Here is a 46,658-nt window from a genome sequence, read left to right on the forward strand (position 1 = left end):
CCCCACCACTGTCTTTGGCTGGCTACCGGCTATTCGACGGCCAATCCTTCAACCGGCGACAACTTTGCGGCGCGGCGGCCCGGAGTCACCGATGCCAAGAGCGCTGCCACGATGCTGATCAGCAGGACCAGTGCGAGCTGCCACCATGGGATCTCGTAGGTCATCGTTCCCATGGACGCGAGTGCCGAGCGGGCTCCAAGCAGGCCGTAGGCCACACCCAGCACCAAGCCGAGCAGGGCTGCGACGCCGCCAATCAGTACCGCTTCGGTCGCCAGCATGCCGCGCAGCTGCTTCTTCTTCAGGCCCAGGGCACGAAGCAGGGAATTCTCCCGGGTGCGTTCCAGGATCGAGAGGCTGAGCGTGTTGGCTACGCCGATCAGGGCGATCAGCACCGCCACTGCCAGCAACGCAGAGACAATCATCAGCAGCACGTCAATGATCTGGGAGAACATCGACTTCATCACCACACCGCCATTGATCATTGATGATTCAACGCCGGTGATGGCAGAAACCTTGGTGACCAGTTCGTTGACGCCCGCTGCATTGACGTCGGAATCCACCTTGATCAGGATCCCCGAGTACTGATTGGCTTCATCGATTTCCAGCTTGCTGAAAGTCTGCTCGGTGACGATATTTCCTGAGAGCATTGCCTCGGAATTCTTCACTGCCAGCGTTTGCCCGCCAACTTCCACCGTCGGATTTTCGGGACTACCCAGCACATAGACGATTTCGCCATCTGCCGGCACGATATTCGGGTCCAGTGCAACGTCAGCGAAGCTCGTGGGATCAACGGACATGATCTCGGCGTTGAACATTTCATCGGTCCCCATGTCCACATCCGCATATCCGGAGGTGAAGCTGGAGCTGGCGGTAATCCCGTCCACGCCATTGATTTGCTCAAGCATGCTCTTGGTCTCGGCGCCTGAAACTTGGCGGTCATAGAAGGAGACCATCATGTCGACCGGGAATTCTGCGGCCACAGCGTTGTTCAAGCTGGCCTTGGCGGTCTGGCCGCCGACCATGATCATGGACACCAAGGTCACCCCGATCAGCAGTGCCGTTGCCGTCGCGGTGGTTCGGCCCGGATTGCGCACGGCGTTCAGGGCCGCGAGCTTTCCCGCCGTCGATTTGCCAGCCACGGCCTTGCCGATCCCGGAAACGCTGCTCGGCACGAACAGCGAAGCCAGCATCAGGATCCCCGGGAAGGAAACCAGGCCACCCAGGAAGGCGACTACCAGATCCCCCTGGATCGCGCCGTAGGCCAGCAAGCTGGCGCCGGCCACGACGAACAGCGATCCGAAGATGATCCGGGCCTTGCCGGCACGGTTCTTCACGCTGGCAGCGTCGAAGGGGCGCAAAGCCGCCAGCGGTGCGAGCTTCATCGCCCGTCGAGCCGGCAGGCTCGCTGCGACCACAGTCATCAGCACGCCGACGAGAATTGGGATGGCCAATCCCTGCGGGGTCAGGGCCAACGCCGCATAGGACATCTCCGGCACCATCACGTGCAGCAGCTGGATCAGGCCCGCCATCAGTGCGACGGCCAGCAAGACACCGAGAATCGAGGCAAGAATGCCAATGAGCAGTGCTTCGATAAGCACCGAGCTTCGAATCTGCTTGCGCTTGGCGCCCAGGATGCGCAGCAGTGCCAATTCGCGGGTGCGCTGGGCAATGACTACGGCAAAGGTATTGACCACAACCAGCCCGGTGACCACCAGTGCAATCAGTGCGAAGACCAGCAGGATCACGCTGAGCTGGTCGGTGCCTCCGGTGAACTGGGCGACTTCGTTCAAGACCTTCTCATCGGCGGTCACCACCGCCATGTCAGCCATCTTCTTGCCGGCAAACAGCTTCTCCAGCTCTGCCTTCAATGAATCGTCGGAGCCGTCGCCATTGACCACGATTTCGGTGATCAGCGCTTGGCCGCCGGAAAAGTGCTGCCACGCTTTCTCGCTCATGCCGGCCAAGGCGTAGGCCGAGGTCCGCGGGTTGGTGGTCGAGCGCTGGATGCCCACGATGTTGTAGTTCGCCGGCGAGATCGCGCCATTTTCCAGAGCCACGACGTCCCCGATGGACACGCCCATTTCCTTGGCGTGGGAAGCATCGATAATGATTTCGTTGGAACCTTGGGGCGCCCGGCCCTCAATCAATTCCATGCCGCCCAGCCCCTGGTCGGGATCTACTGGCTGTGCGGACACGCCGTAGCTGTTGTCCGCCGTGCGCAGCAGGCCATCGGCGTAGGCCAGGCCATAGGCTGTGGAAACTTCAGGCAGGTTCCGGACATCTGCGATGTCCTTGAGGCTCAGCTCGGTCAACTCCTCGGCGCCGGGAACCAGGTCCCAATCGGGGTAGGCCACCAGATCGGCGTTCTTGTAGGCGTCTCCGAGCGAGTTCTTCAGTGTCGCCTGGGTGGATGAGTTCACCGAAAGCGTTGCGGCAAGAAAGGCGGTGCCGATGGCCACAGCCAGGATGACGGCGATATATCGACGTGCATAGGTCTTGATATTCGAAAGTGCTACGTGCAGCATTGCTTACTCCGCCAAGGAGGCCAGGGCCTCGGTTACGGTAGCCACGGTTGGCTCCTGGATGGATCCGACAATCGTGCCGTCCTTCATCAGCAAGACATTGTCTGCATAGGACGCGGCCACCGGGTCGTGGGTGACCATGATGATGGTCTGGCCCATTTCACGGGTGGACGTGCGCATCAAGGACAGCACTTCGGCGCCGGTACGCGAGTCGAGGTTGCCGGTCGGCTCGTCGCCGAAGACCACTTCCGGCCGGGTGAGCAGTGCTCGGGCTACCGCGACACGTTGCTGCTGGCCGCCGGAAAGTTCATGCGGCTTGTGGTTCAGGCGGTCGCCCAGGCCGAGCGCCTGGATGACGGTGTTGAACCAGTCGCGATCGTGCTTCTTGCCGGCCAGCGACAAGGGCAGCAGGATGTTGTCCTTGGCGGTGATGGTTGGCACGAGGTTGAAAGACTGGAAGACAAAGCCGATCTGCTCGCGGCGCATCTCGGTCAGCTGGTCATCGCTCAGCTCCAGCAGGTTCTTGCCGCCGATGATGATTTCGCCGGAGTCGGCGGTATCAAGTCCAGCCAGGCAGTGCATCAGCGTGGATTTTCCGGAGCCCGATGGGCCCATGATGGCGGTGAAGCGGGATCGTTCGAAGGAAACGTTTACGTCGCGAAGGGCCTCAACCCGGGTGCTGTCATGCCCGTAGGTCTTGGTCAAGCCGCGGGCAGCGACCGCATTTTCGGTTTTTGGCAGAGTCTCAGAAGTCATATTAGAAATACTACAAAGCGCCTAGCCAAACCCGCATCCACCATCAGGACCTAGTTTCCCGGGGGTGCGTCATACCAAGGTATGAGCATATCCGTGGACGCTCTGCCCCCGCAGGTTACCGATTAGCAGCCATGTTCGCGTTCGGTTTTCTGGTGTGATGCCGGCTCAATCTGGAAGGTCGAGTGCTCAACGCTCACGGTGAAATGATCTGCCACGCACTGCTGCAAATCCCGCAGCAGCCCACCGGCTACCCCAGCGGAGAACATCGAGTCCTCGACCACCACATGGGCGGTGAGCACCGGAAGGTTGGAGGCAATCTGGCTGGCGTGCAGATCGTGCACCGCAATCACCCCGGGCAATGCCTCCAAATGCGCTTTGACCCCGAGCAGGTCCAGGCCCCTAGGCGTGGATTCGAGCAGGATGTGGGTGGTTTCCCCCAGCAGTTTCATGGCCCGGGGAACGATCAGGGCGCTGATCACCAGGGCTGCCACGGAGTCGGCGCGCATCCATCCGGTGTAGGTGATAACCAGCGCGGCGATGATAACGGCAACCGAGCCCAACGCGTCGTTGACTACTTCCAGGAAAGCCGCACGCATATTCAGGTTGCTATTGCGTCCCGCGGAAATGATCCACATGGAGATGACGTTGCCCAATAGGCCGATGATGCCGAAGGCCAGCAGTCCCTCCGGTTGGACCTCTGCAGGGGTGAAGAGCCGCCGCACGGCGTCGATGGCCGCATAGATGCCCACAGCCAGCAGCAATGCCGATTGGAAGGTGGCGGAGAGGACTTCTGCGCGGCGGAATCCCCAGGTGCGCTTGGTCGTTGGCTTGCGCATGATCAGGTTGGCAGCGGTCAGAGCCAGCAATAGCCCCAGGGTATCGGTCAGCATATGCGCTGCGTCGACCAGCAAGGCCAGCGAGTTGGTGACGATAGCGCCAACAACCTCGGCGACGAGGATTGTAGCGGTGATGGCGAAGGCCCAGGCCAGGCGGGTTCGGTTTGCTCCGGAATGATCATGGGAGTGCCCGTGAGAGTGATCGTGTCCCAAGTTCAGCCTTTCTTCGGATCCATGCTGTGCGCTTCTTCCCAATGGTGATGGGATGCCTCTTGCGGCAGAAGCGCCGAGGCGGCAGCGGTCAACGCGTCAAGTGCTTCACCCTGGCCCAGCGAGTAGATGCTGGCCCGGCCCTGGCTTCGGACGTGCACCAGGCCGGTGTCCTTCAGGCAGGACAGATGCGCGCTGACCGTGCTTTGGGCAAGCCCCAAATGCTCGGTCAGTTCCCTGACCTTATGCTCCCCGGTGCGCAGATGGTCCAGGATCAGCAGCCGTGCCGGGTCAGCGAGCGCGTGGAAGAGCGCAGCGAACTGCAGCTTGCCGCTGCGGATTTCCGATGCATCGATATCTGACTCTATTATCGCCATATAACGATGATAGGTGACTTTGCCGCGAAACGGAACGTTGCATGGCCAACTGCGCATCGCGATGGATGGCAAGATGAAAATATGACTGAAGATCTCATCGTTGGCGAAGACGGATTGGCGCGCCCTCGCTGGGCCGCCTCGAATGACATGCTCCGCACGTACTACGACGCCGAATGGGGCATGCCGATCACCTCCGAAGAGGGACTTTTCGAGCGGCTGAGCCTTGAGTGCTTCCAGTCAGGCCTGTCCTGGGCCATCATCCTTTCCAAGCGCGAGTCGTTCCGCCGCGCTTTCGAGCACTTCAATCCCGAGAAGGTCGCATTATTTACCGAGGACGATTTCAATCGCCTGATGGAAGACGCCGGGATCGTGCGCAATAGGCTCAAGATCCGCGCAACGATCGCCAACGCAGAAGCGACCCTGATGCTGCGCGAAGAGGGCGGCCTCTCGGATTTCGTGTGGTCCTTCAAGCCGGAACAGACCCCGGCTCCGCGTAATTTCACTGAAGTACCCACGCAAAGCCCCGAGTCCAAGGAACTGGCCAAGGCGCTGAAGAAGCGGGGTTTCAAGTTCGTGGGCCCGACCACCATGTACGCGTTGATGGAAGCCATCGGCATGGTCGATACCCATCTGGTCGGATCGCACCGCCGCGGCACTTCCGGCATTTGGGCCTGAGGTCATGGAACTGCGCCTACCGGCAACGGGAATTCTGGACGTCGGCCACGCACTGGCAGTCCTGGAATTGCATTCGCTGCCTGCCCAGGAGCGGCTGGATGCCGCTGCGGCCCAGCTGCACCGCGTCCTGCAGCTGGACGGGAACCTGGTTGAAGTTTCATTGAGCCTGGATCCTGCAGGCGTATCGCTCACCCACGACGCCCCGACTGAATCCATTGCGCGCCTCACGGAGATCATCAACCATTGGCTTGGACTGCAGCAAGATACCACAGCTGCTTATGAAGCGCTCCAGGCCCTTCCTTGCTACCAGCCGCTCGCGATGGCTTACCCCTCCTTGCGGCTCATCAGCTACCCGGATATTTTCGAGGCCCTGGCCACCACGATCATTGGACAGCAGGTGTCCTTGGCGGCGGCACGGACCCTCGGCGGGCGCTACGTCGGCGCATTGGGCCAGCAGCATGGCTCGGGCCTTCGGGCTTTCCCCACAGCGGCCTCAACGGCCGCCTGCACGCCTGGGGAATTGCGCGAGATCATTCACTGCCCGCTGTCGCGGGCAACGACGCTGCACGCGGTAGCCGAATGGTTCGAGGACAGTGGAAAGTTCCTGCTCGGAGACGTGCCGGCATTCCTGGAGCAGCTCCAAGGGCTGCGCGGGGTGGGTCCATGGACGCGCAATTACATGGCCCTGCGGGGTTTTCGGGATCCGGAGATCTTCCTGGAGTCGGATCTAGTAGTTCGCCGAGCCATGAGCAAGCTTCATGATCGCGGTGTCGCTGTGGCGCCTCCACCGAAGGCTGCGGGCTACCTGGCCACGTTACTGCTGTGGTCCTTCGACGCCGCCAAGCTGTAGCAACGAGAAAGGGAGCTTATCAAGGTGTGCAATCCTGATAAGCTCCCTTTTCGACGAATCGGCCGACTGAGCAAGTCAGCCGATTCTCCATTCCCCTTATTCAAGCCGGCTACGCCGCTCGCTGCTTCGAGGTGAGCAGCCCCGGCAAGCAGCGAACTAGCCGATAAATATCGGTCAAGCTTGACGCTTCTCCCGACCACACACGGGAGAAGCTCTGGAATAAGCATATCCTAAGAACCAGTAATAACGTCAAGCCCTGTTTGCGTAATTTTTCGATTTATTTCTTAGGTCGCTCTAACTTGCTCGATTTTGTCCGCGCCAAAAGACTAGTCGGCGAAGATCTTGCCAACTTCCGTACGCTTCTCGGCCTGGAATGCATCTTCTGCACGGCCAAAGGCCCAGTAGGCAGATAGCGACATGTCGCGGCGGTCCACGCCATGCTCGTCATAGAAGTATGCGCGCAGCTTCTTCATGACTTCGCGCTCACCGTGGGCAAAGACCTGCACCCGGCCCTCGGGCCATGGAATCCCCCGGACCACGGACTCCAGGATCGTGGTTTCAGGGGAGAATTCGGCACCGCGGTGAATCCAGCGAATTTCCACGCCAGCCGGCGCCTGCAATTGCATTTCGTCAGCCTCGTCGGCAACTTCGATGACCACCAGGCCCCGCATCTGCGGGGCCATGGACTCCAAGGAGGCCGCAATGGCGGGAATGGCAGTTTCATCTCCGGCGAAGAAGTGGAAATCGAATTCATCCTTGGGGACAAACATTCCGCCCGGGCCCGAGAAGCAGATCGATGAGCCGATCTGCGCGTCACGCGCCCAAGGACCTGCTAGGCCCTCATCGCCATGGACCACGAAATCGACCTCGATGGTTCCCGCCTGCATATCGCTGCGGCGCACGGTATAGGTACGGCGAACCGGCAGATCCTCGGGAGCCAGCCGCTCACGCAGCGCTTCCATGTCATAAGGCAATTCAAGGCCCAGTTCCGGCTTCGCGAACAGGAATTTCACGTAGCGGTCGGTCACCGGCTTGTCTGCGAAATCGCAGATGCCTGGACCGCCAAGGGTGAGCCGCACCAGATGAGGTGCGATATTCTCGCGCTTGAGGACCTGCAGGAGGACCTGGGGGCGCGCAGGTCGGCCTCCAGTTTGCGGGCGATCACCAGCCGGCTGGGACACAAAATCACTTCCTGTCTTAATAAGGGTAGATAGATCAATCCTAATTGACGGGAGCGCAAGTGGTTACTTCGGGAAGGTCGGAGGACCTTCATATGCACTGAGCGCCGCGCGTTCTCCGGGGCTTAAACGCTGCACCCGCGAGGACACCGGGTCGAAATAAGCCAACGTAGTGGAGGCCTTGACGCACAAATAGTCCTCCACCGGGTCACGGAACTCGTAGCAGATATCAAAGCTGGCAGGCTTGACATTGGCAACCCAGAGATCGACATTGACCGGCACGTTGCGGTATTCCAACGGGCGGGAATACCGCACCCGATGCTCGACAACGAGGATCTGGGTTCCGGCAGGCACTGCAGAGAAGATATCGGCCTGCGGCTGCGAGCCTGGCGCGCCGGTGCCACCGGGCACGCCAAAGCCGGCGATTCGCGCTTCTTCCATTAACCGGATCAGATTGACATTATTGACATGGCCGTAAGCATCCATGTCGCCCCAGCGCATAGGGACCTGCACCCGCAGAATGCTTTCTTCCATGGCTAATCTTCCTTCAGCAGGTTTGCGCCGTCATTGCCCACGATCCCCAACTTGGCCAGCTCCCGAAGGACCCGGGCTCCGTCCGGCTCGTAGACCCAACGCACCCCGGGGGTGGTTCGGCGCAGCTCATGCGAACGTCCGCCGGCTAGCACCGCTTCCGAAGGGGTCAGCTGGCGGATCACAATAGCCCTGACCAATTCGGGGTAGCGGCGCGCGAACTCCGCATAAATGGCCGGATCATGCTGGCCGTCATCGCCGATGAGCACCCATGAAATGTGCGGGAATTCTTCGGCCAGGCGGCGCAGCTGGTCAACCTTGTGCTGCATTCCGCTGCGGAACCAGGAACGGTCTGTTGGCCCCCAGTCGGTGAGCAGCAACGGCCCCTTCGGGTACAGGTTGCGCGAGATGAAGCGCTGCAGGGTCTGCGCGACATTCCATGCGCCGGTGGAAAGGTAGATGGTCGGAGCTCCTGGATGCTCGAGCAGCACCTTCTGGAGCATTACCGCCATCCCGGGGGTCGCCACGCGGGCATGCTCGGAGAGCACAAAGGAGTTCCACGCCGCCAGCATGGGGCGCGGCAGTGCGGTGACCACGACGGTGTCATCCACGTCGCTGATCACCCCGAACTTCTGCGCCTGGTCGATAACGAGAATCTTCGCCTGCGCGGCATCGCCGTTGTGGGCATGAAGCCGGATCTCATTCCAGCCCGCGGGCAGGTCGACTACCAGCTTCACATCAATCACGCTGCCACGGTCAGCCTGGACCTCGAAGCGCTGGTCGCCAACGTCAATGCTGACCTTGCCGCCGGGAAGGATCGGGGAAATGAAATTGCGGAAACCGCGAATGCCATCGGCAATGACCTGGGCTTGGTGCTGCCCGTCTTCAAAGGCGCCGGGCTTGGCCAGGACAACGCGGGCGAAGACGCGAATCCAGCCGCCGCTCGGTCCGGTAGAGCCATATCCCACATAGGGGAGGATTACCGCTTGGTGGCCGTTGGCCAGGGCGCGCCGTGCACGCCAACGATGCACTCCGTCTTCCATTCGCGAAGCTACATGCCGGGCATCGCCATCAGCCGAAATATGACTCATAGCCCCAGTCTTTCATGTCGACCGCCAAGCACGGGAAAACGACAACTTGTGTCTTGAGCCCTTGCCTTTTTCTACAAAGAGTAGAAAACTGGTGCTATGAAATTCGAACACGAGCTCAATAGTCCGGTCCTGGTATTGGATGAGGACCAATCGTGGCAGCTGCTCTCGCACAGCTCCCACGGACGCGTAGCAACTTCGGTTGCAGGGTTGATCGATATTGTTCCGGTGAACTACGCGGTGCACAACGGGAAGCTGTTCTTGCGCACCTCGCCCGGTAACAAGCTTGCGGCCATGGCGATCAATGAAAAGATCGCTTTCGAGGTCGACGGCATCCTTTCCGATGAAGCTTGGTCCGTTGTCGTGCACGGCAGCGCCGAAGTATTGGAGCATGAGGCCGATATCAAGGAGGCCCGCGAAAGCGGCGTCACTCCCTGGATCCCCACCCAGAAGGATTTCTGGATTCGGGTCGACATTGATTCGGTCTCCGGGCGCCACTTCGAGCTTGGCGAGCAACCAGAGGTCGCTGAATAGTTCTCTGCGATCTGCACGGCAAACGCCGCCGCCTGCCCAATGGCGATCGGGCTGGCAGCGGCGTTTCCAGCTTTAAGCCGATACCTGGGAATAAGGGTAGAACCCTTCTCCGCTCTTGCGTCCGAGCTTGCCCGCAGCCACCTTTTCGGTGATCATCGGGTGCGGCTGGTCGGCCTCGTCACCGGTCTCGGCGTAGGTCGCCTGGGCGATGAAATCGATAACATCAAGGCCCACCATGTCCATCAGCTCGAACGGACCCATGGGGTGGCCCAAAGCGGTCTTCGCGGTGGTATCGATATCCTCGATGCTGGCGATTCCCTGGTGAGCCAGGTTCAGCGCCTCGGCGTTGATCGCACCCATCATGCGGTTGGCAATGAAACCCGGAATCTCCTTGTTCACCAGCACCGGCTTCTTCCCCAGCTGGTTGGCTACCTCGGTGACAGCCTGGATCGTGGCATCGCTGGTCTGCTCATGGCGGACTATTTCAACGCACTTCATGACCAATGCGGGGTTGAAGAAGTGCATATTGCACACCTGCGCTGGACGGCCACTGGCCTGGGCCAGCTTCGAGGAGGGCAGCGTCGAAGAGTTCGTCGCCAAGATGGCGTGGACCGGTGCATGCTCGCCCAGTTGGGCGAAGATCTGCTCCTTGATGTCCAGGCGCTCCACAGCCGCCTCGATCACCAAATCGGCCGTGGAGACAGCCTGGTTCAAGTCGGTGTTCTGGCTCAAGCGCCCCAGCGCCGCAGCTGCCGCGGGCTGGTCGAGTTTGCCTTTGGCCACGCGGCCGGCAGCCCAGGATTCCAGCTCGGTGCGTGCTGCTCCCAACGCGTCGGCAGAGATATCCTGCAGCACGGTGGCGAAGCCGCCCAGCGCGCAGCTCATCGCGATCTGGCGGCCCATGGTGCCGGCACCGATCACCAAAATACGTTCAATCTTCATTGACCATTCTTTCTCTGGAGTCCTGGCCTGCGCCTTTTAGCCGCGCAGGTAGGTCGTCGTGGTGTGCGTGTAGAACTCGCGAGCTGCTGCTCCCTGTTCCTTCGGTCCGTAGCCCGACGCTTTCGCACCGCCAAACGGCACGTGCGGGTCAGCGCCGGCTGACTCCGAATTTACATGCAGAATACCCACGTCGAGAGTTTGTTGCGCCTCCAGGGCCAGCGCAAGATTCGAGGTGAACAATGCCAGGCTCAAGCCGTATTCCGAGTCTTCTGCAGCCTCGAAAGCTTCCTTCCACCCGTTGACTCGGCGGACGGACACGATGGGCGCGAAGAATTCTTCCTGCCATGCGCAGTTGGCTCGCCCGGCTTCCCCCTCCGGAAGTTCCAAAATGGTTGGTGCCAGGAAGCTGCCGGTTTCCGGGGCCAGCCCGCGATAGCGCAGTGTTGCGCCCTGTGCCAGCGACCGGTCGATCCCCTGAGCCGCCGAGTTCGCCGCTTTGGCATCCACCAGCGGGCCCATATGCACTGACGGGTCCAGCGGGTCCCCGGTCACCCACTGATCCAACCTTTCGGTGAGCTTGGCCAAGAATGCGTCGGCGATGGACTCGTCGAGGATCAGCCGGCTGGTGGCCGTGCACTTCTGGCCGGTGGAGCGGAAGGCCCCGAAAAGCACCTGCTCGCTGGCCAGGTCCAGGTCTGCGTCGGCCAGCACTACCGAAGCATTCTTGCCGCCCATTTCGGCCTGCACCGGAATCCCCCGGGCCGCACCTGCAGCGCAGAGTTTGCGCCCGACGCCGGTGGAACCGGTGAAAGTCAGCCCGTCCAAATGCTCATTGGCAATGAAGGCATCACCCAGCGCGCCCGGGCCGATGACCAGATTCAGTACACCAGCGGGCAGCCCTGCGTGCTCCAGGGCCTGCACAAAGCGCATGGCCAGCAACGGCACCAGGCTGGCCGGCTTGAACACCACGGTGTTGCCGAATACCAGCGCCGGGGCGATCTTCCAAGCCGGAATCCCGATCGGGAAGTTGAACGGGGTGATCACCCCGATCACCCCCAGCGGCTTGTGGGTAACCAGGATCTGTTCCCCGGCACGCGGGGATTGGAAGACGGTGCCGGCAGCGCGCTCCGCCTCGCCGGAATAGTAGGCCAGGATCTGCGCGGCCCGCAGCACCTCGCCAATTCCCTCGGCTCTGGTCTTGCCCTCCTCGGCGGCCAGTTCCGCTCCGAAGTCCTGCGCATGCTCCTTCAGGTATCCGGCGGCCTTGGCCAGAATCGCCCCGCGGGCGGCCATCGGAGTGGACGCCCAGGATTTCTTGGCCCGGTGGGCGGCGCCGAAAGCGGCGTCCACCTGGTCCACGCTGGCCGCGGTGCCCTCCGCGAGCACGATGGAGTCGTCGGCGGCCGCCTTCGAATCGATGCGGCGGCCCTCGCCAGGCACCCATGCGCCATTGATGCAGTGCTCCAGGGTGGCAAGTGTTGTGGAAAGGTTCATTTGCTTGGTTCTCCCGTCTTCCTTGGCTTCGCGGCTTAGCGGAAGGCCGGCACGCCGGTGAGCTTGTTGCCCAGGATCAGCGTGTGCACCTCGTCGGTGCCCTCGTAGGTGCGCACCGATTCCAGGTTGTTGGCGTGGCGCAATGGCGAGTAATCCAGCGTGATGCCGTTGCCTCCCAGGATGGTGCGTGCTTCGCGGCAGATCGCGATGGCTTCACGGCAGTTGTTCAGCTTCCCTACCGAGATCATGTGCAGGTCCAAATTCCCGGCATCCTTCAACCGGCCGATGTGCAGGGCCAGCAGGAAGCCCTTGTTGATTTCCAGGGCCATGTCCACCAGCTTCTGCTGGGTCATCTGGTATCCGGCCAGCGGCTTGTCGAACTGCAGGCGTTCCTGCGAGTAGGCCAGTGCCGCTTCGAATGAATCGCGGGCGGCTCCCATGGAACCCCACAGGATGCCGTAGCGGGCTTCGTTCAGGCAGGAGAACGGCCCCTTCAGGCCCTTGGCATTCGGCAATACCGCCGAACCGGGCAGGCGCACGTCGACCAGATCGATTTCGCACTGGATGGAGGCGCGCATGGACAGCTTCTGCTCGATCGGGGTGGCGGTGAAGCCCGGGGTGCTGGTCGGCACGACGAAGCCGCGGATGCCCTCATCGGTCTGCGCCCAGATCACCGCCACTTGCGCCACATTGGCCAGCCCGATCCAGCGCTTGGAACCGTTGATCACCCAGTCATCGCCGTCGCGGCGGGCGAAGGTCTTCATGCTCGACGGGTCGGAACCTGCCGTTGGTTCGGTCAGGCCAAAGCAGCCAATGGCTTCGCCGGCGGCCATCTTAGGCAGCCATTGCTGCTTCTGCTCCTCGGAACCGTGCTTGTAGATGGCGCTCATGGCCAACGAGCCCTGGACCGAAACGAAGGTGCGCAGCCCCGAATCGCCGGCTTCCAGCTCGGCGCCGGCGATGCCGTATTCCACGGCCGAGCGGCCGGCGCAGCCGTAGCCTTCCAGGTGCATGCCCAGCAGGCCCAGCTTGGCCATCTCCGGAACGATCTCCAGCGGGAAGACCGCGTCGTTGTACCACTTGGCGATATTCGGCTTGATGTTCTCGTTGACGAAACCGCGCACGGTATCGCGCAGGGCCAGTTCCTCCGCCGAGAGCAGCGAATCGAAATTGATCAGGTCGGCCGGATCCAGAAGGCGTTCTGCGGTGCTCATATTAAATCTCCTTGAAAGTTCTTGCGATTAGCTATTTGCCAGGGTGCCCAGAAGCGCCTGGTGCTCCCCATGGGCCGGCGGGATGGTGCGGTATTGGGCGCCGGTGCGCGAGAGCCCGATGGGGCTGGCGATCTGCTCGGTCGCTTCCCCGGTGTCCGGATCGGTGATCAGCGCGACGGGATCCAGGCCAAGTTCCTTGGCGAAGTCGATGGCCTCGGCAATGGAGTTGACCTTTCCGGCGGGCACTCCCGCGGACATCAGCGCATTCGCCCAGTGCGCGGCAGTGGCCGAGGCGGTGGCCGCTTCGATGATTGCCTTGAGTTCTTCGCGGTGGGCCACCCGTGCGCTATTGCTGCTGAAGCGCGGATCCTGGGCTAGGTCCGGCTGGCCAAGATGCTTGGCCAAGGCAGCGAACTGGCGGTCATTGCCCACGGCGATGGCCACCACGCCGTCGTTGGCCGCGAAGGTTTCATAGGGGGCAATGCTCGGGTGCGCGTTGCCCATGCGTGCCGGGGATTTTCCGGTAGCCAGCGTGCTGCTGGACTGGTTGGTCAGTCCGGCCAGCAGCGAGCCGAGCAAGTTGACGGTCACCCGCTGGCCGATACCGCTGGCATCGCGTTCGCGCATGGCCAGCAGGATGCCGGCAACCGCATTCTGCGCCGCCAATACGTCCACCAGGGCAACACCGGCCTTGCTCGGAGGCCCGTCTGGTTCTCCAGTGATGCTCATCAGCCCGCCCACTGCCTGCAACAGCAGGTCGAAGCCGGGCAAGGTTGCACCCTGCTTTTCGCCGAAGCCCGAGATGGAGCAATAGACCAGTGCCGGGTTCAGCTCGCGCAGGCTCTCGTAGTCCAGCCCGAATTTGGCCAGGACGCCGGGGCGGAAATTCTCCACCAGCACGTCAGCGTCGCGGATCAATCCGCGCAGGGCCTGCAACTGGGTCGCGTCCGCGAAGTCGGCGACTACTGCCTGCTTGTTGCGGTTCACCGACCAGTAGTAGGTGCTGATGCCTTGGGCATTGACCGGAGGCTTCCAGCTGCGGGTCTCATCTCCAGCAGCGTTCTCCACTTTGAGAACTTCGGCTCCGAAGTCGGCCAGGGTCATGGTGCACAGCGGCCCGGCCAAGATGCGCGAGAGGTCGATGACTTTGACCCCTTCAAGTGGTTGGCTCATTTGCTTCCACACCTTCAATCCGCACAGAATTGCTTAGTTACATGTTGCATGCAACTCTATGTTGCCCGGATCACCCTTGGCAAGGATTTTCAGGATGTTTCGCTGCTCGGGTCTGCAGGGGGCGCGGAACGCCCTAGGAAATCAAGGCGTCCAGCCGCTCCAGGAACGGTTCTGCGTCCAGTCCCGGGGTCCGCGAACACACCGAACGGATCAGCATCTGCGCGGTGCGCATGACGTGGCCCCGAACGGCCAGCGCGGCGGCGTCGGGGTCTTTAGCCAGAATCGCCTCCATGATCTCCTCGCGATCCCCGGCCAGATCCTGGCTGGAGCGGGCGAAGGGCACGGTGGTCTGCCCGTGGGCCAGGACGAGGTTGCGCAGCTCCCCCACCACGCTGTCGAGTTTCGCATTTCCGGCCAGCCCCAGAAGGCACAGGTGGAATTCCTTGTCCGCTTCCAGCGTCGCCCGGCCATCACCGGTTTCGCCGATGGCGAGCATTCGCTGGTGCAACGACGTCAGCTGGTTGATATCGGCCTGGGTCGCATTCCGCACGCCACGTGCGGCAGCTGGAGGCTCGATAGCCAAACGCAGCTGGAAGACTTCGACAATGTCCTCCAAAGAAATCTGGTTGACGCGCACCCCGCGGTTTTTCGCCACGGTAACGATTCCCTCTTTTTCCAGCAGCTGCAAGGCCTCGCGCACCGGAGTCCGCGAGACGCCGAGCTTTTCCGAGATGCCAATGGCCGAGTAGTGCTCCCCCGGAGCCATCTCACCGGCAACGATGGCGGCACGGATCATCGTGGTCACCTGCTCGGTAAGAGATACCTTCGGCTTAATCGGTTGCATGCTACTCATGGTCTGAAGCTTATCCTGATTCGACCCGGCGGCAAGGCCAGGTACTAGATCGTCTTGCGCAATGGCACTTCCTTGATGAGCAATACGCAGAAGAAGGCAACCACGGCTACAGCCGCCGAAACGATGAAGACGATCCCCGTCGCCTCGCCATACGCCGATTCCACCACCTGCCGTAGCGCATCTGGCATCCCGGAAAGATTCAAGGAATCCCCGGTGGCCGGGGCCGAGGACAGCTGCCCCTTGGCCGCCAACGATTCGGTAATAAGATCTGCCACATTGCGCGAAAGCAGCGCTCCGAGCACCGCCACACCTGCTGAGCCGCCTACGGATCGGAAAAACGCCACCGAAGAACTTGCCGCCCCGATATCGGTGACTTTCACCGTGTTCTGCACCGAGAGCACCAAGTTCTGCAGCATGAATCCCATGCCCACGCCGTTGAGGAACATGCCGCAGGCCAAGAACCAGTATTCGGTATCCTGGCGCATCAGCCCAAGCAGGCCGAGGCCAGCGATGTTCAGGACCGAACCGATGAGCAGGTAGATCTTCCAACGGCCGAAGCGGGTAATCATCTGTCCCGAGAAGACCGACCCGAAGTAGTTGCCCGCGATCATTGGCAAGGTCATGAGGCCGGCCATGGTCGGCGTCGCTTCGCGGGCGATCTGGAAGTACTGGCCGATGAATGCGCCGGTGCCGAACATCCCCACGCCAATCGAGATCGAGGCGAGAATCGCCAGCGACGTTGTTCGGGTGCAAATGATCTTCAGCGGAATGATCGGTTCACGAACCCGTGATTCAACAAGCAGCAACGCGGCAACCAGCAAAAGGAACATCGAGACCATCGTGTAGGTCTGCCACGAATTCCAGCCGAAATAGTCGGCTTTGCCTACATAGGATACCCAGATCAGCAGGATCGAGACGGCGGTGGTCAACAGGACTGCGCCGACCCAATCGATATGCACCGGACGCTTGAGGTGCTTCAGGTGCAGGGTCCGGTGGATCAAGAGCATGGAGAGCAAGCTGATCGGGATGCCGAAGAAGAAGCACCAGCGCCAGCCCAGGGGCGAGTCCACGATGAATCCGCCGAGCAGCGGTCCTGCTGCGGTAGATACAGCCATGACGGCACCGAAATATCCCGAATAGCGTCCACGTTCCCGTGGCGGGATGACCGTGCCGATGACTGCCATGCCCATGGCAGTCAGCCCGCCCATGCCGATGCCCTGGATGACCCGGGCGAACAGCAGCACGGGTATGGACCAGGCGAGCCCGGCCAGCAACGAGCCGAGCACGAACACCAGAATTCCGGCTTGCAGCAGCTTCTTCTTGTCGAAGAGATCCGCCATTTTCCCCCAGATGGGAGTGGTGGCGGCATTAGCCAGCAGCGTGGTGCTCAGAACCCAGTTGAAGTCGGTTTGCGAGCCGCTCAGGACATCCATGATGGTCGGCAGCGCAATAGACACAATGGTCGCCGCCAGCATGGCAGCGAAGAAGGATGCCAGGACGCCAGCGATGGATTTGAGCACTTCGCGTTGATTCATCTGCGGCTGGTCAGCCGCTGCCTCGGTGAGGTCAGTGGGACGTTCCTTTTCCGGCATGCTCTTATCCAAGGTCGGAATTCTCCGCATTGCCGAACTGCTCGGTCCGTTGGGATTGGATGCCGCGGATCATCGTCGCGTTCAATTCGCTCAGCGCGTGCGCGACGCTGGCCAAGCGCTCGGCATCCCAGTCCGGAAGGACATCCCGCATTCGCTCCAGGCGCAAGCGGTCGCGGAATTCAAGCCGCTCGGAACCCGCCTCGGTCACCCAGAGCACGTGGCGGCGGGCGTCGATCTTGCTGGGCTGCCTGGCTACCAGGCCCATTTGCTCCAGTTCCGCCAAATGCCGGCTCATCGCCGCGGTGCCGATCCCCAAGGACTGCGCAAGGTCGGCAGCATGCGTGGGTTCACGGGTTTTCAACGTCTTGAGCACGTGATGGGAGGCGTTGGATACCTCGGGGTCAGTCTGATCCATATGCGAGAACACGCGAAGGATCCTGGAACTGCGGGCCAACTCGTCGAGCAGGATTTTGAGTTCAGAATCCGAAGGGCTATCTGGAGACTTGTCCACGATCTATCGGCTGCCTATCTATTGTGTTTCCCCCACAGTAAGTTCGATTCGTTGCTCCAGTCAACGTTTTTGCCTGTTGCCACGGCGGTAAGCTGGTTTTGTGAATGATCAGCGAGTCCAAGCCAGCACGCAATACGCCGAAGAACTACGTCTTTCCGCGCTGAAGGCAGCTCGCCAGTCCGCCGAGCTGCTGCGCGCTTCCTTCCGCGGCAACGTGGTAGCCGAGCATAAAACCAACACCCATGACCTGGTCACCGACATCGACCGGCAGAGCCAGCGGCTCATCACTGCCTCACTGCTATCGGCCCACCCGGATTCCTGGGTTCTCGGCGAAGAGCAGGTCTCCGGCGATCAAGGACGGCAGGCCGCCGGGAAGGTGCAGTGGATTGTCGATCCAATTGACGGCACCAGCAACTTCGTCCACGGCGTGGCATTCTTCTGCATCTCGATTGCCGCAGCCATCGATGGAGAACTGGTGGCCGCCGCAATCCTCGATCCGGTTTCTGGTGATGAATTCAGCGCCAATTCGACTGCCGCGTTCCTCAACGGGCAGGTTCTTGAGCCCGGTGCCCGTCCCGAGCAGTCCCGCGCCAACCTGATGACGGATTACCCGGGAGCAGAATCCATGCTCAAGGACGGGGATCTGTCCTTGGAACTCTTTGGCCAGTGGATCCAGGACTTCGCCACGGTACGCCGCAAGGTCTGCGCGGCGCTGGCCCTGGCCCATGTTGCCGCAGGCTGGTGCGACGCCACCATCGGGTTCGATACCAAGGTGTGGGATGTGGCTGCCGGAGCGCATCTGGTGCGCATGGCCCAGGGCACGTTCCGCGGCTTGTCCTACGGACAGGCAGGACTCGCCGACCACTACTGCCCCGGCTTCATCGCGCAGGGGCCAGGGGCCGATTATCCTTCCCTGGCAACCGCTGCCGAGCGGATCCATCAGCTGCGCGCAGGCCGCTAAGCCAACAAATCTGACAATATCGAAGTAGTTGCTCCTGCCCCTCGGCTTTGGCCGCTTTCGGACGTACCATGGCGGCATGGAACCACGATTTCAACGGACCGCGCACTCCGCCGCGCGGCACCATGGAGGCGGAGGTGTGATCCTGGGAGGAATCGGAGCAATTCTGCTTTTCGCTTCCTTCGCAGTGATGTTGGCAGCTCAATCCCTGGATTGGGAGCCACTGCTCATCGGCATTAGCTTGGGCATCTCGACAGTGCTTTTCGGTGTGGTGTTCCATTTCACCCACTGATCCGCACTTTTCCTCATCCACTAATCGCAACGGCCCCGGATCCATCGCTCGTGGGAGCAACAGGTCCGAGGCCGTCCGTGCGTTCGGGTGCTTTACAGGTGGGTAGGCGCAAACATCTTCAGCAGGGTGCGGACCACAATGACATTGGGGCCATCTGCTTCCAAGGCGTCGGCGAGCGCAGAACCGACGTCTTCGGGATCGACCGCTTGGGCGGGGATGCCAAAGGAATGCGCAAGGGCCACGAAGTCCGGCCGGGCCAGTTCGGTGGCGGTGGCTTTTCCGAAGGCTCCCTCCATGTACTCGCGCAGGATGCCATATCCCCCGTCGTCGACGATCAACCAGGTGACCGGTGCATGGTGCTGCTTGGCGGTGGCCAGTTCGGAAATGGAGTACATCGATGAACCGTCGCCGCTGACTGCCAGCACGCGCTGCTTGGAGCCGATGGCGCCACCGATCGCGGCGGGGAAGCCGAAGCCGAGGCCGCCTGCACCCTGCGCGGAATGGAATTCGCCATCCTTGGCGTCCCAGCAGCTCCAGCCCCAGTAGGCAGCGATGGTCATATCCCAGAAGGTCTGCATGCCCGCCGGGACGGCGGCGCGGATATCCGCCATGAACTTCCGTTCCTTGCCAAGGTCCTGGGCATCCAGGCGCGCCTGCACCTTTGCCAGGGTCTGGGCCACCACCTGTTGCGGGGTGCTTCCGTGCCATGATGCCTGGGCCTTGAAGCCTGTCTCGCGCATTTCTTCGTCCAGGAATTTCAAGGCTTCACGGGCATCGGCGCGGATACCCAGGGCCGGGGTGTTGGACTCGAGCACGCGCGGCTCGGCATCAATCTGGATCATCTTGCCGCGGGGTTCGAGCGTGAAGTAGTTGCTGGTGACCTCGCCCAGGGCCGAACCGATCACCACCAGCACGTCGGCATCTTCCATGACGTCCGAGACATAGCGGTCTTCCGCCCACGACTGCAAGGACAGCTCATGGTTCCAGCCAAAGGCTCCGTTGCCGCCGGGGCTGCACAGCACCGGGGCCTGCAGTTTTTCGGCCACGGCCAGCAATTCAGCCTGCGCCCCGGCCCGGCGCACACCGCCGCCGGCGATGATGGCCGGGCGCTTGGCTTCGGCCAGCCAGCGCATGGCTTCGCGAATCAGCTCTTCGCGCGGGGGATGCTCGTAGGCTTCGGCCAGGGCATCCTGTACCGGTGGCACCATCACCGGGGCGAGCAGGACATCCTGCGGCACCTCAACCCACACCGGCCCCATCGGCACGGTAATGGCCCGGGCCCACGCATCCTGGATCGCCGAGGGGATGCCCGATGCATGATGCACGGTCTGCTGGAACTTGGTGACGTTGGCGGCCGAGGCCTTTTGGTCATCGAGCTGATGCAGCATGCCCTTGCGGCGGGCTCCCAGGCCGTCCAGCGGAATCTGGCTGGCCACCACGACCATGGGCACGCCGGTGGCGTAGGCCTCTTGCAGACCCGCTAGCGAGGTCAGCGCGCCCGGGCCGGTGGAGAGGAACAGCACGCCCACTTCCCCGGTAGCGCGGGAGTAGCCATCGGCGGCGAAGGCGGAGTTGTTCTCCACGCGTGAGGAGATGAATTCCAAGCTTGAGCGCGAGAGCGCGTCGAAGAGTCCCAGGGCGTGCTGCCCGGGGATCCCGAACACGGTCTTGGCACCGAGCGCGGTGAGGGTCTCGATGACCAGATCGCCGCCGTTGCGTTGCGGTTGCTCGTTCATTAGCTATTCATCCCCTTGCTGGCGCGGAAGTCGCTGATCAGGCTGATCAAATCATAGGTGACATGCGAGGCGGCCACGCCGGTCAGCTCCGCATGGTCGTAGGCGGGGGCGACTTCGACAATATCCGCGCCGATGATGTTCAATCCGCGCAAACCGCGCAGGATTTCAAGCAGTTCACGGCTGGTGATGCCCCCGGCCTCCGGGGTTCCGGTACCCGGGGCGTGGGCTGGGTCCAGCACGTCGATGTCCACCGAGATGTACAGCGGGCGGTTGCCGATGCGGTCGCGCAGCTTGTGCACGATTTCGCGAACGCCCTGGTAGTAGACATCCGAGCTGGTGACGATGCCGAAGCCGAAGCGCTGGTCGTCTTCCAGGTCCTTCTTGCCATAGAGCGGACCGCGGGTGCCGACGTGGCAGATCGCCTCGGTATCCAGGATTCCCTCCTCGACCGCACGGCGGAACGGGGTGCCGTGGGTGTATTCGGCACCGAAGTAGGTGTCCCAGGTGTCCAGGTGCGCGTCGAAGTGCAGCATCGCTACCGGAGCACCGGCTCGTTGCGAGGCGGCACGCAGCAACGGCAGCGCGATGGTATGGTCTCCGCCCACGGTGACCAGGGTGGAGCCGTCGCTGGTCAGCTCCAGTGCGTTGTGCTCGATGGTCTCGATAGCCTCGTTGATGTTGAACGGGTTGACCGCCATGTCCCCCGCGTCAGCCACTTGGCTCTGCGCAAACGGCGAGGTGTCGGTGGCGGGGTTGTAGGGGCGGATCAGGCGCGAGGATTCGCGCACGTGGTTGGCGCCAAAGCGGGCGCCGGGCCGGTAGGAGACACCGGTGTCGAAAGGCACGCCAACGATCTTGATGTCGGCCTTCTCCACCTGATCCAGTCGTGGCAGCCGGGCGTAGGTGCCGCCGCCTGCATAGCGTGGAATCACCGCGGCATTAATGGGTCCCAGATGCCCGTTTTCCTCGATGCGGATTTCCTTCATCGCAACTTCCTCCCCCAGACATCCAAGAACGAAAGTTCAAGTTGTCTAATATGAAACTTCAGTTTCCCATTATGCTATTTTGTCTGCTGGGTCACGTCAAGATTCAGTTATCGCACAGCCCGGGAATCCAGGCAGAAATAGCCCATGCCGCAACCCGCGAAAGGGCTGCGGCATGGGCCGAAACTGCAGCAGGGCGATCAGCTGGCGACGCTGCGAATCTGCTGGGCAAGCACCTCTAATCCATCGCGCAGCAGCGCTTCGCCGATCACCAGCGGCGGCAGCAGGCGCAGCACATTGCCGTGCGTACCGCAGGTCAGGGTCAGCACGCCGGCTCGATGGCAGGCCTTGGAAACCGCGGCGGCCGCATCGGCGCGCGGCGCCAAGCTGCCCCGGTCGGCGAACTCGATAGCCAGCATGGCTCCGCGGCCGCGGACGTCGGCAACCACCGGGCTCTGCTGCATCAGTGGTTCAAGAACCTCGCGGGACACCCGCTCGATGAGCTGGGCGTTATCCAGAAGCGTCCCATCCTCGAACTGCTCGAATACAGCCAGCGCCGCCTCGCAAGCCAGCGGGTTGCCAGCATAGGTGCCGCCCAGGCCCCCAGCGTGCGGGGCATTCATCAGCTCGGCGCGCCCAGTCACCGCGGACAGCGGAACTCCGTTGGCCAGGGCCTTGGCCGTGAGGATCAGGTCACCTGCCACGCCCTCATGCTCCGAAGCGAATAGCTTTCCGGTGCGCCCCATGCCGGCCTGGATCTCGTCGATGACCAGCACAATACCGTGCTTGTCGGCCAACTTGCGCAGCCCCGGGATGAACCCGGCCATCGGGACAACGAAACCTCCTTCGCCCTGAATGGGCTCGATCACCATCGCGGCGAAATTCTGGGGGCCGTAGTCCATCAAGGTCTGCTCGACGGAAGCCAGGACCGCTTCGACGGTGGCCGCTCCCCCAGAGGGCCGCAACGGGTTGGCCGAGGCGGCGCGTACGATATGCTCGGGCATCGGGCCGAAATTCATCTTGTACGGATTGACCTTGGCAGTCATGCCCATGGTCAGCAGCGAACGGCCGTGGTAGGCCTCGTCGAAGACCAGCACGTTAGCGCGTCCGGTGGCTGCACGAGCGATCTTGACCGCGTTCTCCACGGCCTCGGCCCCGGTGGAGAACAGCGCTGTGCGCTTCTCGAAGTCGCCGGGGGTGTGCTGGTTCAACCAGCTGCACACCTGGGTGAAGGATTCGTACTCGGTGACCATGAAGCAGGTATGGGTGAAGTCGGCCAGCTGCTTGGCCACGCGTTCGGCCACGCGGCGGTTGGCGGCACCCAGTGAAGTCACGGCAATCCCCGAGGCGAAGTCGATCAGGCGATTTCCGTCGACGTCTTCGATAATCCCGCCATCGGCGCGGCTGACGAAGACCGGCAAGGTGACGCCAAAACCGCTACTGACCTGTTGCACCCGCTGCTCATGGAGGGCCGCAGAGCGCGGGCCGGGGATGCTGGTGGCAAGGTGCCTGGTCTGGGACAAGGTTGGGGCGTCGGTGGAAGCAAGGGTTTCAGTCATGGCTCAAGCCTAGAAATCCCCGTGACACGCGTCATTGGTCATTGCATCCAAGTCCAGCATCTTTCTTGGATAATTTACCCAATGATTACGCTTTTGCAGCTGGGCGCGGAGTTGGGCACCGAGTTCTTCCCTGCCAGCACCGGAACCTTCCGTGCCCAGCCGGTCAGCGGGGTGCACGTCTCTGAGCTGGAGGATCCCACCACCTATCTGGATGGCGGCGAGCTGCTGCTGACCACCGGCATGCCATTCGCCGCGAGCGAGGAGGCTTCCCGCGCATACATGCGCCGGCTGCAGGACAAAAAGGTCTGCGCCCTGGGGCTGGGGCTGGGTCCGTGGCTTCGCACGGTGCCCGAGCACGTCATCGCCGCCTGCGACGCTGCCGGCGTAGAGCTGGGGATCGTCCCGGACCAAGTGCCCTTCCAGAACATTTCACGGGCATACTGGCGCCTGGCCTCACGTGATCAGGCTTCGAACCTGATGGGTTCCTTGGGGACGCAGACTGCCTTGGCGCGTGCCGCCGTACGCCCGGATGCCATCAATGCAGTCGTGCGGGGCTTGGCTGAGGCAGTAAACGGTTGGGCTGCCTATCTTTCCGTCGATTCTCGGCCGGCGGCCTGCTACCCGGCATCCGCCGAAGCGTTCCTGGGCGAACTCCGCCACGAGTCCATGCGCTTTCGGCGCAATGGCATGCCCTCGGCGTCCACCTTCGAGGTCCAGGGCCACGAAGTAGCGCTCTATCCCATCCTGTCCGGAACCACGATCCACGGATATCTCGGAGTTGCCGCCGGGCGCAGGCCGACCAAGGCCGACCGGCAGATCATCATGACGGCCTGCACGTTGCTCTCCTTGCGCGCCAGGCAACGGGAATTGGCTGCCAGCACGAATAACGCGCTCAGCTCGGCCACCGCAAAATTGTTGCTGCATGGCCAACCCGAGGCGGCACGCCTGGTCGGGGAAGAAGCCGGATTGGGCAGAATACCTGTTCGTGTGCGAATCCTGCTGTACCGGGCAGGTGCCGATACCGATGCAGCAACCGCACTTCATGCGCTGCCCTCGCTGGCGCGCCCCGCCGCCTTGCCCGATGTCGCCGCAGCGGTACGCGAGTGCCAGCTTCACTATGAGGACGGCGCCGAACATTATTTGATACTTCCCGAACCCGCAGACAGTTCCAGCAATGGCGAGGCAGTGGCACCGCAGGCTGCAACCGCAACGGGCCCGATGGCGTGCGGGCGATTTGATTCCCCCGCACCCGAAGTCCACGCCGTACTCTCCCAACCATTGAACTTGGCCGAGATCCCTGCCAATTTGCCTGCCCTGCGCCAAACGCTGGACGCTGTCCCGTTCGGGACCATGGCCTGCGGCGCCCCGGGCTTCGATGCCAGCGCAGAGACCTGGGTCAAGGCCCTCGCAGCGTACGCGCGCGCCGATCTGCTCTCCGCGGTCACCTCCTACCTGCGCCACCGCGGCCATTGGGAAGAAGCCTCCCGCGAATTGGGCATTCACCGAAATTCCTTGCGCCACCGCATCACCGTGGCCCAGGAATTGCTTGGCGCCAATCTCGATGATCCGGATGCCGCCGCCTCGCTCTGGCTGGCCCTGCGCCGGGCACAGAAATAGGCACGCCGCAGTCTCTGCAATAGCCAGATCCCGCGGCGTGCCCTAGGTGCAGCCGTCAGCCCTTGAGCCGAGTCCGGCTATCGTGCGGCGCACTGGCGCGTCGCGTTGCTGCGGCGTCCGGGCCGGTGGCACCGAGCTTGGCTTGCTGGCGGATGCTCAGCTTCTGCAGCAATTCCTCTTCCGCGAATTCGCCCGGCGCAATCCCGCGTGGCACACGCAGCAAGAAGGCCATGCCCAGGATCCACCAAGCGGCGAAGAGCAGCCACGGCTGCCACCCGATGGCCGCCGGCATTCCCGGAAGATACAGCGAAATCAGGCCGGTGCAGAAGACCACCGACAGTACGCCGATGACCTTGCCGCCGTTTCCCGCACCGCCCACGCGCAGCGGGCGTTGCATCTGCGGTTCGCGCTGGCGCAGAATCAAGAACGCCACGCCCACCAGCAGGTAGGCGATCACGATCGACGGCGAACCGGAATCCACCAACCATCCGAGCATGGCGGTGCCGAAGAATGGAGCCAGAACGGAGAGGCCGCCAATGAACAGCAGTGCATGGCTCGGTGTGCGGTGCTTCGGATGCAGGTAGGCGAACCAGCGTGGCAGCATGCCGGAGCTGGCCATCGCGTACATCAGCCGCGAAGCACCCATCAGCAACGAATTCCACGAGGTGAGGATGCCGGCAATGCCGCCGGCGATCAGCACCTTTGACATGATTTCGGAATTGAACAGTGCCCCCATCGCGTCGGCAGTGGCAAGTTCGGATCCGGCGAGCGCCGAAGCGCCCATTCCCGAGGCGGTGGCCAGGATGATCCCCACATACCAGGCGGTGGCGATCAGCACCGAAATCACCACGTACTTGCCAATTTTTCGCGGGGCGATGTCGCATTCCTCGGCGGACTGCGGGATCACGTCGAAGCCGACGAACATGAACGGCACCACGATCATCACGCCGAAGAAGCCGGCCACCCCGTTTTCGAAGAATGGTTCCATGTTCCTGCTCTCGCCTCCGGTGAATGCGCCAGCAAGCAGCATTGCGCCGATGACGAAGAGGAAGAGCACCACGAAGGTCTGCACTACGCCGGCGGTCTTGATGCCCCGGATGTTAATCCAGGTGATCGCTATCGCACCGGCGACACCGACCAGCGCCCAAGTCAGGTAGACCTCTGAGCCAGCGATCTCCCATAATCTGATCTGCGAAAGCTCCGGGAAGAGATAGAGCACGGATTTGGGCAGTGCCACTGCTTCAAAGGCCACGATCGCAATGTAGCCGCCGACGATGGCCCACGAACCGGCAAAAGACCAGCGGGCGCCCATGGCGCGCAGCAAGTAGTTGTGCTCACCGCCTGCTTTCGGCATGGCCGCAACGAGTTCGGCATAGGTCAGGCCAACTACCGCCATGATGCCACCGCCAACCAGCATGGCCAGCGTGGCTCCGAACGGGCCGGCGGTGGTGATCCAGTCGCCGGTGAGCACGACCCAGCCAAAGCCGATCATCGCGCCCACGCCTATGGCCAAGGCGTCCCAGCGGCCGAGGACCTTCTTGAGGCCTGGTTCTGCGGTGTGGTTCTTCGCGGTTTTTCCTGACATGGCAACCCCTTCTGGAAAGTTGGTCAGGATCACACTATGCAAAAACGCGCTTAAGGGTATTGGATGTTTTGACTACATTTCAGGCTATTTTGCCCAAATTGGGACGCTAGGCCTCGCCGGAGCGCTTCTTGCTGGCTTTCACCAGCGCGCGGTCGACCTCATGAATGCCCAGGCAGAAGCCTGCGGACATGACCAGCGATTTGATAGTCAGTTCGGAAAGGTCATCGGCTACGTACACCAGCTGGATCGGCCCGGCCAGGACCAGCAGGACACCGGTCCACAGCACATACGCCCACGAGGTGCGCGCCTGCGCCATCACCGGGAAGCGTGCCCGTCGGCGAATCGTCCGCACGCCAATGGTGACAATGACGACGGCCAGAATCGCGGCGCCAATGAAGAAGAAATTGCGTTGGGTGCGGATCCAGGTCAAGGTGGTGCCAATAAGAACGCCGAAAAGTATCGAAGCCCACCAGCTGATACTGCGCAGTTGATCTTGCGCAGCGGTTGGTTCGCCTGTCCTCACGCCTCTCCCATCACTGATTGTCCCGAGCGCCCGGAACAACGCATCGTTCCTAGAATACGCGGTTCATCTCCCCGCAGACGAACGCGCAGCCGCACTGCGCATGCCGGGCCATGGCAGCAAGTGCCGTGGCTTGGCGTCATGAGAGGATCAGCGTCCAGGTAACCACGGCAACCTCATCAGAATCGTTTTCCCAGCTATGCGGTTCACGCCCGGGGAAGGTGATCGTATCGCCTGCTTCGAGTTCTACGCGCTGATCAGGCAATACCAGGATGAATTTTCCAGCGATCACGTGCAGCACTTCCAGCTCGCAATCCACCGAATACAGTTCCGCTTCACCGGTGCCCTTGGGCGCAATCTCGGCGCGAATCATCTGCACCCGCTTCTCGCTGCGCGGCGTGACCAGCTGCTCCGTGATGCCGTCACCGCCCAGGGAAACACGGGGAGCTTGCTCCAGTCGGACCAGTTTCGTTTCAGGAACCTCGAAGAGGGTACCGACCTCCATGCCCAGCACTTCGCACAACCGTAAAAGAGTCGAAACCGAAGGGCTGGTCAGGTCGCGCTCCACACGCGAGAGGAAACCCTTGGTCAGTCCGGATAGCTCGGCGACCTGGTCAATGGTCATACGCTGGGTCTGGCGCACCCCGCGCAGCCTCGCACCGATATTGATCGCGGCACCGGTTGGTTCAACTGGCAAGGTTTTCATCGTTTGGCTCCTCGACGTTTTCTGCAGCAACAACCGCAACCACTTTGGCTTCAAGGCCTGCGGGGCAAGTTTACCAATGGTAAACACACCGCGCCCTCTACCGCGAGGCTGCAGCGCTCACTAGACTCTGTCCATGGACAGCACCAAGGACAAGCTCTGCGGGTACCTGAACGACGCGCGCGAGAATGCGATCTACAAGGCAGAAGGCCTCGCCGAGCACCTGGCACGCACTCCGCTCACCCCTACAGGCACCCATATCCTGGGAGTGCTGCACCATTTGGCGATCAATGAATACGAGTATTTCGGCACCTGCCTCAAGCGCAGGGCCGATGACCGCTACGTTCGCGAATTCATTGCGCCGCATGATCCCGACGCGGATTTCCTTCCGCCAGCAGATATGGATGCGCAACAGCTGATCGGCCTGTATCGGAAAGCCATCGCCTTCGCCGATGAAGCCATTAGCGACCTGCCCCTGGACTGCCCCGTAGAGGTACCGTGGTGGGGGCCAGCTGGCAAAACCACCTTGGACCACCTGCTCATCCATGCACTCGCCGAGACCTCCCGGCATGCAGGGCATCTGGATATTATCCGCGAGCAGCTCGATGGCCGTGCTGGCTGGACCGCGCAACTGGATCTGCTGCCCGGCTACACCGCGGGGCAATGGGCAGAACAACGCGAGAAGCTGCAGCAGCTGGCCAATGCCTTTGCCCCGGGAATTTGAGCCGCAGTCATATTACGCATTCGGACTTCACCGGGCCCTGCCGCCGGCGGTACCATCGGAAATGTTGCTTCACGAGACGCGGCGCCAAGCTCCGACTGGCCGCGCACCAACCCCAAGTTCATGGGTGGTTCGGATGAGGAAGCGGTCCGCGCATCAACAGGTGCACGGGCAAGAGCTCGCAAGAGAGTTGACCTCCATGGCATATCCGATTCTGCCCGTCATCGACCGCCAGACCGGCCAAGTGCAGTTCAAGGCCGAAGGGCGCTGGCGCACCCGCTACGTTGCGGATCCGCTCAGGCTTGAACGGCTCATTGCCCGTTGCGCCCGCAGGCCGACCTATGATCCGGCCACTTCTGAATTGCAGCTGGTGCTGCCGGTAGCCGGAGATCCAGCGGGCAAGCGAATTGCTTTTAGCCTTGCCAAATTCCCAAGTGCAGGAGCCCTGACTAAACTGGGTGGTTGATCCGATCCACGGGTTTCATTGGAAAATCCATGTTCCAGGAGAGTCATCGTCGCGATGCCACAGCACCCAGAAACCGAACCTACCAAAGCGCAGATCCAGCGATGGCGCAAGTATCTCGCTGATGAAGTCGCCGAAGGCTCCATCTACAGGGCCCTCGCGGAAAAGAAAACCGGGCAGGAACGGCAAATCCTGCTGGGCCTTGCAGAGGCGGAAGCCCGCCACGAATCCCACTGGCGCGTCCTGCTCGGCGAGCATTTCAAGGAAGTCCGCCCGTCGCTGCGACGCACCATGCTGCGCTTCCTGGCATTGCATTTCGGTTCGGTCTTCGTGCTGGCCATGGCCCAGCGCTCCGAAAGCAGTTCGCCCTACCGCGACGACAAGGACGCCACCGCGCAGATGGCAGCCGACGAACAGGTCCACGAAGAGGTCGTCCGGGCGCTGGCTACAGCAGGCCGTGCGCGCCTTTCGGGCAACTTCCGCGCTGCGGTCTTCGGCGCCAACGACGGGCTGGTTTCCAACCTGGCGTTGATCATGGGTATCGGTGCGACCGGTGTTTCAGCGACCTTCGTGCTGTTCTCCGGTGTTGCCGGTTTGCTGGCCGGCGCACTGTCCATGGCAGCTGGCGAATACGTCTCGGTGCGTTCCCAGCGCGAGCTGCTGACCGCCTCGCGTCCAACCCAGGTCACGCTGACCGCCGCCCCGAACCTCGATCTGGACGCCAACGAGCTGGTGCTGATCTACAAGGCCCGCGGCATGAGCGATGAAGATGCAGCGCACCGGGCCGCAGAACGCATGGGCCTGTTCACCTGCGATTGCAACCCCGATTTCTCGTTGAACCCGGAAGGCCGCGGCGAAGAACTCGAGAAGGAGCACCAGGAACTGGGGTCGGCCACCGGCGCGGCGGCCACCTCGTTCATCCTTTTCGCTTCCGGCGCGGTCGTGCCGATCCTGCCTTATATCCTTGGGCTCTCCGGCATGACCGCGATCCTCGTCTCGGTAGTCCTGGTGGGCGTGGCCCTGATGATCACCGGAGGGATCGTGGGGCTGCTTTCCGGTGCTTCCCCGCTCAAGCGCGGCCTGCGCCAGCTAGCCATCGGCTGGGGCGCAGCGGCCATCACCTACTGCTTGGGCCTGATCTTCGACGTCAGCATCGGATAGCAGCCTGCTGCGAATCGAATGCCGGTACAGCTTTGGCTGTACCGGCATTTTCCATGCCGTGCTCTAGTTGTTCTCCGGCCGCCGGGTACGCCGGCGCAGGGTTTGCATGCTCTGGATGAACTCCATCGCTTCTTCGGCGGTTTCCACCAGAGCAATCTTCTGTTCCATGACACGTTCCTTGGCCAGGGCCTGAAGCAGCGGCCAAGCAGGCAGATCCCTCGTCCAATAGTCCTTGCCGATCAGCACCATCGGCACCACGCGAGCACCGGTAGCGTAGTAGTTTTCGCAGGCATCCTGGAAGATTTCCTGCACCGTACCAGCGGCCCCGGGCAGAACTACCAGCCCGCCGTTGGACTGCTCCAGCAGAATCGCTTCACGAATGGAATTGGTGAAGAACTTGGCAATCTGGGTGGCAAACAGATTCGGCGGCTCGTGGCCGTAGAACCAGGTTGGCACGCCCAGGGACTGCCGCTGGCTCGGGAAACGCTCCTTGACCATCAGCGCAGTTCTCGCCCAGCCGGTGCGCTGATGAATCGCATCTGGCGCTTCGGCCAGCATCTGCAATGCCGTAGCGACATCTTCTGGTCCGTAATCGGCCAGCCATGCACCGGCGTTGGCGGCTTCCATTGCGCCGGGGCCTCCACCGGTGGCGACCGCGTAGCCGGCCCGGGTAATCATGCGCCCAAGCTCCAAAGCTTGCGCATACTGCGCGGTGCCCCGGCTCATCGCATGCCCGCCCATCACCCCGATAATCGGGGTTTCCTTGAACGTGCCCTCGTACACCGCCGAGACCAGCGCCTGGCCAATGTGGTGATCATGCAGGGTTTTTGCCAGCGCATTGCTATCGCTGTCGGAATTCACCGCTGCATGCTGCTGGGAGTACGCGTAGATCTTCGCATCAGGCACATGCTCGTAGGTCTGCGTCCGGATCCCCGAGTACAACTCATGCGGCGAATACAAGCCGCGAGCCACCGTCTCGAAGGGAAGCTCCTCCCCCGAGCTCATGCACAGCCCGCCAGTGGCTTGCACGATCTGCGCTCCTTGCGCGGAATACTGGCAATCGATGAATAGCGCTTCGGAAAGATCCAAGGATTCCAGCACGGTATCCCGTTCGCGCAGATCAACACGGTGCACTCGCCAGCCTTTTCCGCGTGCGCGGTGGGAAGCCAGCGCTTCAGCTGCGAGACGGTCGAATTCAACGAGCGTCGTTATGTTCACTGCGCGTGCTGGAAGGTAGGGCCACACTTGGGACATGCGTCAACGCTACGTCATAGATAGTGATTATTCACAGAAAGGCCCTTCAACTTTCGCGAAGGCCCGGAACGTGAAACGATGAGAGGATGATTGAATCTGTTCCACCAACCATTGATGCCCGCCACTTATTGGCTTTTCTGGGCAACGTTCCTTTCTTCTATGGAAAGAACCTGGCTGCAGAAGCAAATTCCGTGGTTGACGTGGAATTCGACGAAAGCACCCACCAGATCGAAGGCACCGTCACCGATTCTGGCGAAGAATATTCTCCGATGATCCAGGTCCTCATGGACGGTGGAGAGTGGAAGATCGAATCGTGCGAGTGCACCTGCGACGCACCGGGCATCTGCTCGCACATCGCGGCACTGGCTATTGTCTCCAACAAGATCGCTTCCCAGCCACGCGCCGTGCCCGCCCGGGAAGAGAAGCCGAACACAGTTTGGTCGCAGCAAATCGATTCATGGTTTGAAGAGTCCGAGCCGGGCCCGGCCGACGGCCTGCTTGGTTCGCAGCACGATCCGGTAGTGCCGATGGCGCTTCAGTTCCTGCTCTTCGACTCGAAGGACGCTACCCAGCAGCAACAGTGGATGCCGACCGGAACCATCCCGCACCCGACCCGCAATAAGCGCTTCCGCTTGGGAGTGCGCCCAATGGTTCGCAACACCGAAGGCCGTTGGGTTCGTGGCCAGCTTCGCTGGACCACCCTGGGCTTCAAGACCTACGGCTGGAACCTGTTGCGCGCGCAGCACCACTGGTTTACCCGCTTTGCCTCCATGGCGCGCAGCGACAGCCAGCTGCAGTTCAAGGTGGATGAAGACTGGCTGTTCCTGGACGAGTACGCTTCCGAGCTGCTCTGGCCACTGCTTGACCAAGCTGATGAGCTGGGAATTCCGCTGATCACGACCCGATCCGAGCAGCGCGTGCGCATCGTTGCTCCAGCAAGCTTCAGCATGCAGGCCTCCCTGGATGAGCAACGGCTGCAATTGGACGGTGTCCTGCACATTGCAAACCAGGATCTCATTCTCGATCCGGAGGCACCAAGCGGAGTCATCGCCGAGCATGGTTTCTATGCCCAGTTGGCTCAGCCTGATGAAATTTGGCTCGCGCCAAGTGTCGAGCCGATTCCTGACGCGCACCGCCGCTGGTATGTTGACCGCCGTCCGGTCACCGTGCCTCGGTCGGAGATCAACGATTTCTTTGAATCCTCCTACCCGCGTTTGGCCCGCCGTTTCGAGCTGCGTAGCGTTAGCGACGAGCTGGAATTGCCTGCTTTGAAACCGCCCTATGTGCAGGCGACCGTGGTCTACAAGCGCGAATTCAACGAGAATAACGAACCGAACGACACCGCCGCGCTGGACTTCCAGATCCTCTACCCGGGGATCCCTGGCGACCAGGAAGTGTATGACCTTGAGGCTGAGGAACTGCTTCAGGCCGCAGTGCATGAAGTTTTCCTGGTTCATGAAGAAAGCGGCAATCCCAACTTGTCGCCGAAGTTCTACGCCCGCGATGACACCATCGATTTCGTCACCGAGATCCTCCCCGCGCTGGAACGCATTCCTGAAGTCAAGCTGGTTGAGAAGGGTACCCGGCCGAAATTCCGTCAGCTGCGTGAACTTCCTCAGCTGAAGATCAATGCCGTGAATCATGAACGGACCGACTGGCTGGACCTTGGCTTGCTGATCACCGTGGGCAACCACGAGGTTCCTTTCTCGCAGATCGTCGAGGCCATGAGCAATGGCCAGATGAAGCTGCGCCTGCCGGATAACACGTGGTTCTCGTTGAACCACCCCATGTTCGCCAAGCTCAAGGCGCTCGTTGACGAGGCGCAGGCAATGAATGACAAGCCGAAGGAGGGAGACCTGAAGCTTACGGTCTTCCAAATCTCATTGTTCGAGGAACTTGATGAGATGGCTGAAGGCATTGACGGCGCGGACTTGTTTATCGCACGCATGCGTTCACTGCTCAAGGTCGCTGAAGCCCACCACGCGCAGGTGCCGAACACGCTGAACGCCCAATTGCGCCCTTACCAGGTTGAAGGGTTCCACTGGCTCTCTCGCCTGTACGAAGGCGGATTCGGCGGAATCCTCGCCGATGACATGGGCTTGGGCAAGACCTTGCAAACGATTGCCCTGATTCTCCATGCCCACAAGCTCTGGGCCGATCCGCAGGCATGTGCTCAGCTGCCCGCAACCCAGCGCACCCGTCTGCCGTTCTTGGTCGTCGCCCCGAGCTCGGTGGTTTCCAACTGGGAAATGGAAATCAACAAGTTCGCCCCATCCTTGCGGGTAGTCAGCGTCGAGGGCACCTTGCCTTCGCCACGGCAGCTGAAGGAACTGGCCGAGAATTACGATGTCATTCTCACGACCTATACCCTGTTGCGTCTGAACGACGAGATTTACGAGGCGCAGCGCTTTGCCGGCTTGATCCTCGATGAGGCGCAGTTCGTGAAGAACAAATCCACCAAGGCCCACCGCACCGCGGTGAACCTGCAGACCAATTTCAAATTGGCCGTCACTGGTACCCCGATGGAAAACAACCTTTCCGAGCTCGGTGCTTTGCTGTCGCTGGTTGCTCCGGCATTGTTCCTGAACACAACACGCTTTAATCGCCAATTCGCCCGCCCTATCGAAGTACTGGGCGACAAGGACACCCTTGCATTGCTGCAGCGTCGCATCAAGCCATTCATGCTGCGCCGCACCAAGGAATCCGTGGTGCTGGATCTTCCGGCCAAGCAGGAGCAACAGCTTCTGGTGCGCCTTTCCGAAGAACACCAGCATGTCTACGACACCCACCTGAACCGCGAACGCCAGAAAATCTTGCACCTGGTTGAAGATCTGGATCGCAACCGCTTCACCATTTTCCAGTCGCTGACCCATCTGCGCATGCTGGCCCTGGAACCTTCATTAGTGGATCCAGCGCTGTCGGACGTACCCGGTTCAAAGCTGGAAGCACTCTTCGACCAGCTCGATGATGTGGTGGGCGAAGGCCACCGTGCGCTGATCTTCAGCCAGTTCACTTCGTATCTGAAGGTGCTTGCCGACAAGCTGACCGAGCGTGGCGTGAAGTTCGTTTACCTGGACGGCAATACCCGCAACCGCGCCAAGGTCATCGAGCAGTTCAAGGAAGGCGAAGCTCCGCTGTTCTTGATCTCCTTGAAGGCCGGCGGCTTCGGCCTGAACCTGACCGAAGCGGACTACTGCTTCTTGCTGGATCCATGGTGGAACCCAGCTGTGGAAGCCCAGGCTATCGACCGTACGCACCGCATCGGCCAGACGCGACAGGTGATGGTGTACCGAATGATTTCGCAGGGCACCATCGAAGAGAAGGTTGTGGCGCTGCAGGAAAGCAAACGCAAGCTGATCTCGACAGTGATGGATGAAGCCGATGGATTCTCCAAGGCCTTGACCGCCCAAGATATCCGAGGACTGCTTGAGTAACAGGTTGATTAAATCCGCCGTATTAGCAGGCGGCGCTCAGTAAAACCCTGTATATTCGAAGTGACCGATGATGTGCGCTACGCCACACATAGTGCGTTCATCGGGCAAGTGCCCAGACGGATCCTCGTCCGGGCGATACGAACGACAAAGGCGGTAATAACCGTGTCCCTGATTAAATCGGAGACTCTCAGTACCCCCGATGATGACTGGATGAGTGCATCGGTGAGTATCAACAACGATCGTGTGGTGATTGAAACCGAACAGGAACGCCTGTCCCTGGAAAACGACCGGCTCCTGGAAAAGATTCGCAGAGTTCTGGCGTCTCCGCTCGAAGAGATTTTCTATAACCCGAAGCACCGAATGCTCCTGATTCCGGGCGCGTTCGCCGCCATCGGCTCTTCATTCCTGAGAGTTGATACTGAAGCTGCTGCCGGCCTCCGCGGCTAGCCTGCTTCGACTACATGCCCCAAGCTGCCCACCAGCAATCTTGGGGCATTTTTGTGCCCTGTGGACTGAGCGCCACCCGCTGCTGAACAGCGTGCGTTTTTTACCGTCGGGGGCCCTCATTTGCCACCGGATCCAGGACCTTCAAGGGCACCATTTTCGCGTTGCTTCGCTGTTTCCCAACACTGGCGCTCCGAGTCCTTCGACACAATTTCAGCTTTTTGCGCACCTCGATCCACAACTTGGCCAATGGCTCGTTTGCCCCATGCTTCCGTGGGTATTCGGCGGTAGGTCCACGCAGGATTCGGCTGCGTCCATGGGCGCGCATACGCCCCTGGAGAGCCCCTCGATCAGGGAATTAATCCAATTTTTGGTAAACTTAATGATTGTCCGCTTAAGCGTTTCATCGCTCAATGCCGGTTTTTCGCCGGATTTTTGAGTAGAAATCTATCGATTTCGACGAGTCACACGGCGACCGCAACCAGCTCCAGGAGCAGCTATTTCGCTCCTCATTCTTGTGGATGAATATGGTCGCCGGCACCGGGACAAGATCAAGAAAGATATGAGGAGTGAAACTATGGAAGCAAAAAACATACGGAAGCAGCGATTCCTGAGGAAACGCCGCCTGAAGGTAGAAGACGTCAACGTCGTCGATAATTCGATGCTCAAGAAAGCCATCGGCGGTACCGTCGTTGGCAATTTGATGGAATGGTACGACGTAGGTGTCTACGGCTATCTTGCAGTAATTATCGGCAAGCTCTTCATGCCCGACACCGTCGAGCCTGCAATCCAAACCCTGTTCAGCCTAGGCGTATTCGCTGTCACCTTCGTCGCGCGCCCGCTTGGTGGCGTGATTTTGGGCCAGCTGGGTGACCGAGTAGGACGCCAGAAGATTCTGGTCTTCACCCTGCTCATGATGGCAGCGGCCACGTTTGGCATCGGAATCCTCCCGGATTACTCGGTATGGGGTGTAGCAGCACCAATTCTCCTGGTCGTGTTGAAGCTTGCCCAGGGCTTCTCCACTGGCGGCGAGTACGCCGGTGCTACTACGTTCATTACCGAATACGCCCCGGACAAGCGGCGTGGATTCTTCGCCTCGCTGCTGGATCTAGGTTCCTACATGGGCTTCGCCCTGGGTGCCGCCTTCGTCTCCATCCTCCAGCTGACCCTGAGCGACGATGTCATGGAAGGCTTCGCATGGCGCATTCCATTCCTGGTGGCCCTTCCACTGGGTGTTATCGCACTGTGGTTCCGCGCCAAGATCGAAGACACTCCAGCCTTCAAGGAAGCCCAGGAAGCCGCTAACCGCGCGAGCGAGGACGCACGGAGCGCTGCCGATGCCCCGAAGGGCGTCATCGACCTGGTGAAGGCCTACTGGCGCGAATTGCTCACCGGCTTCGTACTGGTATCGGCTGCCAACACCGCCGGTTACGCACTGACCAGCTACATGCCTACGTACCTCACCGAGACGCTGGAATACGATCCGGTACACGGCAATCTGCTGACCCTGCCGATCCTGGTGGGCATGTCCTTGTGCATCCCGTTGGCGGGCAAGCTTTCCGATAGCGTGGGCCGTCGCAAGGTCCTGTTCATTGGTTCGGTTTCGGCCATCGTCCTGGCTATCCCTGCCTTCCTGTTCATGATGCATGGCCAGATCTGGTCCACCCTGCTTGGCCTTGCGCTGCTGGCTGTCCCGGTAGTCTTCTACGTTGCCAATCTGGCTTCGTCGTTGCCAGCGCTGTTCCCCACCGCCTCGCGTTACGGTGGCATGGGCATCTCGTACAACTTCGCCGTAGCCATCTTTGGTGGCTTCGCGCCGTTCATCATGCAGGCGTTGGTGACCCTGACCAAATCCTCCCTGGCTCCGGCCTTCTGGGTTATGGGCACCTCGGTCGCGGGGTTCATTGCGGTCTGCTACCTGCGCGAATCCGCTCGCAAGCCATTGCCCGGCTCGCTGCCTTCGGTTGCGTCGGAAGCGGAAGCCATTGAGCTAGTTGAAACCCAGGACGAGAACCCTGACCTCGATGTCGAAGCGCTCTTCGAGCAGGTTCCTGAATTGGAAATGAACTACCAGCAGGAGATTGCAGACGCCGAGGCGGAGCAGTCCCAGGCTAGATAGCCTCGCAATGGGGTTAAGCGATGGCGGAGCCGGTTCCAAGCGGAACTAGCCCCGCCATTGTTGTATCCGGCTCAACGGCTAGGAGGGCTGGCAGTAGGATTCATAGGCTGCTTGCGCAGCCCGTTGAGCCATCGCATCCAGCCTCAGCTTGCAGTCAAGGATTCCGAATTCGGAGTCGGACCAGGTGTCGAAGACCAGCGTGTAGCGGCTCTGCTGCTCGTTGAGGCATTGAACGCTATACGTGTAGGTCACGGGACGCGCTGCCCAGTAGCCCAGAAGCCCCGCAGACTGGTCGGAGCTTCTGATCAACGATTCCAGCCCGTCACTGGCATCGTAGGACTTTTCGGCGACAGTGGTTTCGGAGACGGCGCTGGCTGCCATGATCACTTCATTGACGTTGTCCCACTTGGGACGAGGGCTGAAGCTGATAGTCGAGCTGACGGGTGCGTCGATCAGAGTTTGGCGCATCTGCTGATCATGGAACCGGTCGACCCGGATCAGCTGCGGTGCACCACGCAACTGACCGCCACTGGCAATGTACGGTCGATCGCAGGAACTTGCCGTTTCGGGGCTCAAAGGCAACGGCCCCGCACTTTCGCCGGCCTCCGGGCTCGTGCATGATGCCAATGCCAGGGATAAGCACGCTAGTGTTACCCAGTAGCTTCTCCGCATCATCGGCAATCCTTTTTTAAGACCCTGGAACCATATATTCTAATCAGCTTATGAGTGCATCAGCGGTTTGACTAGAAGATTTCAATTAAATGCGAAACGGTCGCCGCTTCTCCTGAAGATTCAGGAGAAACGGCGACCGTTCGTTTCCGGCGTATGCTCCAGGGCGTCAGCCCTGGTTCAGCGTCAGCTTAGAGAGCTGCGTAAACTTCGCGCAGCAGCACAGCAGTCTCCGAAGGAGTCTTGCCGACCTTGACGCCCGCAGCTTCCAGTGCTTCCTTCTTCGCCTGGGCGGTGCCAGCCGAACCGGAAACGATGGCGCCTGCGTGGCCCATGGTCTTGCCCTCAGGAGCGGTGAAGCCAGCCACGTAGCCAACAACTGGCTTGGTGACGTTGGCCTTGATGTAATCAGCAGCGCGCTCTTCAGCGTCGCCACCGATTTCACCGATCATGACGATGGCCTTGGTCTCTGGATCAGCTTCGAAAGCAGCCAGGGCATCGATGTGGGTGGTGCCGATGACTGGGTCGCCGCCGATGCCGATTGCGGTCGAGAAGCCCAAGTCGCGCAGTTCGTACATCATCTGGTAGGTCAGGGTACCTGACTTGGAAACCAAGCCGATTGGGCCCTTGCCGGTGATGTTGTTCGGGGTGATACCAACCAGTGCTTCACCTGGGGTGATGATGCCTGGGCAGTTAGGGCCGATGATGCGGGTGATCTGGCTGCCGTCGGCGTCAACCTTCGACTGTGCCAGAGCCCAGAACTCAGCGGAGTCCTGTACTGGAACACCTTCGGTGATGACTACAACGAGGCCAACTTCGGCCTCGATAGCCTCAACGACTGCGTCCTTGGTGAACTTAGGTGGGACGAAGACGATCGATACGTCTGCGCCGGTCTCGGCCTTGGCCTCAGCCACGGTGCCGTACACCTTGATGTCCTGGTCGCCGTGGGTCACGGTGGTGCCGGCCTTGCGGGCGTTAACGCCGCCAACAATGTTGGTGCCAGCCTTGAGCATCAGGGCGGTGTGCTTGGTGCCTTCGCCGCCGGTGATGCCCTGGACGATGACCTTGGAGTCCTTGTTCAGGTAAATGCTCATTGTTCGCTTATCCCTCTTACTTCGCTGCGTTGGCGAGCTCGGCAGCCTTGTCGGCGCCCTCATCCATGGTTGCTGCCAGGGTGACCAACGGGTGGTTGGCCTCGGCCAAGATGGCGCGACCCTCTTCAACGTTGTTGCCGTCCAGGCGGACAACCAGTGGCTTGTTCGCTGCGTCACCCAGGGTGTTCAGCGCGCCAACGATGCCGTTTGCGACAGCGTCACATGCGGTGATGCCACCGAAGACGTTGACGAAGACCGACTTGACCTGTGGGTCATTCAGGATGACGTCAAGGCCGTTAGCCATGACCTCAGCCGATGCGCCACCGCCAATGTCAAGGAAGTTAGCAGGCTTGACCGAACCGTGGTTCTCGCCAGCGTAGGCAACAACGTCCAGGGTCGACATGACCAGGCCAGCACCGTTGCCGATGATGCCTACTTCGCCGTCCAGCTTGACGTAGTTCAGGCCAGCGGCCTTTGCCTTGGCTTCCAGCGGATCGGCTGCGCCCTTGTCCTCGAGCTCTTCGTGAGCCGGGTGGCGAACCTCAGATGCGTTGTCGTCCAGGGAAACCTTGCCATCCAGTGCAACGATGTCACCGGCACCGGTCTTCACCAGTGGGTTTACCTCTACGAGGGTGGCGTCTTCTTCCTTGAATACAACCCAGAGCTTCTGGATGGTGTCTGCAACCTTTGCGCGCAGCTCTTCAGGGAAGTTAGCTGCCTCAACGATTTCAGCGGCCTTCGCGGCATCAATGCCGACGATTGGGTCAACGGCAACCTTCGCCAGAGCATCCGGGCGCTCAACTGCGAGCACCTCGATCTCCATGCCACCTTCTACCGAGCACATGGCCAGGTAGTTGCGGTTTGCACGGTCCAGCAGTACGGAGAAGTAGAATTCCTCAGCAATGTCGGCGCCCTGAGCGATCATGACCTTGTTTACGGTGTGGCCCTTGATGTCCATACCGAGGATGTTGGAAGCGTGCTCGAAAGCTTCGTCGGCGGTCTTAGCGACCTTGACGCCGCCAGCCTTGCCACGGCCACCAACCTTGACCTGTGCCTTTACTACAACAACGCCGCCGATCTTCTCAGCTGCGGCTTTTGCTTCTTCCGGGGTGTAAGCGACGATACCGGCAAGCACGGGAACGCCGTGTGCCTCGAATAGATCGCGCGCCTGGTACTCATACAGGTCCACGGGTTTGTGTCCTTCGTTCGAAGTTCATGCTGACTCGCGGCACGGCCACAGACCGAAATCCATGCCATGCCAAAGAGAGCGCACCGCAACTACCGGGACGTCGTTAGGCGCCGTAGCCCGTGCGCACCTCTCAGACTATCCCGACTTTCGCAAACTTCCCACTTTTACAACACGTAGAGAAACTCGCGGGTCCTGCAGTAAAGCAGCCGAATGTGACGCAGGAAACACGGAGGGCCGGTCGGCTACTCCACGATTTCTAGCGGTGCATAGCGCAGCAATAGCCTCTTCTCGGAGTCCGGGAACTGCACCTTGGCCACCGTCTTGTCGCCTGCGCCTTCTAAAGCAATAACAGTGCCCAAGCCAAACGAGGAATGCTTAACATTCTGCCCGACTTCAGGGATGGTAATGTCCTTATTCTGCACAACTCGCGTCTTGGAAATAGGGGCGGCGTTGTGCCCTCGCACCGGTTGCGCCGATGCCGAACCTGCACCCCAGTGGCTGCCACGTTCATATCTGCTCGTGGCGAAATTCACCGCTGCGTTACCGAAACCGAAGCCCATTCCACCGCCAGAGCCCTCGCTCTTCCAATCGATCAGCTCGCCCGGAACCTCTTCCAGGAACTGGCTCGCAGGGTTGTACTGGGCCTGCCCCCAGAGGCTGCGCTGCTCGGCACGGGTCAGGTACAGGCGTTCACGGGCACGGGTCAGTCCGACATAGGCCAAGCGGCGTTCTTCGGCGAGTTCCTTCTCGTCGGTCATGGAACGCTGGTGCGGGAAGACACCGTGCTCCATGCCCGTCAGGAAGACCACCGGGAATTCCAAGCCCTTGGCAGTATGCAGGGTCATCAAGGTGACCACGCCTTCCTGCACGGCCATTGCTGCTCCCTCATCATCGCTGGGAGCCTCTGGAATCTGGTCGGCATCGGCTACGAGCGCCACGCGCTCCAGGAACCCTTCGAGACCGCCTTCCGGTTCTTCGTTCACGTAGTCCCGGACCACGGCGACCAATTCGGCAAGGTTCTCCACCCGCGACTCATCCTGCGGATCCGAGGAGAGCCGAAGGGTCTCCAGGTATCCGGTCTGCTCCAGCACTGCTTCAAGGGCCTCTGCCGGCCCTGAGCCTTCCGCCACGGTCTTCAAGTCATCCATCATGGAGACAAACGCAGCAGTCATCTTGATTCCGCGGGTTCCCAAGCCTGGTGCTTCATCCGAACGGCGCAATGCGTCCATGAAGGAAACGCGATCCCGTTCAGCCAACGCTGCCACGGCGCCTTCGGCACGGTCGCCGATGCCGCGCTTGGGCTCGTTGAGGATACGGCGGACGTTGATGTCATCATCCGGGTTCACCAAGGCGCGCAGGTAGGCCAGTGCGTCCTTGATTTCCTTGCGGTCGTAGAACCGGGTGCCGCCGACTACGCGGTACTTCAGGTCCACGCGCATCAGCTGTTCTTCCAGTGCACGCGATTGGGCGTTAGTGCGGTAGAAGATCGCCACGTCGCCCGGGCGGACATCCTCGTCATCGTTCAAGCGCAGTATTTCTTCGGCAATCCAGCGTGCTTCGTCGGATTCTGATTCACCAACATAACCGGTGATCTTCTCGCCGTCGCCGCTGGCAGTCCACAGCTTCTTGTCATTGCGGTCCGGGTTTCGCTTGATGACCTCGTTGGCCGCGGACAGAATCGTCTGGGTGGAACGATAGTTCTGTTCCAGCTTGATGGTTGCCGCGTTCGGATAGTCCTTTTCGAAGTCGACGATGTTGCGGATATCGGCACCGCGGAAAGCGTAAATCGACTGGTCCGAGTCGCCGACAACGGTCAGTTCGCCAGGGACGGTATCACCTTCGGCACCGGTGAGTTCACGCACCAGCGAGTACTGGGCGTGGTTAGTATCCTGGTATTCGTCAATGAGCACATGGCGGAACCGGCGGCGGTAGTTATCGGCCACTCGCGGGAACGCACGGAACATGTAGACGACCTGTCCAATCAGGTCGTCGAAGTCCATGGCGTTGGCAGCGCGCAGGCGACGGGTGTAACCGCGGTAGACCTCGGAAACGGCTCGCGAGAACGGATCATTGGTATTGATCGTCGCCGCGTAGTCTTCATCATCTATCAGCTCATTTTTCAACGAGGAGATCTTGTGGGCAATCGCCTTGGGCGTGAAACGCTTCGGGTCGATCTCCAAAGATTTGGCGACTAAGGTGATCAGGCGCAAGGAATCCGTGGAGTCATAGATTGAGAAGTTGGATTTCATTCCAATGGTGGCCGCCTCGCGACGCAAAATACGCACGCATGAGGAGTGGAAAGTAGAGATCCACATCTTCTTCGCTTGCTCGTCGCCAATAAGCTCAGCGGCTCGTTCACGCATTTCGGCAGCGGCCTTGTTGGTGAAGGTGATCGCCAGGATTTCGTGCGGCCGAGCACGTCCGGTCGCCAGGAGGTAGGCAATGCGGTGCGTGAGCACACGGGTCTTTCCTGAACCAGCGCCGGCCACGATCAGCAACGGGCCCCCAGCATAACGAACTGCTTCTTCCTGCTGCGGGTTCATGCCGACCAAAAGCTCCTCAGCAGTGGGCATGACCTGCTGTGCGGTATCCGGGGCGAAATCGTCAAAAAGGAAATCCATGATGTAGCCAGTCTACGTGGAGCGCCGGACACTTTCAGTGTGAGCGGGAAAGCCCACGCTATTGGCCGGGCATAATAGGAGATATGGCAAAGAAGGTCAGGAAAACCAAGGAATACCGCAAGCCCCAGCAGTTCACCCAGGCGCCGAACGCGCCGCGTGGCATGAACATGGGGCCAGGCAAGGTGCAAAGCACCTCCCACCAGAACAGTTCGAACCCGATGCTGCTGATCTCGGTGGGCTTGATCATATGCGCTGCGCTATTCGCGTACTACCATCTGCTCACGATGGTGCAGATGCAGGACCTCAGCGATTCCCTGGCGATGCCCGATCAGCGTATTTTCGGCTACACCGTAAGCGACATAGAAGCATTGCGGGGCGCCATGGATGAAGATGCTGTTGGCCAGCTCAACTACTTGCACAAGACCGCTGGTTTCCTCTTCCCGATGTTTACTGCGGTCTTCTCCATGCTGTTGTTCATCCGCTGGATTCCTCACCGCCAGACGCGTTGGCTGGCTTGGGTTGCCCCTCTGGGCTTCGCGGCAATTGATATTTGGGAGAACTTCGCAATTGATGCCCTGTTCACTGGAGACCTCAGTGAAGGAGCTGTCGTTTTGGCATCGATCCTCACGACCATCCGCTGGGCACTGCTGATCATCACTGCGGGTCTTGTTGTGGGTCTTGGCGCTATCCGTGCCAATCGTGCGCTCAAGGCAAAGATGCTCGCAATTCGCGAGGGTACTGCCTAAGCCAGTGCGTGGGAATTACACCCGGGACATCCTAGTAAGATAGTGTTGTTGGTGTTTTCACGCCCATGCCCCTGTAGCTCAGTAGGATAGAGCGACCCTCTCCTAAAGGGTAGGCCGTCGGTTCGATTCCGGCCAGGGGCACAACTAGTGCCTTGTTTCCAGTCCTCGGACGGGAAACAAGGCTCTTGTCGTTACTACGGCGTTAAGCACTGCGGGTACGTTCCATCTGGAACGTACCCGCAGTGCTTAGCATGAGTCTGGCTTAACGCAGCAGCAATGCGGTCGCCTTTGGCGACAGCGAAGCGTCCATGACCACGCAAGCGCCACCGATGGCGCCGACGTTGGAGCCGAGCTCGGAGGTGCGGGTTTCGATTTCATGCACTCCGCGCAGGGCGAAGCGGCGGCCAATGGCGTCACGGACTTGGTCGTCGACCAGTTCGGATACCTTTTCCCACTGTGGACCGCCGAAGACGACTTCGCGAACGTCGAGCGAGTTGGCAAGCTGGCCGGCAACTTCGCCAACCTTGATCATGGCTTCGGTGACCAGTTCCTTGGCGACCTTGTTTCCTTCGTGAGCCAGCTCGTAGAGGCGGTTCATTCCGGCAGCCCGCTGTTCCGGGCCAACGATTTCGTAGCTTGGCAGTTCCAGCCCGCGTTCCTTGGCCTGCGCAGCGATGAATTCGTAGGAGGTGCCTGAAGCGAGGCAATCCTCCGCACCGCATTGTTCGCAGGCCACAGATTTGTAACCGGTTGAGTAGTGGCCGATTTCGCCAGCGTTGTTGCTTGCACCGTGGTGGACATCGCCGTTGAATACCAGACCAGCGCCGAAGCCGTGACCGCAGTAAATGAAGACGAAGTCGTTGTTCTTCTCTTCCTTGGACTGCCACAGTTCGCCAACTGCCGAAGCGATGGTGTCCTTTTCGATGATGACCTGCAAGCGCAAGAGCTTGCGCAGTGGGTTCACCAGTTCAACATCTGCCCAGCCATCGAGCAGTGGCGGGTTCAGCACCACTCCTTCTTCGACGTTCACTGGACCCGGAACAGCAATGCCGACACCGACGATGTGCTTCTTCGGCACGCGGATCTCGGCAATGAGTTCCTTGACCGTAGTTGCCATGAGCTGGACAGTTTCGGTAGCTACTTCGAGGTTGGGAACTTCGATGCGGCGTTCGCGCAGAACCTCGCCGCGCAGGTTCATTGCGACGAAGGTCAGCACGCTGGGGTCTAGGTGGATGCCAATGGAAACAAGACGGTTGCCTTCGAGCTCCAGAACGGTGCGAGGCTTGCCTGGTCCGGAGACGATCGTGCGGTCTTCTCGAACGATTCCGTCATCCAGCAAACGGCGGACAACGTTGGAAATGGTCTGTGGCGACAGACCAGTCGAACCGGCCAGTTCAACGCGGCTAATTCCTTCTGGTGCCCGTCGAATTGACTCAAGAATTACGGCTTGGTTGAAGTCTCCCAAGCGTCCTAGATTTGTACCCCGTCGCATTTATTGCTCCATAGATCTGTAAAGTTGATGGATCGATCTTTCAATTCCAACGTTTTCGGTAGTCATCAATACTTCGGTTAGATACTGCGAGTAAAGTAACCATGATGAACTAGAACTAAAACCGTTGGAGATCCAATTAAGCACGTTACCATCTCTAACTCCTATAAACACGCGATATTGTGTTTTAGTGAAGAAAAATTTGACGATCTCAGCGGCGTGTTTAGTCAACAACCAAGGAGAAATCCTCCTGGTTCGCAAGCGTGGAACAACGAAGTTCATGCAACCTGGCGGCAAACCGGAAGCCGGGGAAACAGCGTTACAAACTATCATTCGAGAAATTCGTGAAGAATTGGGCCTCAGCTTCACCGCTGACGAGCTGCGATACGACGGCGAATGGATCGGACCGGCTGCCAACGAGGCGGACACGATGATCCGTGCCTCTTTATACAGCGCAGCCTTCGATGGCGAACTCGCCCCGCTAGCGGAATTGGAGGAGCTGCTGTGGATCGACCCGCAGGTGGCTCTGGAACGCGACGATCTAGCTCCGTTGCTTCGCGACCGCGTCCTGCCGCTAGCCATTGAACGCAGCAAGAAATAAGCGCCGCTGGGTTCCTCCCAGCAGCATCAGGCCAGCGGCTAGCTTGCGTGCAAGTATTCGTCCCATGCCGCATCAACGTGCTGCAGTCCCGAAACCAGATGGCCAGCAACGCGTGGACGATGGGGTGTAATACGCAGTTGCCAGCCCAGTTGCGAGAGCATCTTGTCCGCTTTGCGGCTATTGCATAGCAGGCAAGCGGCCACCAGGTTCTCCCAGGTGTTCTGGCCTCCCCTGCTGCGGGGAATGACGTGGTCAATCGTATTGGCAGCTTTGCCGCAATACGCGCAGGTAAAAGCGTCTCTACGCAGAACGCCCCTACGTGTGACATGTTGCATGTCCCTGTAGGGGCGTCGTACATAGCGTTTCAGAACGATGACAGTTGGCCGAGGTAGATCTCCATGAGAACTGCGGATGGGGGCGAGATCATCTTGGAGAACGATGCTCGCTTTTTCGGTCATGACTAGCACTAGTGCTCGACGGAACGTCACAACTGCTAGTGGTTCGTATCCTGCGTTTAATACCAAAGTTCGCATTGCTCGTACTACCTTCATGAACCGATGGCCACCATCTGGCATTGATGGAGCTCGCGTTCTGCTCGGAGTGTCTCTAAGCGCTAGCCTATGCGATGCTTCGGATTATTGGTGGGTACCTAACCAAGAAATTGTCTTCTTTTCGGGCTATAGGCAATAAAGTGTGTCTGAAAACCTGATCCTGCCCCGGAAAGCCGGGGCAGGATCAAGGTTCACATGGGTATTGAATCCATAAGTGTGAAGCTTACTGGACAATCCCATACTTGTATTATCTGTCATTCCCGACTGAATAAAAACGGAACCACCTCCAAAGGAACCCAGCGCTGGCGCTGCATCACCTGCAATGCCAGCACCGTTTTCAAGCGCGAAGACACCACCGCCCGCAACCAACTCACCGGCTTCGTCACTTGGCTGATGAGCAAACATTCCCAAGCCGAATTCGGCGGCGGAACCGGCCGCACCTTCCGGCATCAGACCGCTTGGTGCTGGAACGTGCACCCCTACCTGCATCACACCGGCGAGGTCTTCGACGAGATCCAAGTCGACGGCATCTATCTGCGCCAAGGCTGGTGCCTGCTGATCGCCATCGCTCACGGACGTGTCATCGGATGGCAGTGGTGCGACCGCGAAAAAGCCGAGGCCTGGACCGTGTTGCTGCAGCATTTCCCCGAACCGAAAGTCGTGGTGACCGACGGCGGATCAGGCCTGATGAAAGCGCTCAAAGAGTTCTGGCCGAACGTGAAAATTCAACGCTGCTTGGTGCATATCCAGCGCAACGTGCGCACCTACCTGACCCTGAATCCGCGTTTGCCTGCAGGGAAGTCGTTACGTCGA

The 46,658-nt window shown here is 60.6% G+C and carries 41 protein-coding genes, 1 tRNA gene, 1 pseudogene and 1 riboswitch; of the genes and pseudogenes, 16 read left to right on the top strand and 27 right to left on the bottom strand.

All coding sequences use genetic code 11. The annotated features are described in order from the left end of the window. Positions 1–29: 29 nt before the first annotated feature. The 4 genes from ACNPN0_RS00675 to ACNPN0_RS00690 form a co-directional block, all read right to left on the bottom strand. Positions 30–2,525 carry an ABC transporter permease gene (locus ACNPN0_RS00675; protein WP_448937323.1) on the bottom strand — a complete coding sequence of 832 codons (2,496 nt, stop codon included), beginning with the start codon at positions 2,523–2,525 and terminating at the stop codon, positions 30–32. 3 nt (positions 2,526–2,528) lie between these two features. After that, a complete protein-coding gene (locus ACNPN0_RS00680) occupies positions 2,529–3,278 on the bottom strand; it encodes an ABC transporter ATP-binding protein (protein ID WP_105657341.1) in 750 nt (249 codons plus the stop codon). A 122-nt stretch (positions 3,279–3,400) separates the two neighbouring features. After that, positions 3,401–4,327 (bottom strand): cation diffusion facilitator family transporter, encoded by a 927-nt coding sequence (locus ACNPN0_RS00685; RefSeq protein WP_332730885.1) that lies wholly within the window; start codon positions 4,325–4,327, stop codon positions 3,401–3,403. 2 nt (positions 4,328–4,329) lie between these two features. Then, positions 4,330–4,701: an ArsR/SmtB family transcription factor gene (locus tag ACNPN0_RS00690; RefSeq protein ID WP_105657339.1), complete on the bottom strand. Its 372-nt coding sequence runs from the start codon at positions 4,699–4,701 to the stop codon at positions 4,330–4,332. 81 nt (positions 4,702–4,782) lie between these two features. Here ACNPN0_RS00690 and ACNPN0_RS00695 point away from each other — a divergent pair, with 81 nt between their 5' ends. Both ACNPN0_RS00695 and ACNPN0_RS00700 read left to right on the top strand, forming a co-directional pair. Further along, positions 4,783–5,376 (top strand): DNA-3-methyladenine glycosylase I, encoded by a 594-nt coding sequence (locus ACNPN0_RS00695; protein WP_105657338.1) that lies wholly within the window; start codon positions 4,783–4,785, stop codon positions 5,374–5,376. A gap of 4 nt (positions 5,377–5,380) precedes the next feature. Further along, complete coding sequence (locus ACNPN0_RS00700) at positions 5,381–6,226, top strand: DNA-3-methyladenine glycosylase family protein (RefSeq protein ID WP_448937322.1); 846 nt, start codon at positions 5,381–5,383, stop codon at positions 6,224–6,226. A 326-nt stretch (positions 6,227–6,552) separates the two neighbouring features. Here ACNPN0_RS00700 and ACNPN0_RS00705 read toward each other — a convergent pair whose 3' ends face one another. The 3 genes from ACNPN0_RS00705 to ACNPN0_RS00715 form a co-directional block, all read right to left on the bottom strand. Beyond that, positions 6,553–7,407 carry a siderophore-interacting protein gene (locus tag ACNPN0_RS00705; RefSeq protein WP_105657336.1) on the bottom strand — a complete coding sequence of 285 codons (855 nt, stop codon included), beginning with the start codon at positions 7,405–7,407 and terminating at the stop codon, positions 6,553–6,555. Positions 7,408–7,470: 63 nt separating this feature from the next. Beyond that, positions 7,471–7,938, bottom strand: a complete 468-nt coding sequence (locus ACNPN0_RS00710; RefSeq protein WP_105661618.1) for an acyl-CoA thioesterase — start codon at positions 7,936–7,938, stop codon at positions 7,471–7,473. A 2-nt stretch (positions 7,939–7,940) separates the two neighbouring features. Beyond that, positions 7,941–9,026: an App1 family protein gene (locus ACNPN0_RS00715; protein ID WP_448937321.1), complete on the bottom strand. Its 1,086-nt coding sequence runs from the start codon at positions 9,024–9,026 to the stop codon at positions 7,941–7,943. A gap of 96 nt (positions 9,027–9,122) precedes the next feature. Here ACNPN0_RS00715 and ACNPN0_RS00720 point away from each other — a divergent pair, with 96 nt between their 5' ends. Continuing rightward, complete coding sequence (locus ACNPN0_RS00720) at positions 9,123–9,557, top strand: pyridoxamine 5'-phosphate oxidase family protein (RefSeq protein ID WP_388024988.1); 435 nt, start codon at positions 9,123–9,125, stop codon at positions 9,555–9,557. 72 nt (positions 9,558–9,629) lie between these two features. On the opposite strand, the gene ACNPN0_RS00725 is transcribed toward ACNPN0_RS00720, so the two are convergent. The 7 genes from ACNPN0_RS00725 to ACNPN0_RS00755 form a co-directional block, all read right to left on the bottom strand. Next, the gene (locus tag ACNPN0_RS00725) at positions 9,630–10,499 is read right to left on the bottom strand and encodes a 3-hydroxyacyl-CoA dehydrogenase family protein (protein WP_448937320.1); all 870 of its coding nucleotides are present in this window, start codon (positions 10,497–10,499) and stop codon (positions 9,630–9,632) included. A gap of 36 nt (positions 10,500–10,535) precedes the next feature. Continuing rightward, on the bottom strand, positions 10,536–11,993 hold the full coding sequence (locus ACNPN0_RS00730) for an aldehyde dehydrogenase family protein (RefSeq protein WP_448937319.1): 1,458 nt from the start codon (positions 11,991–11,993) through the stop codon (positions 10,536–10,538). A 35-nt stretch (positions 11,994–12,028) separates the two neighbouring features. Beyond that, positions 12,029–13,207 carry an acyl-CoA dehydrogenase family protein gene (locus tag ACNPN0_RS00735; RefSeq protein ID WP_105661614.1) on the bottom strand — a complete coding sequence of 393 codons (1,179 nt, stop codon included), beginning with the start codon at positions 13,205–13,207 and terminating at the stop codon, positions 12,029–12,031. Positions 13,208–13,234: 27 nt separating this feature from the next. Next, positions 13,235–14,380, bottom strand: a complete 1,146-nt coding sequence (locus tag ACNPN0_RS00740) for a CaiB/BaiF CoA transferase family protein (RefSeq protein ID WP_448937318.1) — start codon at positions 14,378–14,380, stop codon at positions 13,235–13,237. A gap of 133 nt (positions 14,381–14,513) precedes the next feature. Continuing rightward, positions 14,514–15,233, bottom strand: coding sequence for an FCD domain-containing protein (locus ACNPN0_RS00745; RefSeq protein ID WP_434693638.1), 720 nt, complete (start codon positions 15,231–15,233; stop codon positions 14,514–14,516). A gap of 44 nt (positions 15,234–15,277) precedes the next feature. Next, the gene (locus ACNPN0_RS00750; RefSeq protein WP_448937317.1) at positions 15,278–16,837 is read right to left on the bottom strand and encodes an MFS transporter; all 1,560 of its coding nucleotides are present in this window, start codon (positions 16,835–16,837) and stop codon (positions 15,278–15,280) included. After that, positions 16,830–17,336, bottom strand: coding sequence for a MarR family winged helix-turn-helix transcriptional regulator (locus ACNPN0_RS00755; RefSeq protein WP_448937316.1), 507 nt, complete (start codon positions 17,334–17,336; stop codon positions 16,830–16,832). Before ACNPN0_RS00755 ends, ACNPN0_RS00750 begins: the two co-directional genes overlap by 8 nt. 100 nt (positions 17,337–17,436) lie before the next feature. On the opposite strand from ACNPN0_RS00755, the gene ACNPN0_RS00760 reads away from it, so the two are divergent. Together ACNPN0_RS00760 and ACNPN0_RS00765 are read left to right on the top strand one after the other, a co-directional pair. Continuing rightward, complete coding sequence (locus ACNPN0_RS00760; RefSeq protein WP_448937315.1) at positions 17,437–18,297, top strand: inositol monophosphatase family protein; 861 nt, start codon at positions 17,437–17,439, stop codon at positions 18,295–18,297. 76 nt (positions 18,298–18,373) lie between these two features. After that, a complete protein-coding gene (locus ACNPN0_RS00765) occupies positions 18,374–18,586 on the top strand; it encodes a hypothetical protein (RefSeq protein WP_133833215.1) in 213 nt (70 codons plus the stop codon). A 92-nt stretch (positions 18,587–18,678) separates the two neighbouring features. Here ACNPN0_RS00765 and ACNPN0_RS00770 read toward each other — a convergent pair whose 3' ends face one another. The 3 genes from ACNPN0_RS00770 to ACNPN0_RS00780 form a co-directional block, all read right to left on the bottom strand. Further along, entirely contained in the window at positions 18,679–20,322 is a 1,644-nt protein-coding gene (locus ACNPN0_RS00770; protein WP_448937314.1) for a thiamine pyrophosphate-binding protein, read from the bottom strand. Further along, positions 20,322–21,308, bottom strand: coding sequence for an agmatinase (speB, locus tag ACNPN0_RS00775; protein WP_332487687.1), 987 nt, complete (start codon positions 21,306–21,308; stop codon positions 20,322–20,324). The genes ACNPN0_RS00770 and speB overlap by 1 nt, the downstream gene beginning before the upstream one ends. A gap of 197 nt (positions 21,309–21,505) precedes the next feature. Further along, positions 21,506–22,864 carry an aminotransferase class III-fold pyridoxal phosphate-dependent enzyme gene (locus ACNPN0_RS00780; RefSeq protein ID WP_448937313.1) on the bottom strand — a complete coding sequence of 453 codons (1,359 nt, stop codon included), beginning with the start codon at positions 22,862–22,864 and terminating at the stop codon, positions 21,506–21,508. Between the two features lie 81 nt (positions 22,865–22,945). Between ACNPN0_RS00780 and ACNPN0_RS00785 the strand changes: the two genes are divergently transcribed. Continuing rightward, complete coding sequence (locus tag ACNPN0_RS00785; protein ID WP_448937312.1) at positions 22,946–24,481, top strand: PucR family transcriptional regulator; 1,536 nt, start codon at positions 22,946–22,948, stop codon at positions 24,479–24,481. Between the two features lie 55 nt (positions 24,482–24,536). Here ACNPN0_RS00785 and ACNPN0_RS00790 read toward each other — a convergent pair whose 3' ends face one another. The 3 genes from ACNPN0_RS00790 to ACNPN0_RS00800 all read right to left on the bottom strand — a co-directional run bounded on the left by ACNPN0_RS00790 (position 24,537) and on the right by ACNPN0_RS00800 (position 27,292). Then, positions 24,537–26,066 (bottom strand): APC family permease, encoded by a 1,530-nt coding sequence (locus tag ACNPN0_RS00790; RefSeq protein ID WP_448937311.1) that lies wholly within the window; start codon positions 26,064–26,066, stop codon positions 24,537–24,539. A gap of 106 nt (positions 26,067–26,172) precedes the next feature. Next, the gene (locus ACNPN0_RS00795) at positions 26,173–26,589 is read right to left on the bottom strand and encodes a hypothetical protein (RefSeq protein ID WP_133833221.1); all 417 of its coding nucleotides are present in this window, start codon (positions 26,587–26,589) and stop codon (positions 26,173–26,175) included. Between the two features lie 136 nt (positions 26,590–26,725). Then, the gene (locus tag ACNPN0_RS00800) at positions 26,726–27,292 is read right to left on the bottom strand and encodes a helix-turn-helix domain-containing protein (RefSeq protein ID WP_105661607.1); all 567 of its coding nucleotides are present in this window, start codon (positions 27,290–27,292) and stop codon (positions 26,726–26,728) included. A gap of 133 nt (positions 27,293–27,425) precedes the next feature. Between ACNPN0_RS00800 and ACNPN0_RS00805 the strand changes: the two genes are divergently transcribed. From ACNPN0_RS00805 to ACNPN0_RS00815, 3 genes are all read left to right on the top strand, one after another. After that, positions 27,426–28,013 (top strand): DinB family protein, encoded by a 588-nt coding sequence (locus ACNPN0_RS00805; RefSeq protein ID WP_448937310.1) that lies wholly within the window; start codon positions 27,426–27,428, stop codon positions 28,011–28,013. 67 nt (positions 28,014–28,080) lie between these two features. Beyond that, positions 28,081–28,194: riboswitch (SAM riboswitch) on the top strand. Between the two features lie 15 nt (positions 28,195–28,209). After that, positions 28,210–28,476: a hypothetical protein gene (locus ACNPN0_RS00810; protein ID WP_434693628.1), complete on the top strand. Its 267-nt coding sequence runs from the start codon at positions 28,210–28,212 to the stop codon at positions 28,474–28,476. A gap of 54 nt (positions 28,477–28,530) precedes the next feature. After that, a complete protein-coding gene (locus ACNPN0_RS00815; protein ID WP_105657316.1) occupies positions 28,531–29,634 on the top strand; it encodes a VIT1/CCC1 transporter family protein in 1,104 nt (367 codons plus the stop codon). Between the two features lie 63 nt (positions 29,635–29,697). On the opposite strand, the gene ACNPN0_RS00820 is transcribed toward ACNPN0_RS00815, so the two are convergent. Beyond that, positions 29,698–30,888, bottom strand: a complete 1,191-nt coding sequence (locus tag ACNPN0_RS00820) for an LOG family protein (RefSeq protein ID WP_448937309.1) — start codon at positions 30,886–30,888, stop codon at positions 29,698–29,700. 86 nt (positions 30,889–30,974) lie between these two features. On the opposite strand from ACNPN0_RS00820, the gene ACNPN0_RS00825 reads away from it, so the two are divergent. The 3 genes from ACNPN0_RS00825 to ACNPN0_RS00835 all read left to right on the top strand — a co-directional run bounded on the left by ACNPN0_RS00825 (position 30,975) and on the right by ACNPN0_RS00835 (position 36,885). Beyond that, entirely contained in the window at positions 30,975–34,322 is a 3,348-nt protein-coding gene (locus ACNPN0_RS00825) for an SNF2-related protein (RefSeq protein ID WP_448937308.1), read from the top strand. A gap of 210 nt (positions 34,323–34,532) precedes the next feature. Continuing rightward, the gene (locus tag ACNPN0_RS00830; RefSeq protein WP_105657313.1) at positions 34,533–34,769 is read left to right on the top strand and encodes a hypothetical protein; all 237 of its coding nucleotides are present in this window, start codon (positions 34,533–34,535) and stop codon (positions 34,767–34,769) included. A 574-nt stretch (positions 34,770–35,343) separates the two neighbouring features. Continuing rightward, a complete protein-coding gene (locus tag ACNPN0_RS00835) occupies positions 35,344–36,885 on the top strand; it encodes an MFS transporter (RefSeq protein ID WP_434693622.1) in 1,542 nt (513 codons plus the stop codon). 78 nt (positions 36,886–36,963) lie between these two features. On the opposite strand, the gene ACNPN0_RS00840 is transcribed toward ACNPN0_RS00835, so the two are convergent. The 4 genes from ACNPN0_RS00840 to pcrA form a co-directional block, all read right to left on the bottom strand. After that, complete coding sequence (locus ACNPN0_RS00840) at positions 36,964–37,353, bottom strand: hypothetical protein (RefSeq protein WP_448937307.1); 390 nt, start codon at positions 37,351–37,353, stop codon at positions 36,964–36,966. A 392-nt stretch (positions 37,354–37,745) separates the two neighbouring features. Next, a complete protein-coding gene (gene sucD, locus ACNPN0_RS00845; RefSeq protein ID WP_448937306.1) occupies positions 37,746–38,648 on the bottom strand; it encodes a succinate--CoA ligase subunit alpha in 903 nt (300 codons plus the stop codon). Positions 38,649–38,664: 16 nt separating this feature from the next. Next, on the bottom strand, positions 38,665–39,837 hold the full coding sequence (sucC, locus tag ACNPN0_RS00850) for an ADP-forming succinate--CoA ligase subunit beta (RefSeq protein WP_105659137.1): 1,173 nt from the start codon (positions 39,835–39,837) through the stop codon (positions 38,665–38,667). Between the two features lie 242 nt (positions 39,838–40,079). Further along, complete coding sequence (pcrA, locus tag ACNPN0_RS00855; protein ID WP_448937305.1) at positions 40,080–42,458, bottom strand: DNA helicase PcrA; 2,379 nt, start codon at positions 42,456–42,458, stop codon at positions 40,080–40,082. A gap of 83 nt (positions 42,459–42,541) precedes the next feature. Here pcrA and ACNPN0_RS00860 point away from each other — a divergent pair, with 83 nt between their 5' ends. After that, positions 42,542–43,204: a hypothetical protein gene (locus ACNPN0_RS00860; RefSeq protein WP_448937304.1), complete on the top strand. Its 663-nt coding sequence runs from the start codon at positions 42,542–42,544 to the stop codon at positions 43,202–43,204. A 67-nt stretch (positions 43,205–43,271) separates the two neighbouring features. After that, positions 43,272–43,345 (top strand) — tRNA-Arg (locus ACNPN0_RS00865). 121 nt (positions 43,346–43,466) lie between these two features. Here the strand turns inward: ACNPN0_RS00865 and ACNPN0_RS00870 are convergent. Then, positions 43,467–44,696: an ROK family transcriptional regulator gene (locus tag ACNPN0_RS00870; RefSeq protein ID WP_105661599.1), complete on the bottom strand. Its 1,230-nt coding sequence runs from the start codon at positions 44,694–44,696 to the stop codon at positions 43,467–43,469. Between the two features lie 187 nt (positions 44,697–44,883). Here ACNPN0_RS00870 and ACNPN0_RS00875 point away from each other — a divergent pair, with 187 nt between their 5' ends. Continuing rightward, entirely contained in the window at positions 44,884–45,294 is a 411-nt protein-coding gene (locus tag ACNPN0_RS00875; RefSeq protein ID WP_448937303.1) for an NUDIX hydrolase, read from the top strand. A 38-nt stretch (positions 45,295–45,332) separates the two neighbouring features. Here the strand turns inward: ACNPN0_RS00875 and ACNPN0_RS00880 are convergent, their stop codons facing one another. Continuing rightward, positions 45,333–45,827 (bottom strand): HNH endonuclease, encoded by a 495-nt coding sequence (locus ACNPN0_RS00880; protein WP_105659132.1) that lies wholly within the window; start codon positions 45,825–45,827, stop codon positions 45,333–45,335. 213 nt (positions 45,828–46,040) lie between these two features. On the opposite strand from ACNPN0_RS00880, the pseudogene ACNPN0_RS00885 reads away from it, so the two are divergent. Then, positions 46,041–46,658: pseudogene (locus ACNPN0_RS00885) on the top strand (IS256-like element ISAar5 family transposase); the annotation flags it as partial.

This window comes from Glutamicibacter sp. AGC84, assembly GCF_053543575.1.

Bases quoted from the DNA above. Each gene is read 5' to 3' on its own strand.
- ACNPN0_RS00800 (WP_105661607.1), bottom strand. From the start codon at position 27,292: ATGAAAACCTTGCCAGTTGAACCAACCGGTGCCGCGATCAATATCGGT.
- ACNPN0_RS00810 (WP_434693628.1), top strand. From the start codon at position 28,210: ATGGCATATCCGATTCTGCCCGTCATCGACCGCCAGACCGGCCAAGTG.
- ACNPN0_RS00740 (WP_448937318.1), bottom strand. From the start codon at position 14,380: ATGAGCCAACCACTTGAAGGGGTCAAAGTCATCGACCTCTCGCGCATC.
- ACNPN0_RS00695 (WP_105657338.1), top strand. From the start codon at position 4,783: ATGACTGAAGATCTCATCGTTGGCGAAGACGGATTGGCGCGCCCTCGC.
- ACNPN0_RS00820 (WP_448937309.1), bottom strand. From the start codon at position 30,888: ATGTCCCAAGTGTGGCCCTACCTTCCAGCACGCGCAGTGAACATAACG.
- ACNPN0_RS00835 (WP_434693622.1), top strand. From the start codon at position 35,344: ATGGAAGCAAAAAACATACGGAAGCAGCGATTCCTGAGGAAACGCCGC.
- ACNPN0_RS00880 (WP_105659132.1), bottom strand. From the start codon at position 45,827: ATGCGAACTTTGGTATTAAACGCAGGATACGAACCACTAGCAGTTGTG.
- ACNPN0_RS00785 (WP_448937312.1), top strand. From the start codon at position 22,946: ATGATTACGCTTTTGCAGCTGGGCGCGGAGTTGGGCACCGAGTTCTTC.
- ACNPN0_RS00765 (WP_133833215.1), top strand. From the start codon at position 18,374: ATGGAACCACGATTTCAACGGACCGCGCACTCCGCCGCGCGGCACCAT.
- pcrA (WP_448937305.1), bottom strand. From the start codon at position 42,458: ATGGATTTCCTTTTTGACGATTTCGCCCCGGATACCGCACAGCAGGTC.
- speB (WP_332487687.1), bottom strand. From the start codon at position 21,308: ATGAAGGAAATCCGCATCGAGGAAAACGGGCATCTGGGACCCATTAAT.
- ACNPN0_RS00730 (WP_448937319.1), bottom strand. From the start codon at position 11,993: ATGAACCTTTCCACAACACTTGCCACCCTGGAGCACTGCATCAATGGC.
- ACNPN0_RS00680 (WP_105657341.1), bottom strand. From the start codon at position 3,278: ATGACTTCTGAGACTCTGCCAAAAACCGAAAATGCGGTCGCTGCCCGC.
- ACNPN0_RS00770 (WP_448937314.1), bottom strand. From the start codon at position 20,322: ATGAACGAGCAACCGCAACGCAACGGCGGCGATCTGGTCATCGAGACC.
- ACNPN0_RS00700 (WP_448937322.1), top strand. From the start codon at position 5,381: ATGGAACTGCGCCTACCGGCAACGGGAATTCTGGACGTCGGCCACGCA.
- ACNPN0_RS00860 (WP_448937304.1), top strand. From the start codon at position 42,542: ATGGCAAAGAAGGTCAGGAAAACCAAGGAATACCGCAAGCCCCAGCAG.
- ACNPN0_RS00870 (WP_105661599.1), bottom strand. From the start codon at position 44,696: ATGCGACGGGGTACAAATCTAGGACGCTTGGGAGACTTCAACCAAGCC.
- ACNPN0_RS00840 (WP_448937307.1), bottom strand. From the start codon at position 37,353: ATGCGCCAAACTCTGATCGACGCACCCGTCAGCTCGACTATCAGCTTC.
- ACNPN0_RS00710 (WP_105661618.1), bottom strand. From the start codon at position 7,938: ATGGAAGAAAGCATTCTGCGGGTGCAGGTCCCTATGCGCTGGGGCGAC.
- ACNPN0_RS00720 (WP_388024988.1), top strand. From the start codon at position 9,123: ATGAAATTCGAACACGAGCTCAATAGTCCGGTCCTGGTATTGGATGAG.
- ACNPN0_RS00815 (WP_105657316.1), top strand. From the start codon at position 28,531: ATGCCACAGCACCCAGAAACCGAACCTACCAAAGCGCAGATCCAGCGA.
- ACNPN0_RS00830 (WP_105657313.1), top strand. From the start codon at position 34,533: ATGAGTGCATCGGTGAGTATCAACAACGATCGTGTGGTGATTGAAACC.
- ACNPN0_RS00725 (WP_448937320.1), bottom strand. From the start codon at position 10,499: ATGAAGATTGAACGTATTTTGGTGATCGGTGCCGGCACCATGGGCCGC.
- ACNPN0_RS00745 (WP_434693638.1), bottom strand. From the start codon at position 15,233: ATGAGTAGCATGCAACCGATTAAGCCGAAGGTATCTCTTACCGAGCAG.
- ACNPN0_RS00675 (WP_448937323.1), bottom strand. From the start codon at position 2,525: ATGCTGCACGTAGCACTTTCGAATATCAAGACCTATGCACGTCGATAT.
- ACNPN0_RS00825 (WP_448937308.1), top strand. From the start codon at position 30,975: ATGATTGAATCTGTTCCACCAACCATTGATGCCCGCCACTTATTGGCT.
- ACNPN0_RS00790 (WP_448937311.1), bottom strand. From the start codon at position 26,066: ATGTCAGGAAAAACCGCGAAGAACCACACCGCAGAACCAGGCCTCAAG.
- ACNPN0_RS00715 (WP_448937321.1), bottom strand. From the start codon at position 9,026: ATGAGTCATATTTCGGCTGATGGCGATGCCCGGCATGTAGCTTCGCGA.
- ACNPN0_RS00735 (WP_105661614.1), bottom strand. From the start codon at position 13,207: ATGAGCACCGCAGAACGCCTTCTGGATCCGGCCGACCTGATCAATTTC.
- ACNPN0_RS00690 (WP_105657339.1), bottom strand. From the start codon at position 4,701: ATGGCGATAATAGAGTCAGATATCGATGCATCGGAAATCCGCAGCGGC.
- ACNPN0_RS00805 (WP_448937310.1), top strand. From the start codon at position 27,426: ATGGACAGCACCAAGGACAAGCTCTGCGGGTACCTGAACGACGCGCGC.
- ACNPN0_RS00780 (WP_448937313.1), bottom strand. From the start codon at position 22,864: ATGACTGAAACCCTTGCTTCCACCGACGCCCCAACCTTGTCCCAGACC.
- sucD (WP_448937306.1), bottom strand. From the start codon at position 38,648: ATGAGCATTTACCTGAACAAGGACTCCAAGGTCATCGTCCAGGGCATC.